Source organism: Microbacterium nanhaiense, assembly GCF_014646015.1.
In the GTDB taxonomy this organism is placed as follows: domain Bacteria; phylum Actinomycetota; class Actinomycetes; order Actinomycetales; family Microbacteriaceae; genus Microbacterium; species Microbacterium nanhaiense.
On sequence record NZ_BMMQ01000010.1, the window covers coordinates 57,118 to 100,764 of the forward strand.

At 70.0% G+C, this 43,647-nt stretch carries 43 protein-coding genes (1 of these 43 only partly in view); 20 read left to right on the forward strand and 23 right to left on the reverse strand.

All coding sequences use genetic code 11. The features are described 5' to 3' along the window. The 5 genes in view from IEX05_RS13635 to IEX05_RS13655 are tightly spaced (at most 46 nt apart) and all read left to right on the forward strand, a layout consistent with a single transcriptional unit that may run on beyond the window. Positions 1-466, forward strand: partial view of a glycosyltransferase gene (locus IEX05_RS13635; protein ID WP_188702773.1) — the 3' end only. 494 nt of this gene lie to the left of the window's left edge; only the last 466 of its 960 coding nucleotides appear in the window; its start codon lies off the left edge, out of view; the stop codon is at positions 464-466. Positions 467-479: 13 nt separating this feature from the next. Further along, positions 480-1,736: a glycosyltransferase gene (locus IEX05_RS13640; RefSeq protein ID WP_188702774.1), complete on the forward strand. Its 1,257-nt coding sequence runs from the start codon at positions 480-482 to the stop codon at positions 1,734-1,736. Beyond that, positions 1,733-2,344 (forward strand): D-sedoheptulose-7-phosphate isomerase, encoded by a 612-nt coding sequence (locus IEX05_RS13645; protein ID WP_229661330.1) that lies wholly within the window; start codon positions 1,733-1,735, stop codon positions 2,342-2,344. The genes IEX05_RS13640 and IEX05_RS13645 overlap by 4 nt, the downstream gene beginning before the upstream one ends. Further along, a complete protein-coding gene (locus IEX05_RS13650) occupies positions 2,341-3,249 on the forward strand; it encodes a bifunctional heptose 7-phosphate kinase/heptose 1-phosphate adenyltransferase (protein WP_188702778.1) in 909 nt (302 codons plus the stop codon). The genes IEX05_RS13645 and IEX05_RS13650 overlap by 4 nt, the downstream gene beginning before the upstream one ends. Positions 3,250-3,295: 46 nt before the next feature. Further along, entirely contained in the window at positions 3,296-4,003 is a 708-nt protein-coding gene (locus IEX05_RS13655; RefSeq protein ID WP_188702779.1) for an SDR family oxidoreductase, read from the forward strand. Here IEX05_RS13655 and IEX05_RS13660 read toward each other — a convergent pair. Beyond that, complete coding sequence (locus tag IEX05_RS13660; protein WP_188702781.1) at positions 3,969-5,108, reverse strand: glycosyltransferase family 9 protein; 1,140 nt, start codon at positions 5,106-5,108, stop codon at positions 3,969-3,971. The two genes, IEX05_RS13655 and IEX05_RS13660, sit on opposite strands and share 35 nt — an antisense overlap. Positions 5,109-5,229: 121 nt before the next feature. On the opposite strand from IEX05_RS13660, the gene rfaE2 reads away from it, so the two are divergent. The 3 genes from rfaE2 to IEX05_RS13675 are packed head-to-tail and all read left to right on the forward strand — an operon-like array spanning position 5,230 to position 7,792. Continuing rightward, positions 5,230-6,711 (forward strand): D-glycero-beta-D-manno-heptose 1-phosphate adenylyltransferase, encoded by a 1,482-nt coding sequence (gene rfaE2 / locus IEX05_RS13665; protein WP_188702783.1) that lies wholly within the window; start codon positions 5,230-5,232, stop codon positions 6,709-6,711. Next, positions 6,708-7,598, forward strand: coding sequence for a glycosyltransferase family A protein (locus IEX05_RS13670; protein ID WP_188702785.1), 891 nt, complete (start codon positions 6,708-6,710; stop codon positions 7,596-7,598). Before rfaE2 ends, IEX05_RS13670 begins: the two co-directional genes overlap by 4 nt. Beyond that, the gene (locus IEX05_RS13675; protein ID WP_308423421.1) at positions 7,595-7,792 is read left to right on the forward strand and encodes a DUF2795 domain-containing protein; all 198 of its coding nucleotides are present in this window, start codon (positions 7,595-7,597) and stop codon (positions 7,790-7,792) included. Before IEX05_RS13670 ends, IEX05_RS13675 begins: the two co-directional genes overlap by 4 nt. A gap of 21 nt (positions 7,793-7,813) precedes the next feature. Here the strand turns inward: IEX05_RS13675 and IEX05_RS13680 are convergent, their stop codons facing one another. Further along, complete coding sequence (locus IEX05_RS13680) at positions 7,814-8,299, reverse strand: SRPBCC family protein (protein WP_188702787.1); 486 nt, start codon at positions 8,297-8,299, stop codon at positions 7,814-7,816. A gap of 122 nt (positions 8,300-8,421) precedes the next feature. On the opposite strand from IEX05_RS13680, the gene IEX05_RS13685 reads away from it, so the two are divergent. From IEX05_RS13685 to IEX05_RS13695, 3 genes are read left to right on the forward strand one after another with little or no spacing between them, the layout of a single operon-like run. Then, complete coding sequence (locus tag IEX05_RS13685) at positions 8,422-9,519, forward strand: type III polyketide synthase (protein ID WP_188702789.1); 1,098 nt, start codon at positions 8,422-8,424, stop codon at positions 9,517-9,519. Next, positions 9,516-10,226, forward strand: coding sequence for a methyltransferase domain-containing protein (locus tag IEX05_RS13690; RefSeq protein ID WP_188702790.1), 711 nt, complete (start codon positions 9,516-9,518; stop codon positions 10,224-10,226). The genes IEX05_RS13685 and IEX05_RS13690 overlap by 4 nt, the downstream gene beginning before the upstream one ends. After that, a complete protein-coding gene (locus IEX05_RS13695) occupies positions 10,223-11,344 on the forward strand; it encodes an FAD-dependent oxidoreductase (RefSeq protein ID WP_188702792.1) in 1,122 nt (373 codons plus the stop codon). The genes IEX05_RS13690 and IEX05_RS13695 overlap by 4 nt, the downstream gene beginning before the upstream one ends. Positions 11,345-11,348: 4 nt before the next feature. Here IEX05_RS13695 and IEX05_RS13700 read toward each other — a convergent pair whose 3' ends face one another. Genes IEX05_RS13700 through IEX05_RS13710 form a run of 3 tightly spaced genes read right to left on the reverse strand, consistent with a single transcriptional unit; the run spans position 11,349 to position 14,127 of the window. Then, positions 11,349-11,861, reverse strand: coding sequence for a TspO/MBR family protein (locus IEX05_RS13700; RefSeq protein WP_188702794.1), 513 nt, complete (start codon positions 11,859-11,861; stop codon positions 11,349-11,351). Continuing rightward, positions 11,858-13,402, reverse strand: coding sequence for an SDR family oxidoreductase (locus tag IEX05_RS13705; RefSeq protein WP_188702796.1), 1,545 nt, complete (start codon positions 13,400-13,402; stop codon positions 11,858-11,860). Before IEX05_RS13705 ends, IEX05_RS13700 begins: the two co-directional genes overlap by 4 nt. A gap of 20 nt (positions 13,403-13,422) precedes the next feature. Then, on the reverse strand, positions 13,423-14,127 hold the full coding sequence (locus IEX05_RS13710; RefSeq protein ID WP_188702798.1) for a hypothetical protein: 705 nt from the start codon (positions 14,125-14,127) through the stop codon (positions 13,423-13,425). Between the two features lie 224 nt (positions 14,128-14,351). On the opposite strand from IEX05_RS13710, the gene IEX05_RS13715 reads away from it, so the two are divergent. After that, complete coding sequence (locus IEX05_RS13715) at positions 14,352-16,328, forward strand: thiamine pyrophosphate-requiring protein (RefSeq protein ID WP_188702799.1); 1,977 nt, start codon at positions 14,352-14,354, stop codon at positions 16,326-16,328. Between the two features lie 2 nt (positions 16,329-16,330). Here the strand turns inward: IEX05_RS13715 and IEX05_RS13720 are convergent, their stop codons facing one another. Beyond that, positions 16,331-16,735 carry an ArsR/SmtB family transcription factor gene (locus tag IEX05_RS13720; RefSeq protein ID WP_188702801.1) on the reverse strand — a complete coding sequence of 135 codons (405 nt, stop codon included), beginning with the start codon at positions 16,733-16,735 and terminating at the stop codon, positions 16,331-16,333. A gap of 101 nt (positions 16,736-16,836) precedes the next feature. Between IEX05_RS13720 and IEX05_RS13725 the strand changes: the two genes are divergently transcribed. After that, the gene (locus tag IEX05_RS13725) at positions 16,837-18,297 is read left to right on the forward strand and encodes a TrkH family potassium uptake protein (RefSeq protein WP_188702803.1); all 1,461 of its coding nucleotides are present in this window, start codon (positions 16,837-16,839) and stop codon (positions 18,295-18,297) included. Continuing rightward, on the forward strand, positions 18,263-18,961 hold the full coding sequence (locus tag IEX05_RS13730; RefSeq protein WP_373286308.1) for a potassium channel family protein: 699 nt from the start codon (positions 18,263-18,265) through the stop codon (positions 18,959-18,961). Before IEX05_RS13725 ends, IEX05_RS13730 begins: the two co-directional genes overlap by 35 nt. Positions 18,962-18,967: 6 nt before the next feature. Here the strand turns inward: IEX05_RS13730 and proC are convergent, their stop codons facing one another. Beyond that, positions 18,968-19,822: a pyrroline-5-carboxylate reductase gene (gene proC / locus IEX05_RS13735; protein ID WP_188702807.1), complete on the reverse strand. Its 855-nt coding sequence runs from the start codon at positions 19,820-19,822 to the stop codon at positions 18,968-18,970. 36 nt (positions 19,823-19,858) lie between these two features. Between proC and IEX05_RS13740 the strand changes: the two genes are divergently transcribed. After that, positions 19,859-20,830, forward strand: coding sequence for a cation diffusion facilitator family transporter (locus tag IEX05_RS13740; protein ID WP_188702809.1), 972 nt, complete (start codon positions 19,859-19,861; stop codon positions 20,828-20,830). Between the two features lie 140 nt (positions 20,831-20,970). On the opposite strand, the gene tadA is transcribed toward IEX05_RS13740, so the two are convergent. Continuing rightward, a complete protein-coding gene (tadA, locus tag IEX05_RS13745; protein ID WP_188702812.1) occupies positions 20,971-21,432 on the reverse strand; it encodes a tRNA adenosine(34) deaminase TadA in 462 nt (153 codons plus the stop codon). A gap of 30 nt (positions 21,433-21,462) precedes the next feature. Between tadA and upp the strand changes: the two genes are divergently transcribed. Further along, positions 21,463-22,098: a uracil phosphoribosyltransferase gene (gene upp, locus IEX05_RS13750; protein ID WP_188702814.1), complete on the forward strand. Its 636-nt coding sequence runs from the start codon at positions 21,463-21,465 to the stop codon at positions 22,096-22,098. A 53-nt stretch (positions 22,099-22,151) separates the two neighbouring features. On the opposite strand, the gene IEX05_RS13755 is transcribed toward upp, so the two are convergent. The 7 genes from IEX05_RS13755 to IEX05_RS13785 all read right to left on the reverse strand — a co-directional run bounded on the left by IEX05_RS13755 (position 22,152) and on the right by IEX05_RS13785 (position 30,250). Continuing rightward, positions 22,152-23,066 (reverse strand): carbohydrate ABC transporter permease, encoded by a 915-nt coding sequence (locus IEX05_RS13755; RefSeq protein WP_188702816.1) that lies wholly within the window; start codon positions 23,064-23,066, stop codon positions 22,152-22,154. Next, positions 23,063-24,040, reverse strand: a complete 978-nt coding sequence (locus IEX05_RS13760; protein ID WP_188702819.1) for a carbohydrate ABC transporter permease — start codon at positions 24,038-24,040, stop codon at positions 23,063-23,065. The genes IEX05_RS13755 and IEX05_RS13760 overlap by 4 nt, the downstream gene beginning before the upstream one ends. 73 nt (positions 24,041-24,113) lie before the next feature. Beyond that, entirely contained in the window at positions 24,114-25,499 is a 1,386-nt protein-coding gene (locus IEX05_RS13765) for an ABC transporter substrate-binding protein (protein WP_229661331.1), read from the reverse strand. Between the two features lie 126 nt (positions 25,500-25,625). After that, entirely contained in the window at positions 25,626-26,786 is a 1,161-nt protein-coding gene (locus tag IEX05_RS13770) for a LacI family DNA-binding transcriptional regulator (protein WP_229661332.1), read from the reverse strand. Beyond that, positions 26,761-27,489 carry a hypothetical protein gene (locus tag IEX05_RS13775; RefSeq protein ID WP_188702821.1) on the reverse strand — a complete coding sequence of 243 codons (729 nt, stop codon included), beginning with the start codon at positions 27,487-27,489 and terminating at the stop codon, positions 26,761-26,763. The genes IEX05_RS13770 and IEX05_RS13775 overlap by 26 nt, the downstream gene beginning before the upstream one ends. Further along, the gene (locus IEX05_RS13780; RefSeq protein WP_188702823.1) at positions 27,486-29,054 is read right to left on the reverse strand and encodes a substrate-binding domain-containing protein; all 1,569 of its coding nucleotides are present in this window, start codon (positions 29,052-29,054) and stop codon (positions 27,486-27,488) included. The genes IEX05_RS13775 and IEX05_RS13780 overlap by 4 nt, the downstream gene beginning before the upstream one ends. Further along, complete coding sequence (locus tag IEX05_RS13785) at positions 29,051-30,250, reverse strand: hypothetical protein (RefSeq protein ID WP_188702825.1); 1,200 nt, start codon at positions 30,248-30,250, stop codon at positions 29,051-29,053. The genes IEX05_RS13780 and IEX05_RS13785 overlap by 4 nt, the downstream gene beginning before the upstream one ends. 253 nt (positions 30,251-30,503) lie before the next feature. On the opposite strand from IEX05_RS13785, the gene IEX05_RS13790 reads away from it, so the two are divergent. Then, on the forward strand, positions 30,504-32,429 hold the full coding sequence (locus IEX05_RS13790) for a BCCT family transporter (protein WP_188702827.1): 1,926 nt from the start codon (positions 30,504-30,506) through the stop codon (positions 32,427-32,429). A 62-nt stretch (positions 32,430-32,491) separates the two neighbouring features. Here IEX05_RS13790 and thrC read toward each other — a convergent pair whose 3' ends face one another. Together thrC and trhO are read right to left on the reverse strand one after the other, a co-directional pair. Beyond that, a complete protein-coding gene (gene thrC, locus IEX05_RS13795) occupies positions 32,492-33,901 on the reverse strand; it encodes a threonine synthase (RefSeq protein ID WP_188702829.1) in 1,410 nt (469 codons plus the stop codon). 111 nt (positions 33,902-34,012) lie between these two features. Then, entirely contained in the window at positions 34,013-34,909 is an 897-nt protein-coding gene (gene trhO, locus IEX05_RS13800) for an oxygen-dependent tRNA uridine(34) hydroxylase TrhO (RefSeq protein ID WP_229661333.1), read from the reverse strand. A 65-nt stretch (positions 34,910-34,974) separates the two neighbouring features. On the opposite strand from trhO, the gene IEX05_RS13805 reads away from it, so the two are divergent. Then, the gene (locus IEX05_RS13805) at positions 34,975-35,943 is read left to right on the forward strand and encodes a DMT family transporter (protein WP_188702832.1); all 969 of its coding nucleotides are present in this window, start codon (positions 34,975-34,977) and stop codon (positions 35,941-35,943) included. Between the two features lie 10 nt (positions 35,944-35,953). Here IEX05_RS13805 and IEX05_RS13810 read toward each other — a convergent pair whose 3' ends face one another. Further along, on the reverse strand, positions 35,954-37,042 hold the full coding sequence (locus IEX05_RS13810) for a glycosyltransferase (RefSeq protein ID WP_188702834.1): 1,089 nt from the start codon (positions 37,040-37,042) through the stop codon (positions 35,954-35,956). 56 nt (positions 37,043-37,098) lie between these two features. On the opposite strand from IEX05_RS13810, the gene IEX05_RS13815 reads away from it, so the two are divergent. Then, the gene (locus IEX05_RS13815) at positions 37,099-37,362 is read left to right on the forward strand and encodes a glutaredoxin family protein (RefSeq protein ID WP_188702836.1); all 264 of its coding nucleotides are present in this window, start codon (positions 37,099-37,101) and stop codon (positions 37,360-37,362) included. A 142-nt stretch (positions 37,363-37,504) separates the two neighbouring features. Beyond that, entirely contained in the window at positions 37,505-37,861 is a 357-nt protein-coding gene (locus IEX05_RS13820) for a recombinase family protein (RefSeq protein WP_188702838.1), read from the forward strand. A gap of 19 nt (positions 37,862-37,880) precedes the next feature. Here IEX05_RS13820 and IEX05_RS13825 read toward each other — a convergent pair whose 3' ends face one another. The 5 genes from IEX05_RS13825 to IEX05_RS13845 form a co-directional block, all read right to left on the reverse strand. Continuing rightward, the gene (locus IEX05_RS13825; protein WP_188702840.1) at positions 37,881-38,588 is read right to left on the reverse strand and encodes an RDD family protein; all 708 of its coding nucleotides are present in this window, start codon (positions 38,586-38,588) and stop codon (positions 37,881-37,883) included. A 116-nt stretch (positions 38,589-38,704) separates the two neighbouring features. Next, positions 38,705-40,738 carry an acyl-CoA dehydrogenase family protein gene (locus tag IEX05_RS13830; RefSeq protein ID WP_229661334.1) on the reverse strand — a complete coding sequence of 678 codons (2,034 nt, stop codon included), beginning with the start codon at positions 40,736-40,738 and terminating at the stop codon, positions 38,705-38,707. Between the two features lie 114 nt (positions 40,739-40,852). Then, positions 40,853-42,010 carry an HTTM domain-containing protein gene (locus IEX05_RS13835; RefSeq protein WP_188702842.1) on the reverse strand — a complete coding sequence of 386 codons (1,158 nt, stop codon included), beginning with the start codon at positions 42,008-42,010 and terminating at the stop codon, positions 40,853-40,855. Beyond that, positions 42,007-42,762, reverse strand: a complete 756-nt coding sequence (locus tag IEX05_RS13840; protein ID WP_188702844.1) for a DUF5819 family protein — start codon at positions 42,760-42,762, stop codon at positions 42,007-42,009. Before IEX05_RS13840 ends, IEX05_RS13835 begins: the two co-directional genes overlap by 4 nt. A gap of 140 nt (positions 42,763-42,902) precedes the next feature. Then, positions 42,903-43,647, reverse strand: a 745-nt coding sequence (locus IEX05_RS13845) for a hypothetical protein (protein WP_229661335.1), incomplete at its 5' end; no start/stop codon positions are given.

Sequence of the window (43,647 nt, forward strand, 5' to 3'; positions counted from 1 at the left end):
TTTCGCGGAGCGCGCGCCGATCGATGTGTTCGGCATCGGCACCGAGCTGCTCGAGGGAGGCGACGCGCCGATCCGCGCGTGCGGCGACCTGCGCACGGATCGCCTGCACGCCGAACTCGCCCGCCGCCGGGTGTACATGCACCCCTTCCGCTGGACCTCGCTCGGGCTGTCGCTGATCGAGGCGATGTCGCTCGCCATGCCGGTCGTCGCGCTCGCGACGACCGAGGTGCCCCGGGCCGTGCCTCCCGAGGCGGGCACCGTCTCCACGAACGTCGACGAGCTCGCGGCGGCCGCCGAGCTGCTCCTGCACGACCCGGAACGGGCGCGCGTGCAGGGAGCCGCCGCCCGCCAATTCGCCCAGGCCCGCTACGGGATGGACCGCTTCGCGCGCGACTGGGGCGAGCTGCTCGCCGACGCGCGCCGCGCTCCCTCCTCCTCCTCGGGGTCCGCCCCGAAACTCCACTGAAAGGCAGGATCCGATGAAGATCTCCATGGTGTCCGAACACGCGAGCCCGCTCGCCGCCCCCGGCAGCGTCGACGCGGGGGGCCAGAACGTGCACGTCGCCGCGCTCTCGCTCGCCCTCGCCCGTCGCGGCCACGAGGTGACGGTGTTCACCCGGCGCGACGACCCCGAACTGCCGACGAGCGTCCCGCTCGGCGACGGCGTCGAGGTGGTCCACGTCGACGCCGGCCCGGCCGCGCGCGTGCCGAAGGACGAGCTCCTGCCCCACATGGACGAGCTCGCCCGCGGCATCGCCGCCGTGTGGGCCGAGGACCCGCCCGAGGTGGTGCACGCCCACTTCTGGATGTCGGGCGTCGCCTCGCTCGCGGCCGCGGCGCTCGGCGTCTCCCCGGCGCCGCCCGTCCTGCAGACCTTCCACGCGCTCGGCACCGTCAAGCGGCGCCACCAGGGCGCGGCCGACACGAGCCCCGCCGCGCGCGCCTGGCTCGAACCCCACGTGGCGCGCACCGTGACGGGCGTCATCGCCTCCTGCAGCGACGAGGCGTTCGAGCTTCGCTCGATGGGCGTGCCCTCGCAGAACATCTCGATCGCCCCGTGCGGCGTCGACGTCACGGCGTTCTCCCCCGACGGCCCGGTGGAGCCGCGCGGTCTCGCGCACCGCATCGTCAGCATCGGCCGACTCGTGCCCCGCAAGGGCGTCGACCTCGTGATCCTCGCGCTCGGGATCCTCGCCGCACAGGGGCGGGACGACATCGAGCTCGTCGTCGCCGGATCCGCGGAAGGCCCCGCCGCGAGGGATCCGGAGATCGCCCGGCTCCGGCAGATCGCGCGCGGTTGCGGCGTCGAGGACCGGGTGATCTTCCGCGGCCCCGTGGCGCGCGAGAGCGTCCCCGCCCTGCTCCGTTCCGCCGACGCGGTCGTGTGCGCGCCGTGGTACGAGCCGTTCGGCATCGTTCCCCTCGAAGCGATGGCCTGCGGTGTGCCGGTCGTCGCCGCGGCGGTCGGCGGCCTCATCGACACCGTGATCGACGGCATCACCGGCATGCACGTGCCGCCCCGCGACGCGCAGGCCATCGCCGACGCGCTCGGCGCGATCCTCGCCGACGACCGCGTCCGCGACCGCATGGGCCGGGCCGGCCGGGAGCGGGTGGAGGCGCGCTACACCTGGGATCGCGTCGCCGCGCAGGTCGAGCACGCCTACCTCGAGGCCCTCGCGTCCGGCGCTCACGCGGCGCAGGCGGCGGGGCCCGCAACGGAATGGGCGCTGCGATGACCCTCACCGTGACCGCCCCGGCGAGCGAGCGGCTCGTCGCGACGCACCTCGACGCCCTCCGCTCCGCCCTCGACGACGCCGCCCGGCACGCCGCGCACCTCGCGGCGTGGGGCGAGTTGCTCGCCGACCGGCTATCGCGCGGCGCGCGGATCCTCGTCGCCGGCAACGGAGGATCCGCGGCGGAGGCGCAGCACCTGACCGCCGAGCTCGTCGGACGGTACCGCGAGGAGCGCCCCGCGTTCAGCGCCATCGCCCTCAACGCGGAGACCTCCAGCGTCACCGCGATCGGCAACGATTACGGCTTCGATGAGGTCTTCGCGCGCCAGGTGCGCGCGCACGCGCGGGCCGGAGACATCGTGCTCCTGCTGTCGACGAGCGGGGCGAGCGCGAACCTCATCGCGGCCGCCCGAGCCGCCCGCGACGTCGGTGCGCTCGCCTGGGCTCTGACGGGCCCCGGCCCCAACGCGCTCGCGACCGCCTGCGACGACGCGATCTGCCTCGACGGCGCGTCGCCCCACGTGCAGGAATGCCAGCTCGCCGCAGTGCACGCGCTCTGCGCCGTCTTCGACGCGGCGGTCATCGGATCCGCGCAACGAGAGGAGACATGATGAGGATCACGGTCGTCGGAGACACGCTTCTCGACGAAGACATCGACGGGGCCTCGACCCGGCTGAGCCCCGACGCCCCCGTTCCGGTCGTCGAGATCGGCTCCCGCGTCTCCCGCGCGGGCGGCGCAGGGCTCGTGGCCCGCATGCTCGCCGTGGACGGGTTCGATGTGAGCCTCGTCACCGTGCTCGGCAACGATCAGGCCGCCGACCGGATCCGCGGGCTGCTCGCGGGCGTCCGGATCGTCGCGGGCGACGCGGGCGCACCGACGCCGATCAAGACGCGCGTGCGCGCGAACGGGTTCCCCATCGCCCGCCTCGACGAGGGCTGCGAACCCGCCCCCGTGCCGCAGGCCTCCGAGGAAATGCTGCGCGCCATCGCGCTCGCGGACGCCATCGTCGTCGCCGACTACGGTCGGGGCATGACCGCGCACCCCGCGATCCGTCTGGCGCTCGCCGAACGGGCGGGGCGGGTGCCGCTCGTGTGGGATCCGCACCCGCGCGGAACGCGGCCCGTGCCGAACACGACGCTCGCGACCCCCAACCAGGCCGAGGCCGCGGCCGTCGTCGGCGTCGCGCGCGAGACGGTGCACACGCCGTCGGCCATCCGCGCGCTACACGAGACGTGGGAGTGCGCATCGCTCGCGATCACGCTCGGCGAGGACGGCGCCCTGCTGTCGAAGGGACCGCAGGACGAACGCCTCTGGTTCGCGGCCGACCGCGTCTCGACCCACGACCCCTGCGGGGCCGGCGACAGGTTCGCGGCGAGCGCGATCGCGGCGCTCGCCGCGGGCGCGGAGCTGGCCGACGCCGTGCGCGGCGCCGTCGCCGCGGCGTCCGCCTACCTCGCCCGCGGCGGCGTGCGCGCGCTCGCGGGCAACCATCCTCCCGTTCCCACGCTCGCGTGAGGACGGCTGGCGAAGAAGCAATCACATACACGAACAGGAGAAAGTCATGACGAGCCCCTACCCCCGTCCCGTCGGCCGCGTGGTCGTAACCGGCGGATCCTCCGGCCTCGGCGCCGCCGTCGTCGACGCGGTGCGCGCGGCCGGCGGCTCGCCCGCCGTCATCGACCGCGTGCCGCTCGACGACGGCGGCGCGACGCCGTTCGCGCAGGCCGATGTCTCGAACCACATCGAGGTCGAGCACGCGATCGCCGCGCTCGCCGCCGAGCTCGACGGAATCGACGCCGTCGTCACGGCGGCGGGGATCGACCGCTGCGGCACGCTCGGCGAGGTGGACGCCGTCGAGTGGGAGCGCGTGATCGGGGTCAACCTCCTCGGCACCGTGTCGACGGTGCGCGCGGCGTTGCCGTACCTCGAGGAGGTGCACGGCCGCGCGGTCATCGTCGCGTCGTCGCTGGCGCTCCGCGGCGTCTCCGACGCGACGGCCTATTGCGCCTCGAAGTTCGGCGTTCTGGGCTTCTCGCGCGCGCTCGCCGCCGAGACGCGCGGCAGGCTCGGCGTCACGACGATCATCCCGGCCGGCATGCGCACGGCGTTCTTCGACGACCGCCCGGAGCAGTACAAGCCGGGCGCCGACGCCCAGCTGATCGAGGCCGCCGAGGCGGCCCGGGCGATCGTGTTCGCGCTGCAGCAGCCCCAGGGCGTCGAGGTGCGCGAGCTCGTCATCTGCCCCGAGGAGGAGCCGTCGTGGCCATGAGCTGACGCGCATCCGCGAGCACGGCGTCGCTCGTCACGTCGCCGACGAAGGAGACGTCGTGCTCGCAGCGTTCCGCCGTCCAGCCCACCTGCGTGCTGTCTCGCCCGCACACCGGGCAATGGGTCGTCCAGGCGAGCTGCACGCGGTGCCGCCCCCGGCCCAGCGGGCCGGCATTGACGACGTTGCCGAACCAGAACACCGCCGCGGTCTTCGTCCCCACGGCCTGCGCGAGGTGCCGCGGCCCGCTGTCGTTCGCGACCAGGAGGTCGGCGCCCGCGAGCGCGGCCGCGAGCCGGCGCAGCGTCATTCGGCCGCTCGCATCCTCGATGCGCGAGCCGGATCCGGGGGCGATCTCCTCGATCCTGGTGCGGATCCTCGCGGCGAGCGGAACGTCTTCCGCGCCGCCGACGAGGAGGATCCGCGCCCCGTCGTCGAGGAGGGCGGCCGCCACCTCCGCGAAGCGTTCGGCGGGCCAGCGCCGGCGCGGGTCGGTGGCCCCCGGGTGGATGGCGACGAGCGGGGAGTCGGCGTCGCGCTCCGCCGCCGCCGCCGAGGCCGCGTCGATCTCGATGCGGGGCTCGAGCACGACCGGTGCAGCGCCCGCGAGCCCCGCGACCTCGAGGGCCCGCAGCACCTCATGCTGGTAGTAGACGTAGTCGATCGTGCGCTCGAGCGGCTCCGCGTCGGGCGTGCGCGTGCCAACGGTGTGCCGCGCCCCGAGCAGGTTCAGAAAGGGATTCGAGTACCTGCCGCCGCCGTGGATCTGTACGGCGAGGTCGTAGTTTTCGTCCCTCTGCGCGGCGAGGAAGTCGCCCAGCTCGGCGGGCGGTTCGGCCTCCGGCGAGGCCGCGACACCCGGGACAGCCGGTAGCCGAACCACGCGGTGCGGGGCGCCCAGCACGCGCGGGCTCTCGGGGGCGAAGAGTTCGCCCGCGATCGTCGAGCCGAGCAGCGTGATCTCGGCCTCGGGGTATGCCCCGGCCAGGGCGGCCAGCGCGGGCTGACCGAACAGTAGGTCGCCGAGGCCGCCCCCGCGGAGCACGGCGATGCGGCGCACGCCGTCGAAGGGTTCGGACACGGGCGCGATGGCGGGGAAGAGGTTCATTCCTCTCCGGTTCCCGCTCGTCGCGGCCTTCAAACGGAGCGGACGCGCGACGCCGCGGGGTTCAAAACCGGCCGACGCGGGTATGGGGCAGGAACGATGACCCGAGACGAGGGAGAGCGAGATGGCTGAGACGACGCGACGAGCGCAGACCCCGACGGAGCGGATCCGCGAACGCGCGCCGCGCGTGGTGGTGATCGGCGATCTGCTGCTCGACGGCTGGTGGTCGGGCACGATCGGCCGCATCGCGCGCGAGGCCCCCGCACCCGTCGTCGACCTGAACGCGCGGGAGCACGTGCCGGGCGGAGCCGCGAACACCGCCGTGAACCTCGCCGCCCTCGGCGCGCGCGTGGCGGCCGTGGGCCTCGTCGGCGACGACGAAGCGGGCCGGATCCTTCGCGAGGCCCTCGCCGACGCGGGCGTCGACGTCTCCCGCGTGCGCGCCATCGCGGGCGCCAGGACGACGACGAAGGTGCGCGTGAGCGCCGGCGAGCAGGTGATCGTGCGGATCGACGACAGCGAGCCGGATCCGTGGCCCGCGCCGGCCCTCGACGCGCTCATCGACGACGTCGCCACCGCGAGCGCGGACGCGGATGCGCAGGTCGTGTGCGACTACGGCTCGCTCCTCGGCGACGAGATCGTCGAACGGCTCGCGGCCCTCCCCCGCCCCGCGCTCCGCGTCGTCGACGCGCACGACGCGCGGCGGCTGCGCGCGCTGCGGCCCGAGCTCGTGACGCCCAACGCCGCCGAGGCCGAGCTGCTCGCCGGCGAGAGCCTCGGGTCGGGCGAGCAGCGCGCCGAGCGCGCCGCGGAGCTGTCCGAGCGGATCCGCGAGGCGGCGGGCGCGCGCGCCGCCGTCGTCACCCTCGATCGCGACGGCACGGTGCTGCTCGCGCCCGGGGCCACGCCCGTGCGCACCCGCGCCCACCCGTACCCCGAAAAGCAGGCCTCGGGCGCGGGCGACGTCTTCGTCGCGGCGCTCACCGCCGCGCATGCCTCAGGCGAACCTCTGGAGAGCGCCGTCGCGCTCGCGCAGCGCGCCGCCGACGTGGCGGTGCAGCGCGTCGGCACCTGCGTGTGCGGGCTCGACGAGCTCGAGCGCGCCGCGGGCGCGGAGCTGGCGGTCGTGGATCAAGATCTGCTGGCGGCGCGTCTCGACGAGCACCGTGCGCGCGGGGATCGCATCGTCTTCACCAACGGCTGCTTCGACGTGCTGCACCGCGGTCACACCGCCTCGCTGCGCCAGGCGGCCTCGCTGGGGGACGTGCTCGTCGTCGCGGTCAACTCCGACGCGTCGGTTCGGCGGCTCAAGGGCGAGGAGCGGCCCGTCAACGGCGAGCGGGATCGCGCCGACGTGATCGCCGCCCTGGCGTGCGTCGACTACGTGACGATCTTCACCGAGGACACGCCCCGCGAACTCATCCGGCGCCTGCGCCCGCACGTCTATGCGAAGGGCGGCGACTACACGCCGGAGATGCTGGCAGAGACGGCCGCGGCCGACGAGATCGGCGCCGAGATCGCCATCCTCGACTACGTCGCCGACCATTCGACGACGCAGATCATCGGGCGCATCCGCGAGGTCGCGTCCGACGGGGCGCGGCGATGACGCGCAGGGGTGCCGGGAACTGGGCGGAGGCCTCGGCCCCGGAGGCGCCGGAGATCGACGTGCTCGTCCCGTTCGCCGGGCGGGCGTCCGCTCTCGCCGTGACGCTCGCGGGGCTCGCGGCCCAGGACGATCCGCCCTTCCGGGTGATCGTCAGCGACCAGTCGCTCGGCGGCGAGGTCGAGGATCCGGCGGTGCAGGCGATGCTGCGGGTGCTTCGCGCACAGGGGCGGGCCGCCGAAGTGATCCCGCACCTGCCGCGCCGCGGCATGGCGGAACAGCGCGACTTCCTGCTGCAGGTGTCGAGCGCCCCTCGCGTGTTCTACCTCGACGACGACATCTGGCTGGAACCGGGTGCGTTGTCGCGTCTGGACGCGGCCCTCACCCGCTTCGGCGGCGGATTCGTCGGCTACGCCCCTCAGGGCCTGTCGTACCTCGGCGAGTCCCGACCCCACGAGCGCGCCGCCCTGGAGTTCTGGGACCACCGGGTGCTTCCCGAGCGCGTCCGGCCCGGCACGACTGCCTTCGAGCGCTGGCCGCTCCACAACGCCGCGAATCTCGCGCACGCGGCGCTCGAGCACCGCGTCCCGGCGCAACAGCCGCGGGCCTATCGCATCGCATGGGTCGGGGGCTGCGTCCTCTACGACCGCGCGCGACTCCTCGCGGCGGGCGGCTTCGACTTCTGGCGGGAACTGCCGGCTCATCACGCGGGCGAGGATGTGGCGGCCGAGTGGCGCGTCATGGAGCGCGACGGCGGCGCCGGCGTGCTCCCGAGCGGCGCGGTGCACCTCGAGGCGCCCACCACGATCTCCGATCGCCGCGTCGAGGCGCGCGACATCGTCTTCCGCGAACACGCGGAAGCTCGCAGAGAAAAGGAAGGGACCCGATGATGAGCGACACCCCGAACCCCATCCAGGTTCAGAAATACCTCGGCGGCATCGACTATCCCGCGAGCCGACAGACGATCTGCGATGCGGCACGCGATGCCGGCGCGCCGGCGGACGTGGTCGACGCGTTGGAAGCGATTCCGGATCGCGAGTACGAGGGACCGACGGGCGTCAGCGAGGCAGTGAGCGGACGGTGACCCGCGGCGAGTCGAACGGGATCAGTCCCCGCCCGACTCGCCGCGCTCGGCGTCGGAGGTCGCCGACGCACCGGATCCGCGTCCCTCCGCGAGGTACGCGAGCCGGTGCAGCGTCTCCTTATTGCGGATCCGGATCAGCGCGTCCGTGAAAGGCCTCGTGAGCGCCCTGGCCGGCCCGCGCTCCACCTCCTCGACGATCCGCATGAGGCAGCCGTCGCCCGCGGGCTTCGCCTCGATGACGACTCGCGCCGTTCCGATCGGCCAACCGCGCGCCTCCACCTCGACGCGGCGCGGCGGATCCCAGGCGAGGACCTTCGTCGTGCCGTCGAGCAACGCCGGCCAGGTGCCGACGGAATGGTGCAGCAGCGATCCGGGCGCGGGCCACGCGTCGTCGACGTCGCGCATGCGCGATGCGCCGACGACCCAGGCGGGGTACAGCCAGCCTTCCGCCAGCACCTCGAACACGGCCTCCGGGGTGCATTCGGCTCGTCTCACATTGGTGGCCATGGGATTCCTCTCGGGTAGATGCACTCATCCTGACCGCAGCGACCGTCGAAGGCGCAGGCCCTTGACACCGCCCGGAAGTCAACCCCCTCGACGCGAGCGATGGGCGACATTTGGCTGAACGCATGACGGCTCACCTGATGTCCATCGGCACGGCGACGCCCGAGGCGCGCCTGTCACAGCCCGCCACCCGCGACTTCTTCCGTGCGCAACCCGACGTCGACCGGCTGACGGCCAGGCTCATCGGGGCCGCTTTCGACCACTCGGCCATCGACAACCGCTACTCGGTGATCGGCGGCATCGGCGAGGAGTCGACCGACTTCGCGCGCGACGGCGTCCTCCGCTCCCCCACCACGGGCGAACGCAACGCGCTCTACCGCCGGGAATCGCCCGCGCTCACGGCGCGGGCGGCGCGGGAAGCCCTCGAGGGCAGCGGCTTCGACGCCGCCGACGTGACGCACGTCGTGACGGCGTCGTGCACCGGCTTCTTCGCGCCGGGACCCGACTACCGGCTCGTCCGCGATCTGGGGATACGCCTCACCGCCGAGCGGACGCACATCGGCTTCATGGGGTGCGCGGCCGCCTTCCCCGCCCTCCGTGCCGCGGCTCGTATCTGTGCGGCGCAGCCGGGTTCCGTCGTGCTCGTCGCGTGCACAGAGCTGTGCTCGCTGCACATCCGATCCTCGCGGGACCCCGAGCAGATCGTCGCCTCGGCGGTGTTCGGCGACGGCGCCGCGGCCGCCGTGGTCGCCTCGGCCCCGCCGCGCACGGGCGCGCCGCGGCTCGAGATCGGCGACTTCTCGACGGCGATCACCTCCGAGGGTGAGGCCGACATGGACTGGTCGATCGGCGACCACGGCTTCGAGATGACCCTCACCGCGCAGGTGCCCCGCATCATCGGCCGCGAGATCGCGGGGGTCGCCGCGTCGATGCTCGGCGATGGCGTCGACCCCGTCACGGCGGTCGACGCGTGGGCCGTGCACCCCGGTGGGCGCAGCGTGCTGGACCACGTGCAATCGGGTCTCGCGCTCCCGGACGAGGCGATGACGTACTCGCGCGAGGTGCTGCGCGAGTACGGCAACATGTCGAGCGCCACGATCCTGTTCATCCTCCGGCGGATCCTCGAGGATTCGTCGCTGCCCGACGGCGCTCGCGTCGCTGGCCTGTGCTTCGGGCCCGGCCTGACGGTCGAGACCGTCGCGCTGACCCGGGCCGCGGCATGACCCTCGCCGTCCGCGCCGAGCACCTCGCGGAGCGGATGGACGACCCCGACTGCTCGGAGACGATGCTCCGCCGCACCTACGAGCGCTTCGGGCTCGTCAATCGCGCGGTGGCGTGCTGGGGGCGCGTCTACCGCGAGCTGATTCGCCCCGAGCTCGCCGCGCTCGAACGCGCCGGTCACGCGGCGCGGATCCTTGACATCGGCTGCGGCGCGGGCGACGTGCTCCACCGGCTCATCGCGGCCGCGCGCCGCGACGGCTTCGCCGTCGCGGGTGTCGGCATCGACCCCGACGCGCGCGCCATCGGGGCCGCCCGTCCCGGCCCGGGCGTGCACTTCCGCCGCGCGTACAGCCGCGAACTCGTCGACGAGGGCGCGACGTTCGACCTCGTCGTGTCGAACCACCTGCTGCACCACCTGGGTGCCGACGAGTTCGACGCCCTCCTCGCGGATTCGGCGCGGCTCGGCGAGCGGCTCAGCGTGCACTCCGACATCGCCCGCGGGAGGCTCGCCTACGCGGCCTTCTCGCTCGGGGCCCTGCCGGTTGCCCCTGGCACCTTCCTGCGCGTCGACGGTCTCACCAGCATCCGCCGCAGCTACACCCCCGCCGAGCTTGCGGAGCGCCTCCCGGCGCCGTGGCGGGTCGAGCGGCCCGGCCGCTTCCGCCTACTCGCCGTGCACCGCCCGGTCTCCCCGCGGATCCTGCCGTGATCGACGTCGTGGTCGTCGGCGCGGGCCCCGCGGGCACCCTTCTCGCTGCCGAGCTCCGTCGGCTCGGTCTCGATGTCGAACTCCTCGAGCGCCGGGCGGACATCTCTCCCGGTAGCCGCGCCATCGGCCTGCACCCTCCGACGCTTCGGGCGCTCGAGGCGTGCGGCGCGGGCGAGCGGATCCTGTCGCGCGCCGCGCGCGTCGCCGCCGGCGTGGCCATGTGCCGCGGCCGCGTCCTCGGGCGCGTGCGCTTCGACCGGCCCGGATCCCGCTACGGCTTCATCGCGACCGCCCCGCAGTCGTTCACGGAGGAGGCGTTGCGCGCATGCTCGCCCGCGGCCCGACGCGGCGTCGAGGTCGTCGACGTGCGAGCCGATGGCGACGGCGTCGTCGTCTCCTGCCGGGAGGACGATGCCGAGCGCGCGCTCCGTGCGCGCGCGGTCGTCCTCGCGACCGGCGGAGACCGGCGTCTCGCCGGGATCCCCGCCGGGAGCCGCCCGCTCGCCGACCGCTACGTCATGGCCGACGTCGACGCGGCGCCGATGCAGCCGCCGCACACGGCCGTGCTGACCCTCGACGGGCACGGCGTGGTCGAGTCCTTCCCCCTCCCGGGCGGCGGCCGGCGGCTCGTCGCGTGGGACGGCGGCGACGGGGATCCCGCTGAACGGCTACGGAGAGCGCTCGCGCTCCGCGTCGGCGACGAGCGCCTCGCCGAGCGTATCGAGACGGCGAGCGAGTTCGAGATCCGCCGCATCCTGCTGCGCCGCATGCGCCGCGAACGGGTGTTCGTCATCGGTGACGCCGCGCACGAGATCAGCCCGATCGGCGGCCAGGGCATGAACCTCGGTTTGCTCGACGCGGCCGCGCTCGCCCCGGCTCTCGCCGTCTGGTTGCGCGCCCCCGACGACCCGCGCCCCGTGGCCCGCTGGGAGCGCGCCCGGCTGGCATCCGCGCGCACCGCGGCGCGGCTCGCGGGCATGAACACCGCAATCGGACGCGCCCGGGGGCGAACCGGTCACACCGCGATGACGGCCGCCGTGCGGGCGGCGGCGACCACTCCCCTCAGCCGCCTCGCCGCGCACGCTTACTCGATGGGCCTCGACCGCGGGGCCTCGTGAGGCGTCAGTTCAGCGCGACGATTCCCGCGTTCAGGGTCGAGGCGTAGAGGATCCACACGAGATACGGCGCGAGGAGCCATCCGGCCGCCTTGATCCGCGTCGCGCACAGCCCCATATACCAGATCACGCAGACGATCAGGACGAGGATCACGACGAGCGCGACCCACCACGCCGCCTCGCCCATCACCGAGTATCCGGCGAAGAAGATCGGCGTCCAGGCCGCGTTGAGCGCGAGCTGCACGACGTATACCGTCAGCGCCGGGTCCCAGCGGCGGCCGTCTCTCGCGACCCACCGCCACAGGACGAACCCCGAGATCGCGATCATCAGGTAGAGCACGCTCCACACCGGGCCGAAGACGGCGTTCGGCGGGTTCCAGGGCACCTTCTCGGCATCCGCGTACCAACCGTCGACGAAGCCTGCGGTGGCGAGCGAGCCGCCGGCCGCGATGGCGACGACGGCGAGCAGCAACACCGCGGCAACGAGGATCTGGCGGGCGAGCGACGGAGTGCGGGTCATGATGATTCCTCCTCGGAGTGGTTCTCTGCGGATGCGATGATGCGGTTCACCATGCCGCTGAAGATGAACCCGTGGAAGGGCAGCATCGCGAGCCAGTAGAGGCGCCCCGACAGCCCCCGCGGAAAAAACACGGCACGCTGGACGTAGGCGATGCCCACGGGAGAATCCTCGATGCCGAGCTCGAGCCAGGCGTTGCCCGGCACCTTCATCTCGGCGCGAAGGCGCAGCAGGCGCCCGGGTTCGAGCGCCTCCACGCGCCACACGTCGAGCGCGTCGCCCACGGCGAGGCGCGAACGCGCGCGGCGGCCGCGCTGCAGGCCGACACCGCCTGTCGCGCGGTCCAGCAGGCCACGCAGCGCCCAGAGCGCGGAGCCGGAGGGCCAGCCGTTGGTGCCGCCGATCTGTGTGATCACGGACCAGACGGCGTCGCGATCGGCCGTCGTGGTCCGGGAGCGGCGATCCGTGAACACCGTTCGCCCCGCCCACTCCGGGTCGCTGGGAAGCGGGTCGCTCGGCGCCTGGTGCACGCGCGCATCGACCCAGCTGGTCTCCACGTCGTCGATCTCGATCCGACCGAGGGCGAGGCGCACGGCTTCCCGATACGGGGTGAGCCCGCCCTCCGGGCGCGGCAGGACGTCGTCGACCGCATGATCGGCCATCACGCAGTCGTTCTGCAGAGACTCGACGAGCGGCCGCGCGATCGCGCTCGGCACGGGAGTGACGAGCCCCACCCAGAGCGAGGCGAGGCGCGGGGTGAGCACCGGAAGGGCGGCGATGCCGCGCTGCGGAAGGCCCGCCTCGACGGCGTAGCCGTTCATCATCTGCCCGTAGCGCAGCACGTCAGGCCCGCCGATGTCGACGGCGCGATTGATCGAGGGATCCGCCCGCGCGGCGGCGAGGAGATAGTGCAGCACGTCGCGGATCGCGATCGGCTGGATCCGGTTCATCACCCATCGCGGGGCGGGCATATAGGGCAGCACGTCGGTGAGGTGACGCACCATCTCGAACGACGCCGAGCCCGAGCCGATGATCACGCCGGCCTGCAACACCAGCGTCGGCACACCCGAGGCGAGCAGGATGTCGCCGACCTCGACGCGAGAGGCCAGGTGCCGCGAAAGCGGGACGCCCCTCGGATGCAGGCCGCCCAAGTAGACGATGCGGCGTACGCCCGCGTGCGACGCCGCGCGGGCGACGGCGTTCGCGATCTCGCGATCCCTCGAGTCGAAGTCTCGCCCGCTCGACATGGAGTGCACGAGATGGAAGAGCGCGTCGACGTCGCGGACGCCCTCGGCGAGCGCGCCCGCATCGGCCGCGTCGCCCTCGACGATCTCCACCCGATCGGCCCAGGGCAGGGCACGGATCCGCTCGGCCGAACGGGAGAGGACGCGCACGCGCCAGCCGCCGCTGAGCAGACGCGGCACGAGCCGACCGCCGACGTAGCCCGTCGCGCCGAGCACGAGGGCGCGCGGCGCGGATCCGTCCTCTCGAGCGACAGCGCGCAGGGCGTCCTCCGTGCCCGTGGGGGCGCTCAGGTCATCCATCGGTGCGGCGCGCTGCCGGCTCAGGCGGCGACCGCCGTGAGCACGGGTAGTTCGGCGCGACTGCGCAGGATCGCCTGCGGCGGGAGAGCCGCCCGAGCCGAGCGGGCGACCTCGCCCGCGTGCTCGTCGATCACGACGCGGGCACCCGAGAGCAGCGCCGCGCGGGCCAGGGCGTCCGCCATCGGCACCGGACCGTAGCCCGGGATCTCGGTGCTCTCCCGCTCGTCGACCCACGGCTCGGCGGCGAGCACCTCGAGCGTCTTGCCCGACTTCCACAGGCGCACGTCGAGCAGAAGCGTGTCGACGCGGCCGCTCTGCAGCGCCGACATGACATCTTCGGCTCCGATCGCGCGGCCACCGGCGGCGGGCGTACCGCGCCGCAGCACCGCCTCGGAGAGGTCGCGTGAGTGCCAGAGCATCGGCAGCACGGGCGGCACGGAGTCGTAGCCGGCGAATTCTCCGCGGATGCGTCGGCCCGCGAGCGCAGCGTTGACGATTAGTTCGCCGTCGCGGACGAGGATGTAACGGGCAGAGGGAGCGTCGAGCTCCGGCGCAGCATCGAAGGCGCGCATCAGGCACTCGACGTCGGCGGCGGGCGCCTTCGCGTGTGTGAGGTCGGCCTCGATAGTGGGCCGGGTGAGCTCTCCGGGGGCCCCGTCGACGTAGGCGAAGGTCCACGGGCCCGGCTCGGCGAGCAGCGACACGAAATCTGCGAGGTCACTCATCTTGGTCTCCTGTCGTCTGGTCTCGGTCCGGGCGCGGCGCTGACGTCGCTGCGTCTGCCGAACCGAGTATCTCGACCGTACGGTCGATCGTGGATCTGCCACGAGATGCTTGACATCGGCGGGGCGAGCCGCTATGCGCCGAGGAGGTGACGGTGTAACTAACGCGCGATGCGTCGAGAGTCCACCCCCGTGCGCAAATCGCCCGCGCCCGCGAGGGTGGCCGCATGGCTGAAGAAGAGACGACGAAGACCGTGTCCGACCTGATCGTCGAGCGCCTCGAGGCGTGGGGTGTGAGCCGCGTCTACGGCTACGCCGGCGACGGGATCAACCCCCTCCTCGGTGCCCTGCGGCGCGCGGGCCGACCCGCTTTCGTTCGCGCCAAACACGAGGAAGCCGCGGCGTTCATGGCGTGCGCCGAGGCGAAGTACCGGCACGACGTGGGCGTCGTGGTGTCGACGCAGGGCCCCGGTGCCGTCCACCTGCTGAACGGGCTCTACGACGCCCTCCTCGACAGCGTGCCGGTCGTCGCCCTCGTCGCCCAGCAGCACACGACGGTGATCGGCTCCGACTACCAACAGGAGATCGATCTCCCGGTGCTGTTCCGAGACGTCTCCGCGCCGCGCGCGCACCTGGTGTCCTCCGCCGAACAGCTTCCGATGGTCCTCGACCGCGCGTTCCGCGCCGCGCTCGCCGAGTCTCGGCCGGCGGTCGTCATCCTTCCCCACGACGTGCAGACGGCACCCGCGCCCGAGCTCGGGCAGGCGCACGGCGAGCTGGTGTCCTCGCCGCTGTGGGCCGAGGGACGGATCCTCGCCCGCGAGGACGACATCGTGGCCGCCGCGGAGTTGCTGGAGGCCGGCGAGCGCCCCGTGATCCTCGCCGGCCGCGGCGTACGCGGCGCGCGCGAGGAGCTCCTGCGATTCGCGGAGCGGATCGGCGCGGCCGTCGTGACGAGCCTCCTCGGCAAACCGTATGTCGACGAGGCGCACCCCCTCGCGGCCGGGACAATGGGGCACCTCGGCACGACCGCGTCGGCGAGGCTCCTCCAGAGCTGCGACACTCTCCTCATCGTGGGATCGCACGACCCGTGGACGGAGTTCTACCCGGCGCCCGGGCAGGCTCGGGCCGTTCAGATCGACATCGACGCGTCGGTCCTCGGCGACCGCTACCCGGTGGAGGTGGGCGTCGTGGGCGATAGTGCTGACGCGCTCGAACGGCTCGCCGGTCGGGTCTCCCCGCGCCCCCACTCTCCCTGGCGCGAGGAGGTCGAGCGCCGCGTGCGTCAGTGGCATGACATCTCACGGCGACGCGCGGAGCTCCCCGCCCGCCCGGTCAACCCGGAGCTCGTCGTCCGTCGATTCGGCGAGCGCCTGGCCCACGACGCGCAGCTCGCGCTCGATGTCGGCAGCGGCGTCTACCACTACGCGCGCCAGGTGCGGCTACCCGTGGGGGTCGAGGCGCACCTCTCCAGCACGCTCGCGAGCATGGGCTGCGGGATCCCCTACGGCATCGCCGCGAAGGAGTCGGCACCCGAACGGCCGGTGGCCGTCATCGCGGGCGACGGCGCAATGCAGATGCTGGGTAACGCCGAGCTCATCACGCTCTCCGAGCGATACACCAGCTGGTCCGATCCGAGGTTCGTCGTTCTCGTCTTGCACAACCGCGACCTCGCGGAGGTGAGCTGGGAGCAGCGGGAGACCGAGGCGGAGCCCCGCTTCGTCGCCTCGCAGGACGTTCCGCGCTTCGATTTCTCCGGCTATGCCGAGCTGCTCGGCCTACGCGGCCTGAGGATCGACGACCCGGATCAGGTCGACGCGGTGCTGGACGCCGCGTTCGCGAGCGACCGCCCCGTGCTGATCGAGGCCGTCACCGACCCCGATGTGCCACTGCTTCCGCCGTTCCCGCACGGCGAGAAGATGCTCGAAGCGATGCGCGCCGGTCTCCGCGCCGAGGCCAACGCGCACGCGCGCGAGCTGCTCGACGTATACGCCTGGCTCGAGCAGGAACACCCTTACGAGAACGGAGACGTCATGTCAGACCCGCACACCCACCCCGACCAGAACGACCTCGCCACGGGGCACCCGTCGCAGGCCGAGGGCGAAGACCCCGATCGCCCCGGCACCGGGACGGACGCCGTCACCGACGGTCACCCCTCACAGGCCGAGGGCGAAGACCCCGACGACGCGAACGCGGAGCGGTAGGCTCAGGCGCCGAGGCGCTTCAGCGCCGTCTGCACGACGGCCGCCGTGCGACCGAGCGACTCGGCGAAACGGGTCGCCGGCTCGGGAAGCGGCGGGTAGACGGACTGGGTCGCCTCGGTCGCCAGCTCGGCCTCGTCGACGAAGAACGGCATGAGCCAGTCGTCGACCTCCTCGAGCGGACCCGCGCTGAGGCGGTAGTAGCGGTGCTGCCCGTCCTCGCGCACCGTGACGAGCCCGGCGTCGCGCAGGACCTTGAGGTGTTTCGACACGGTCGGCTGCGTGACGCTCAGCTCGCCGACGATCTGCGAGACGCTGGTACCGTCCTCCGTCTGCTGGTCGCGTTCGAGGAGCACGCGCAGGATGTCGCGGCGAGTGCTGTCGGCGATCACGCTGAAGATGTCGGCCATACCCCTCAGCGTATGCCATCGTCGACATATACAACATGGATGGAGCCGCGCGGCGATACGATGATCGCTGGTCTACGGGGCGATGAAGGGATCGATCAGGGATGCCGGGCAGCCAATCTTCGGTCGGCAGTGCGCTGATTCGGCGTACCACCCGCGCGGCGTGGCGGTGGTTCCGCTTCATCACGACGCATTCGCCGTCGCGCTTCGCGATCACGGTGTTCGCGGGGCTCGTGCTGCTCACGACGGCTCTCCTGTCGTTGCCGATCGCGTCCGCAGATCGGCAGGTCACGCCGCTGACTGACGCCCTCTTCACTGCCATGTCGACCATCTGCGTCACGGGCCTCGCGAGCGTCGACATGGGCACCCACTGGTCGCACTTCGGTCAGGGCGTGATATACGTCGGCGTCAACATCGGCGGAATGGGCGCGCTGACCCTCGCGTCGATGCTCGGGATGATCGTGTCGAAGCGTATGGGTCTGCGCGCGAAACTCATCGCCGCCGGCGACACCAACCCGCTGCGCGCGCACGGCGGATCCGTGAACGAGTCGCAGGCGGTCCGGCTCGGCGAGGTGGGCCAGCTCCTGCGCACCGTCGCGCTGTCGACCGTGCTGATCGAGCTCGTCGTGGGCCTGCTGATCTACCCCTCGGTCACCGCGAAGTATGGCTGGCTCGAGGCGCTCTGGGTTTCGCCCATGTATGCGGCGATGGCGTTCACGAACACTGGCTTCACCCTGAACGAGGGCGGCATCGCGGTGTTCCAGGACGACTACATGTTCATGACCGTGATCATGTTGGCCGTCATTACGGGAAGCGTGGGCTTCCCGGTGCTGTTTGCGCTGTCGCGCCACCTCTTCCACCCCAAGAAGTCGCACTTCTTCCGCCCCTCGACGTGGTCGCTGCACGTCAAGCTGACGCTGATCACCTCGGGCCTGCTGCTGGTCGGCGGCGCGGGCGCCTTCCTCATCCTCGAATACGACAACCCGCACACCTTCGGCTCGATGGGCTTCGGGGAGTCGCTGTTCCACGCGCTCTTCCTCTCCTCGATGACCCGGTCGGGCGGCTTCTCCTTCGTCGACATGGGCGAGCTGTACGGATCCGGCACGGTCGTGGGATCCATGCTGATGTTCGTCGGGGGCGGTTCGGCCTCCACGGCGGGCGGCATCAAGGTGACGACGCTCGCCGTGCTCGCCCTCGCGGTGTGGTCGGAGGCGCAGGGTCGGCAGTCGGTCCAGGTATTCGGCCGCCGGATCCCCTCGGACGTGCAGCGCGTCGCGGTCGCGGTCCTCGCGTGGGGCGCCACGATCGTCGCGCTCGCGACGATCGTCGTCGCCCAGATCACGCACGCCCCCATCGCGCAGGTCATGTTCGACGTGATCTCCGCCTTCGGCACAGTGGGACTGACGAGCGGGCTCACGGAGACCCTGCCGGATTCGGCCCTCTGGGTCATGGCGGTGACCATCTTTATGGGTCGCGTTGGTACAGTCACTCTCGCCGCTGCTGTCGCGGCGACATCGAAATCGCAGCTGTATGCGCTGCCCGTCGAAAGGCCGATCGTTGGTTGAACCGATCAGGAGCGACTCTCCCGTTCTCGTCGTCGGGCTCGGCCGCTTCGGTGCGGCGTGCGCGGGCGAGCTCGACCGCCTCGACCGCGACGTGCTCGCCGTCGACTCGAACCTCGAGCTCGTGCAGAAGTGGTCGGAGCGGGTCACCCACGCCGTGCAGGCCGATGGGCGCAACCTCGAGGCGCTGCGCCAGATCGGCGCCCAGGACTTCGACGTCGCCGTCGTCGCGACGGGGTCGTCGATCGAGGCCTCGGTCCTCATCACGGCGAACCTCGTCGACCTGAAGGTGCCGCAGATCTGGGCGAAGGCGACGAGCCTCTCGCACGGCAAGATCCTCTCGCGCGTCGGCGCGAACCACGTCATCTACCCCGAGCGCGAGGCGGGCGAGCGCGTCGCGCACCTCGTGAGCGGACAGATGCTCGACTTCATCCGCTTCGACGACGACTTCGTGCTGGCGAAGATGTTCCCGCCGAAGTTCATCCGCGGCGTCTCTCTCGCCGACTCGGGTATGCGCACCCGTTACAACGTCACGGTCGTCGGCGTGAAGTCGCCCGCGAAGCCGTTCCGCTACGCCGAGGCGACCACGGTCGTGACAAACCACGACCTCATCATCGTGTCGGGCACGAACGAGAACGTGGAGCGCTTCGCGGCCCTCGACCGCTGAGCCGGCTCAACCCTCGGCAGCCAGCTCCTTCGCGCGGGCGTAGGCGGCGTCGGTCGCGGCGGAGAAGGTCGATGCAAGCTCGGCCCGCTGGAGCACCTCCACGGCCTTCTCCGTCGTACCCCTAGGACTCGTGACGCGGCGGCGCAATTCGGCGGGGTCGTCCCCCTCGGCCTCGAGCAGGCGACTCGCACCGATAAAGGTCTGCTCGGCGAGCACACGGGCGGTCCGCTCGTCGAAGCCCTGGTGGCGGGCGGCCTCGATGAACGCCTCGATGAGGAGGAAGACGTAGGCCGGACCCGATCCGGAGATCGTCGAGATCGCGTCGATGCCGTCGTCCCCGTCGACCTCCACGGCGGATCCGACCGTCTCGAAGAGGCGGCGAACGAGGGCTACATCGTCCGGGGAGGCGTGAGATCCCGCGGCGATCCCCGCCACCCCGCGACCGACCGTCGAGGGGGTGTTCGGCATCGAGCGGATCACGGCGCGCGCGCCGACCCTGGCCTCGATCTGCGCCAGCGTGATGCCCGCCGCGAGGCTCACGATGATGGCGTCCTCCGCGAGGCTCGGAGCGATCTCGTCGAGAAGGTCGGCGATCATGTACGGCTTGACGCCGAGCACGACGACGCGGGCATCCGCGGCCGCGCGGGCGTTGGCGCCGGGATCCTGCTCGAGCGCGAGGCTCGTGACGCCCTCGAGCCCCGCCAGGGCCTCGGCCTTCGCGGCCGAACGGTTCGTCACGTAAATCGGCCCCTCGACAGGGATCCCGCTGGCGACGAGCCCCCGCACGATCGCACCGCCCATGGATCCGGCGCCGAGGAACGCGAGCGAGGGGAAGGCATCTGAGGAAAGACCGTGTGGCATACCCATCACAGTACAACTGCGCTTAGGCTCACGAGTATGAGTGCTCACGGTGGCGGCAAGGCGATTCTTGCCGCGTTCCTCGCGAACATGGGCATCGCCCTCGCGAAACTGATCGGTTGGCTGCTGTCCGGATCCGCATCGATGCTCGCCGAGGCGGTGCACTCGATCGCCGACTCCAGCAACCAGGTTCTGCTCTTCATCGGCGGCAAGCGCGCGGGTCGCCACGCCGACCGGGCACACCCCTTCGGCTACGGTCGCGAGCGGTACGTCTACGCATTCGTCGTCGGCATCATCCTGTTCTCGGTCGGCGGCCTGTTCTCGGTGTACGAGGGCGTCGAGAAGCTCACCCACCCGCACGAGCTCAGCGCCGACTGGTGGTGGCTGCCGATCGTGATCCTCGTGGTGGCGATCGTGCTCGAGTTCTTCTCGCTACGCACCGCGATCAACGAGGCCAACCAGGTCCGCGTGAAGGGTCAGTCGTGGTGGCAGTTCATCCGCCGCTCGCGCTCGCCCGAGCTGCCCGTGCTCCTGCTCGAGGACACGGCGGCGCTCATCGGCCTCGTACTCGCGCTCGCAGGTGTGAGCGCCTCGGTCATCACCGGAGATCCCGTCTTCGACGCCATCGGCACGCTCGCGATCGGCGTGCTGCTGATCCTCGTCGCGATCGTCGTCGGCATCGAGATGAAGAGCCTGCTCGTCGGCGAGGGCGCGACCGCCGACCAGCTCGACACGATCATCCACGCGATCGAGTCGGGCGACGACGTCGAGAAGCTGATCCACCTGAAGACGCTCTACCTCGGCCCGGAGGAACTGCTCATCGCCGCGAAGATCGGTCTGCCGACCGACAAGCTGCTGGGCGACGTGGCGCGCGACATCGACGAGATCGAGGGCCGGATCCGCGCCGCCGTGCCGGACGCGCGCGTCATCTACCTCGAGCCCGACGTCTACCGCCGCTCCGACGCCGACAAGCCCCCAACCGAGGCCTTCGTCTTCCCCTCGAGCGACTAACCCACCCCACACCGTTCAAATGACACTTTTCGCTAGTCCTGGGCGGGATAAGGGGCCAAAGGTGTCATTCGAACTGCGCGAGGCGAGGCGGAGCGCGGGCGCGGGCGCGGGCGGAGCGTGGGCGCGCGGGGCGCGGTGGGTTAGCGGCGGGTGGTGAAGAAGCGCTCCAGCGGGAGCCTTGACTCGTCCTCCAGCACGCCGCCGATGACCTCGGCGCGGTGGGGAAGGCGCCGGTCGCGGACCACGTCGTAGACGGATCCGGCGGCGCCCGCCTTCTCGTCCCACGCCCCGAAGACGAGGCGCGAGATCCGCGCCTGGAGCAGCGCGCCGGCGCACATGAGGCACGGCTCCAGCGTCACGACGAGCGTGCAACCGGTGAGGTTCCAGGATCCGTACGCCCGGGCCGCTTCGCGCATCGCGAGCACCTCGGCGTGCGCGCTCGGGTCGTGCGTCTCCTCGCGCCGATTGCGGCCCGATCCGATCACGGCACCGGCGGGATCCACAACGAGCGCGCCAACCGGCACCTCGCCCGCGGCGCCCGCCTCCTCCGCGAGCACGAGCGCCCTGCGCACCAGGGCGATATCGGAGGAGTTTGGGTTCACTCTCCCACCCTAGGTGGGTAGCCTGATCGCATGCGCGTGCACATTGCCGATCACCCCCTCATCACCCACAAGCTCTCGGTGCTGCGAGACAAGAACACCCCGTCGCCGATCTTCCGCCAGTTGACGGAAGAGCTCATGACGCTTCTCGCCTACGAGGCGACCCGCAACGTGCGCGTCGAGCAGTGCGAGATCGAGACCCCCGTGACGAAGACGGTAGGCGTCAAGATCGCGAGCCCGAAGCCGCTCGTGGTGCCGATCCTCCGCGCGGGCCTCGGCATGCTCGAGGGCATGACGAAGCTCGTTCCGACCGCCGAGGTCGGCTTCCTCGGCCTGGTCCGCGACGAGGAGACCTTCCAGCCCGTCACCTACGCCGAGCGCCTTCCGGACGACCTCTCGGGACGCCAGTGCTTCGCGCTGGACCCGATGCTCGCGACCGGCGGATCCCTCGCCGCGGCGATCTCCTACCTCTTCGACCGCGGCGCGGAGCACGTCACCGCCGTGTGCCTGCTCGGCACGCCGGAGGGCCTGAAGAAGATCGAGGAGCTCGTGGGAGACCGCGACGTGACGCTCGTGCTCGGCGCGCTCGACGAGGGCCTCAACGAGAAGGGGTACATCGTCCCCGGCCTCGGCGACGCGGGCGACCGCCTGTACGGCACGGCCGAATAATCAGACGCGACGATGCCGCCGGCCCCTTCGGACCGGCGGCATCGTCGCGCGAGTCAGCCCTTCACGCTTCCGGCCAGGAGGCCGCGCACGAAGAAGCGCTGGAGTGCGAAGAACACGATCAGCGGCAGCAGGATCGAGATGAACGCGCCCGCCGTGAGCAGGTGCCAGTCCTGCCCGCGGTCGCCCGTCATCGCGGCCAGCGCCGCCGTCAGCGGCTGCACGGTGCGCGATCCTCCCGAGAACGTCAGACCGACGAGCAGGTCGTTCCAGACCCAGAGGAACTGGAAGATCGCATAGCTCGCGATCGCCGGGAGCATGAGCGGCAGCATCACGCGCAGGAAAACCGTCACGTGCCCGGCGCCGTCGATGCGCGCCGCCTCGATCAGGTCGCGCGGCACCTCGGACATGAAGTTGTGCAACAGGAAGATCGCGAGCGGCAGACCGAAGATCGTGTGCGCCGTCCAGAGCGAGAGGAACGGGAACATGCTCGCAACCTCGGTGCCCGAGAAGATGCGCAGCAGCGGGATGAGCGCCATCTGCAGGGGCACGATCTGGAGGGTGAACACCGCCACGAAGACGATGTCGCGGCCCTTCCACTCGAGCACGGAGAACGCGTACGAGGCCATGATCGCGAGGATCAGCGGTGCAAGGGTGCCCGGAATCGCGATCACGATCGAGTTCTGGAAGAACACGGCCAGGTTCGTCGACGTGGATCCCTGCAGCACCTGCTGGTAGTTCTCGAGCGTGAACTGCGGGTCGGCGAAGATCGACCACCAACCGCTCGATTTGATCTCCGACTCGGGGCGGAACGACGAGATGAACAGCCCGAAGGTCGGCACGGTCCAGAGCACGGCGATCACGAGCGCCACGGCGCTGCCGATGCGGTTGCCGACGAGCTTCTTGAAGCTGCCGGCGGCGGATCCGCTCTTCTTCGTCGGGTTCACCGCTGTGAGGGTCTGGGTACTCATCCTCGCACCGCCTTGTTCTTGTTCATCTGACGCACGTTGTAGATCACGACCGGCACGACGAGCAGGAAGATCACGACGGCCATCGCGGATCCGATGCCGTTGTCGCCGTAGGTGAACGACCAGTCGTACATCTCGTTGGCGAGCACCTGCGTCTTGAACTCGGCGCCCGTCATGGTCTGCGTGATGTCGAACACCTTGAGCGTCGCGATGCAGATCGTCGTGAGCACGACGACGAGCGACGGGCGGATCGACGGGATGGTGATGCGGAAGAACAGCTGCCATGCGCCCGCGCCGTCGAGCTTGGCCGCCTCGACGATGTCGGTCGGGACGGCCTTGATCGCGGCGGAGAGCACGACCATCGCGAAGCCGGCCTGGATCCACACCATCACGACGATGAGGAAGACGGTGTTCCACGGCGAATCCTGCAGGAATCGCACCGGCTCGGCGCCGAACTGCGTGATGACGGCGTTGAGCAGACCGATCTGCTCCTGCGCCGCGCCGCGGTACTCGTAGACGAACTTCCAGATGATACCGGCGCCGACGAAGGAGATCGCCATCGGCAGGAACAGCAGCGACTTCGCGACCTTCTCGAAGCGCGACTTGTCGATCAGCACGGAGTAGACGAGCCCGATCACGGTGGATCCGAGCGGCACGAGCACCACCCAGAGGAGGGAGTTGCCGAGCGCCTGCAGGCCGTCGTTGAACAGGTACGCGTAGTTGTCGAGTCCGACGAACTCATCGCTGCGCTTGTCCATGAGCGACATCCACATCGTGCGGATGGCGGGGTAGATCAGTCCGACGACGAGCAGCAGCAGCGCCGGTCCGCCGAAGATCGCGGCCATGAGGTAGGTCTGCTTGCGGCCGCGCACGCGGTCGACGACCGTTGCGATGAGCAACAGGATCGCGAGGACCGCGAGGAACGCAAGCACGGCCAGGATCAGCTGACCGTTCTTGGAATAGAGAAAGAATCCCATCGTGGTTGCCTCCTATCGGGCGAGGATGGGCCGGGGCACCCTCGCAGGCGTGCCCCGGCCCATCACGCGCGGTTTACGGCCAGCTGCTCTCGACCTTGGCGAGCGCCTCGGCGGCCGTCTGCTGACCATCGATCCAGTTCGTCAGCTCCGACCAGAAGCTGCCCGCGCCCACCTGCGACGGCATGAGGTCCGAGCCGTCGAAGCGGGCCGTGGCGCCCTCGTCCTGGAAGAGGTCGATCGTCAGGCGCAGCACGTCGCTGGAGGCCTTCTCGGGGTCGGCGCCCGAGTTCGGGCTGACCATGCCGCCGATCTCCATGCGGGTGTTCGCCCACTCGGGCGAGGCGAGGTAGGCCTCGAGGGCCTGTGCCGCCGGCGTGTCGCTGAACGGTGCGAGGTAGTCGCCCGCGATCAGCAGGGGCTTCTCCTCGGCGGTGTCGGCCGGCAGGTAGAAGGCGAAGATGTCGCCGTCGGGGCCGACATCCGTGCCCTCGGGAAGCTGGGCCTCGAAGAAGCTCGCGGCGCGGAACAGGAAGCAGTTGCCGTCGAGCACCTGCAGGCCGGCGTCGGCCCACGGCGTCGTCGCGATCGAGCGCGAGTCACCGATGCCGCCGTTGACGTAGTCCTCGTTCTGGAGGATCGATCCGGCGCGCTCGAGCGAGGCGACGATCTGCGGGTCGTCGAACGGGATCTCGTGGTTCACCCACTGGTCGTAGACGTCCGGGCCCGCCTCGCGGAGGACCATGTCCTCCATGAAGTCGGTCGCCGGCCATCCGGTCGCGCCACCCGACTCGATGCCGGAGCACCAGGGCTTGACGCTGTCGCTGCCGTGGTCGGCCGAGATCTGGTCGGAGAGTGCCATCATCTCGTCCCAGGTCGTCGGGATCTCGTACCCGTTCTCCTCGAACACGCTCGGCGAGTACCAGACGAACGACTTCGCGGATCCCTGGATCGGGATGCCGTACTGCGTGCCGTCGACGTTTCCGTAGCTCAGCCAGTCCTCGCTGTAGTTCGCCTGGGCCGCGGCGAGGGCGTCGTCGCCGAGCGGCTTGAGGTAGTCGCCCTCGACCATGCGACCGAGGAGGCCCGGCTGCGGGAAGATCGCGAGGTCCGGGGCGTTGCCGCCCTCGACCTGCACGAAGATCTGCGACTCGAAGTCGTTGCTGGGGTTGTGCTCGATCGTGATGCCGGTGCAGGCCGCGAAATCGGCCCACGACTGCTCGAGCATCTCGCCCTCGGTGCCCTCGATCGTCGACGAGATCGTGACGGTGTCGCCTTCGAAGGTTCCGTAGGCCTCGTACGGGGCGCAGTCGGCGCCGGATCCGCCGCCGTTGTCGCCGCCGTTCGATCCTCCGCCCGCGGGTCCGCCGAGGTCGTCGCCCGCGCAGCCCGCGAGGGCGAGAACCGCCACGAGACCACCCGCTAGCGAGGCTCCCGCTCGGCGCATCGTGATTGTCGTCATCTCAACGTCCTCTCTGACGTGGAACTGTTTCCTGCGGCGGTGCCGCCGCTCTTCGCACACTGGTCATCAAACCGTGGTCTGATGCAAAATGCAAGCGCTTACAAAAAATCGCTCGTAACGGTACGGTCACGCACGCGAGCTCATCGAAACGGCCGCCGTGGATCCGTTGTCGACGAGCGCGACGGGGAAGCGCACGTCGCGCCCGACGTGCGCGCCCGCGATCATCTCGAGCAGCAGCGTCGCCCCCGCATCGCCCTGGGCGCGCGCGTCCTGCGCGACCGTCGTCAGGCGGATGAGCGACGAGAGCTCGTGCCCGTCGACGCCGATGACCGACATCTCCTCCGGCACCCGGATCCCCCGGGCGCGCAACTCCTCGAGTGCGCCGAACGCCATCTCGTCGGAATAGGCGAAGATCGCGGTCATGTCGGGGTGGGCGTCGAGGAGCGCCGCGGCGGCGGCGCGCCCGCCGGCCTGCGTGTAGTCGCCGAATGTCTCGAGGCTCTCGTCGTACTCGAGACCGAGTTCGGCGAGCGCCGCGATCGTCCCCTCGTGTCGTTCGGCCGCCGACGACCAGCGGGAGTCGTACGGGACCTTCGCCCCGATCTGCCCGATCCGGCGGTGACCGAGCGCGGCGAGGTGCTCGATCGCGATCCGGGAGCCCTCGTGGTCGTTCATGCTCACCCGCACGTGATCGGGCGGGCCCGTGCCGACGAAGACCATTGGCACCGACAGCTCGTCGAGCGTGCGCCGTTCGTCGGGCGAGAGCGGGATCCCGAGCACGATCACGCCGTCGACGCGCTGCCGCATTGCCGACATGTCGATCGGCGCGCGGGATCCGTCGAGCGAGAAGTCGAACGCGTGCAGCAGCACGTCGTATCCGGCCGCCCGCAGCCGCTCCTCGGCGCCCTCCACGACGTTGCGGTTGAACCAGCGCGAGAAGGACGCCGTCAGCAGCCCGATCGTGCGGGTGCGTCCGCTCGCGAGCGATGCGGCCGAGGGGCTCGGCACATAGTTCAGCTCGGCCGCGGCCCGGCGCACACGCGCGCGCGTCGCCTCGCGCACCTCGGGCAGGCCGCGAAGCGCGCGCGACACGGTCGCGGTCGAGACGCCCGCCAATCGCGCGACGTCGTCGATCCCTACCCCACCGATTCCTGATCCCACAAAACTGAAGTGTGCACCATCGGGGACGGATCCGCCATCGAGCCCGCCCGTGCGGTGCGTGTCCGGGTCGTCCGCGCGGGACCCGGACGGGCGCGTCTCGCTAGGGTTCGAGCTCGCGGAAGGCACGGTCGAAATCCGCCGCGTCCTCGATGTCGAGCTTCGCGAAACGGGCGCGAACGTACTCGAGGTGTTGGCGGATGTCGCGGCTCGTGCCGGCGACGACGTCCGACTCGATGCGGCCCACCGCCTCCGACAGGATGCGCGCTTGCTCGCCGATACCCTCGGCGAGCGCGGCGATCGCGATCCGCGCCTCCGACGAGGCCGATGGGTACATGCGGTCGTTCTCGGCCGCGAGCGAGACGACGTTCGGGAGCGTCTCGGTCGCGATCGCGTGCAGCAGGAGGAGATCCCCGTCGACATGCGCGCGGGAGGCGATGTCGGGCAGGGAGGCGACGCCGTGCAGCTTCTCGCACACGGCCATCAGGCGCCCCTTCGCCTCCGCTCCCGTTTCGCCCGCGGGGCCGCGCCACATCGCCGAGCGAAGCCCGCGGATCCGCTCGCCCTGCGCGATCGCGCCGGCGCGGATCTCATTCAGCGACGCGGCGACGCGCTCCGCGTCGGTGGGTTCCGGATCCGGCTTCGCGGGCATCGCGAGCGCCGCTCCCCCGCCGCCGATGACGACGCCGATTCCGGCCGCAATGAGCGGCGCGAAGTCGAGCCCGATCCAGAGCGCCGCCGTCGCGGCCGCGGCGCCCCCGATGCCGACCGCGCCGGGCACGGCGAGGCGGCGGAGCCTCGCGGCGCCCCGGTCGTCTCGGCCGGGCGTCACAGGTATCCCCGGATCTCGCGGAACACGCTCGCCAGGCTCGCCTCGGCCGCGATGAACGTCCTGCCGCCCGTGAGCTCGGTGAGCGCGCGCATCTCCTCGGCGTCGGCCTCGGCGAAGACGATCGCGTGCACGGGCACGCGCGCCGCCTCGGGGCTCGCTTCGACGAAGTCTTCGTACCAGGCCGTGAAATCGTCGAGGTCCGCACCGGACCCGTTGGCGCCGTCGCTGAACAGCACGACCGAGCTGATGCTGTCGTCGCCCGCCTCGGGCACGGTCTGCCGGAGGGCGGTCTCGACCGCGTCGTAGATCGCGGTGCCTCCGCCCGGGTGGTAGCGATCGACGCGATCGTTGATCTCGTCCATGGCCGCGGCGTACCCCGACGGATCGACGGGGATATCCGCCGTGATCTGCGATTTCGTGACGTCCGCGAACTCGAGGTAGGTGATCCGCTCGCGGGGCTGGAGCGTGAGAAAGCCTCCCGAGTCCGTCGCCGGCTCGCCCGAGAGCACGCGCAGCGCCTCGTGCAGGTCGTCCATGCGCTCGCCCTGCGACATGGAACCGGAGGTGTCGATCGCGAACACCATCTGCGCGGGCTTGCGGGCCGTCGACACCCACGTGCGCAGCAGCTGTTGCACCGTCTGCAGCTGCGCGGGGAAGGGCAGTTCGAACGATGTCGCGGCATCCGCGGGTGCGGTCGCGTTCGTGCGTCGGTGCGTGAGGTCCGAGATGCGCTTCTGCACGACGTCGTCCATGAGGTAGTCGACCGCGGCGTCGTACGCCTCGGCCGCCTCCGCTTCGGCGGTCGTCAGCAGGGTGAGGGGATAGTCGCTCGTGATGGATCCGTCGGACGGCGCGAGGATGTCGAGGCCCAGCTCGAGCCCCGTCAGCACGGATTCGTAGTTGAAGACGGCGTCGGCCGCTCCCGGATCCTCCGCGAAGCGCTCGGCGAGCCAGCCGCTCGAGCCGGAGACGAGGCTCTGGCCGCTCGCGAAACCTTCCAGGAGCGGCGTCACGGCGTCGATGTCGTCCTCCGTCAGCACCGTCCCCGTTCCGGCGAGCGCCGTCGCCGCCTGCACAAGCGTGGTGAAGCCGCTGTTGCTCGCGACCGGGCTCGTCATCCCGTAGCTGAGCTCGTCGGCTTCGATGGCCGAGACCACGTCCTGCCAGCTCGGCGGGGCGTCGCTCGACCAGCCGAGCGCCGCGGACGCCTCGGGCTTGATGCCGAGCACCACGGGCGAGCGCATGATCGACGTCGCCTCGTCGATGAGCTCCTGACCCTCGGGGAACAGCGACAGGTAGCGGTTCGACGGGAACCAGGTGGCGTCCCAGGCCGGATCCGCGCCACCGACGAGCGCCTCGGTGCCGTCCAGGGTGCCCATGTACTCGAACTCGAGACGCACGCCGGTCGCTTTTTCCAGGTCATCGAGGATCGGCGCCATGTCCTCGACCTCGCTTCCCGCGAGGACCCGGAGCGTGTGCTCGGGCCCGCCCGTGCAGGCCGCGAGGCCGCCGAAGGCGAGCAGGGCCGCGGCCCCGGCCGCGATGATGCGCTGGGCGCGGTTCATTCGTCTTCCTCTGTGGCGGGCGCGGCCGTGTCGTCGTCCGCCGGCACAGAACTGCCCGCCGCGACGTCGTACTGCGCGCCGATCGTGGTGAGCAGGTAGTCCATGACCTCGTAGCTCGGCTCCTGCGCCACGTCGACCATCGTGGCCGTGTCGACGTAGCCGGTGAGATCCTCCTCGGCGACGAGCTCGTCGAAGACCGCGGCGTGAGTTCCCGTGGGGCGGAAGCCGTGCTCCGCGAGCAGCCGCGCGAGGTCCTCGTCGTTCTCGAGCAACTCCATGACCGCGGCGCCATCGTCCGAGTAGGTCACGGCGGTGTGCTTACTGAAGATCGTCGGCGCGAGGGAGGCGATCACCATGCCCGGGCGGATCCGCGAACGCTCGGCGAGCTGCTCCTCGAGGAACTGCCCCTCGTAGATCATCACCATCGGCACCGCGCTGATCCCCTGCGAGAGGTAGTCGCCGAAGGGGCCCGCCGAGCTCGCGCCGGAGTAGCCCTGCGCGAGGAAGAGGCGAGTAAGCCGCGGAAGCAGCTCGTCGGCCCGCTCGCGGCTCGTGACGACGCTGCTCTCGTTCGCGACGTACGCCGCGAGCGCGAGGTACTGGCCGGCGGAGTTGGACGAGCGGATATCGGTCGAGGTGATCATGACGCTCCGCGGGGAGTCGTATTCGCCCTGCGAGATCTCGTTCCAGCGCGTATCGTCCGTCACCAGCGCGAGGTAGGCGTCGACGTCGAGGGTCCATGCCCCGTCCTCGTCCTGCCGCGCCGCGCCCGCGGCCTCGAGGATCCGCATGATCGGTTCGAACGTCGCGATCGCCATCGGCGAGAAGAACGGTTGGTAGACGCCCGTGGATCCGGGAACCTCGCTGCGCAGGTGCTGGGCCGCGACCTCCGAGGCCGGGAACGCGAAGTCGTTCTCGCCGATGCCCTCGAGCTCGGCCATCCGCCACGAGCCCGAAGAGCGCACCTCGACGTCGAGGCCGCGCTCCGCGAAGATCTCCCGCACGCGCGGATCCTCGAAGAACGCCACCTTCTCGCTCCCGACGACACCGGTGACGAGGCTCCCGCCGCGCGGAGCGGATCCCCTCCCGAGGCCGAGCAGCTGGATCAGGACGACCGCCAGGATCCCTACCGCGAGAATCGCGATGCCGACGATGTGCGGGGTTCGGATCTTCTTCCGTGTCGTCTGTTCTGCCATCTCACTCGCAGGCTATGCAGTGGCCACCCCCGCGACGAACGACTTCACGCACTGTTCACCGAAACATCATGTCGACAATCGGCGGATAAGACTTTCAGGCGGCCATCGCTAAGCTCGAACGCTGGGAAAAACGTGCCCGCGCATTCGGCGCCGGCTGGAGGGCCCGTCGCCACGGCTTGACGGGCCACGAAATGGACCAGGAAGGACCGCCCCGCCGAGTGCGCCACGCGCCCGCGGGGACGGACATAACTCCATGAATCAACACACGCAGACCACCAAGGATCTTCTCGAGGACCTCAAGAGCGCGACGCCGAAGAAGCGGCGAAAGGGCGGCAAAGAGGGAACCGACTGGGTCGTCTTCGGAAGCGCGGGCGCCATCGTGCTCGGCTTCATCGCCTGGGGACTGATCTCCGCGACATCGCTGGGCGACGTCGCCGCGACGGCCCTCGACTGGGTGATGGAGAACTGCAGCTGGCTCTTCGTGATCGCGGCGAGCACCTTCACGATCTTCGTTCTCGTGGTGGCGTTCAGCAAGTTCGGTCGTATCCGGCTCGGCCGGGACGACGAGGAGCCGCAGTTCAAGACGGCGTCGTGGATCTCGATGATGTTCGCGACGGGAATGGGCATCGGCCTCATCTTCAACGGCGTCGCCGAACCGCTGTACTTCTACATGTCGCCCCCGCCGGGCACGGTCGAGGGCTCGACGCCCGAGGCCGTCACGACGGCGATGGGCACCGCGCTGTTCCACTGGACCCTCTACCCCTGGGCGATGTACGCGATCGTTGGTCTCGGAATGGCCTACGGCACGTACCGGCTCGGCCGCACGCAGCTGTTCTCGAACATGTTCGCGTCGATCTTCGGCGAGCGCGTCTCGCGCACGGCCGGCGGCAAGATCATCAACATCCTCGCGATTCTCGCGACGCTGTTCGGATCCGCGTGCTCGCTCGGTCTCGGCGCGCTGCAGATTGGCGGCGGCCTGCGCTCGACCGGCATCACCGACGCCGTCGGATCCCCGCTGCTCGTGCTGATCATCGCGGTGCTGACGACGGCATTCGTCGCCTCCGCGGTGTCGGGCATCGAGAAGGGCATCCAGTGGCTGTCGAACATCAACATGGTGCTGGCCGTCGTGCTCGCCGTGATCGTGTTCGTCGTGGGGCCGACGCTGTTCATTCTGAACGTCATCCCGAACGCGATCGGCGGCTTCATCCAGGACCTGCCGCAGATGGCATCGCGCACCGCCGTCGCGGGCGACGCGTCGCTCGCCGATTGGATGAGCAGCTACACGATCTTCTACTGGGCGTGGTGGGTGTCGTGGTCGCCCTTCGTGGGCCTGTTCATCGGCCGCATCTCGCGCGGTCGCACGATCCGTCAGTTCATCGTGGGCGTGCTCCTCGTGCCGTCGGCCATCTCGCTGCTGTGGTTCTCGATCTTCGGCGGCGGCGCCATCGGGCTGCAGGAGCGTGCCGAGCAGGCGCATGACCGCGGCGAGGCGCTCGTCAACATGGTCGGCGGGCTGCCGGACATCAACACCGACACGATCCTCTTCGACATGTTCGAGAAGCTGCCCGTCAACCCGTTCATCGCGGTCGTGCTGATGGTCGTCGCGGTGCTCCTCGTCGCGATCTTCTTCGTCACGGGTGCCGACTCGGCGTCGATCGTGATGGGCGGCCTGTCCGAGCGCGGTGCGGAGGATCCCTCGAAGAAGTCGGTCATCTTCTGGGGTGTCGCAACCGGTGCCGTCGCGGCGATCATGCTGGTCGCGGGCGGCGACGATCCCGCCGCGGCCCTGAACGGCCTGCAGAACATCACGATCGTTTCGTCGGTGCCGTTCGTGATCGTCATGCTGCTGCTGTGCGTCGCGCTGTGGAAGGACCTGTCGAGGGATCCGCTCATCATCCGCGACAAGCTCGCGCGCCACGTTCTCACCGAGGCCGTCGCGGCCGGTGTCGAGCGCCACGACGGGGAGCCGTTCGAGCTCCGCACCGTCGAAACGGCGGCGATCGACATCATCGTGCCGCCGACGGAGGAGACGGAGGCCGGGGCCTCGTCCGACGCGGCGGATGCGGCCGAGGAGGAGATCCCGACGGCAACCGAGCAGGACATCGCCGCCGCGACCTCCGCGGAACTCTCGGACAAAGGCGAGCTCACCCACCCCGCCGCCGAGACCGACGCGAAGTAAGGCGCCCCCCGGCGGGAACGAGAAAGCCTCCCTGCGGAATCGCAGGGAGGCTTTCTCGTGGCTCAGTGGGCGGCGTGGTCGCTCACGTAGGCGCGGAGCGCGCGCTCGTCGTTCGGCATCTCGACGACGCGCTGCGGGGCATCGAGCATCTCGCGCAGTTCGTCGGACAGCTCGATCTCGACGCCGATCGCCTCGGTGATGGTCTCCTGGAACTTCGCCGGCTTCGCCGTCTCCATGACGAGCATCGGCACGCCCTCCTCGACGTAATCCCGGGCGACCTTGACGCCGTCGGCGGTGTGCGGGTCGATGATGTCGCCCGTCGCCTCGTACACGGCCTTGATGGTCGCGAGGCGGTCGGCGTGCGTCGAGGTGCCGGATCCGAAACCGAACTCGCCCGCGAGGCGCGGCAGCTCGGCGGTGAGGTCGAGCACGCCGTTGGCGTCGAGCTCGGCCCAGGCGTCGTTCATGCGCTGCGGATCGCGGCCGAGCAGGTCGAAGAGGAAACGCTCGAGGTTCGAGGCCTTCGAGATGTCCATCGAGGGGCTCGAGGTCGCAAGCGTCTGCTGCGACGACCGCGGTCGGTACAGGCCCGTGCGGAAGAACTCATCGAGCACGTTGTTCTCGTTGGCGGCGAGCACGAGCTTGCGGATCGGCAGCCCCATGCCCTTCGCGAAGTACCCCGCGAGGATGTTGCCGAAGTTGCCCGACGGAACCGCCACCGATACCTCGAGGCGGCCACGGCCGTCGGTCGCGCGCAGCCACGCCCAGAAGTAGTACACGACCTGAGCGACGATGCGCGCCAGGTTGATCGAGTTCACGGCGCCGAGGTTGTGGGCGCGCTTGAACTCGAGGTCGCCCGAGAGCGCCTTGACCAGGTTCTGCGCGTCGTCGAAGACGCCGTCGACGGCGATGTTGTGGATGTTCTCGTCGGTGAGCGAGAACATCTGCGCGCGCTGGAAGCCGCTCATCCGGCCCTGCGGCGACAGCATGAAGACGTTGATGTGCTTCTTCCCGCGGAACGCGTGCTCCGCGGCGGATCCGGTGTCGCCGCTCGTCGCGCCGACGATGTTGAGGGTCGTGCCGCGACGCTCGAGCGCGTATTCCATCACCTGGCCAAGGAACTGCATCGCCATGTCCTTGAACGCGAGGGTCGGCCCCTCGGATAGACCGACGAGCGTGATCCCGCCGTCGATGTCGCGCAGCGGCACGATGCCACCCGGGAACTTCTCGGCGCTGTATGCGGCGTGCGTCATGGCCGAGAGCTCGTCGCGCGGGATGTCCGTCGCGAACAGTCCGATCACCTCGGTCGCGAGATCTGCGTAGGCGAGGCCCCGCCATGATTCGAGCGTGTCGGCATCGACCGCGGGCAACTGCGTCGGCACCGCCAGGCCGCCGTCGGGCGCGAGGCCCTCCAGCAGGGTCTCGCAGAACTCTGTCGGCTCCATACCGCCACGGGTCGAGATGTACTGCACTTGGCGCTCTCCTCGCTGTAGGTTCCCCCCATTCTCGCAGAGTCTGGGAGGCCGGAGAGCGCACGCGCGCGGCGGTCCGCCCGCGCCGTCTGCTCGGGATTCGGCGGCGCCCTATGCGGCGATCGCGGAGTGCGTTCGGCAGACGGCCGCGTCGCCGCAGGTCTCGCAGAGCACGGTGCGACGCCGGCACGTCTCGTCGGCGCAGTTGACCATGCGGTTCGAGGGCTCCCCGCAGGAGGCGCAGCGACCGATCGTCGCCGCGTCGGATCCGAAGTCCATCGTCTCGCGCCCGTCGAACACGTAGAGGGATCCCTCCCAGAGGCCCGTGTTCCCGAAGGTCTCGCCGTAGCGGACGATGCCGCCGTCGAGCTGGTACACCTCGGTGAAGCCGCGGGCGGTCATGAGGCTGGAGAGCACCTCGCAACGGATCCCTCCCGTGCAGTAGGTGACGACCGGCGTGTTCTTGAGGTGGTCGTACCGGCCGGAGTCGAGCTCGGCGATGAAGTCGTGCGTCGTCTCGGTGTTCGGCACGATGGCGTTCTTGAACCGGCCGATCTCGGCTTCGAAGTCGTTGCGCCCGTCGAAGAAGACGACGTCGTCGCGCTCCTCCACGAGCTTGTGCAGCTCGCCGGGCCTCAGGTGGGTGCCGCCGCCGACGACGCCGTGCTCGTCGACCCGCAACTCCTCCGGAACGCCGAAGGAGACGATCTCGTCGCGCACCTTGACCGATAGCCGCGGAAAGTCGAGGCTCAGGCCCTCATCGTCGAGGCCGGTTCCGGTGGACCATTTGAAGTCGATCCGTTTGAAGGGTTCGTACTGCTTGGTCTTGCGCACGTATGTCTTGAGCGCCGCCATGTCGCCGCCGAGGGTGCCGTTGATGCCGTGCTCGGAGATGATGATCCGCCCGCGCAAGCCCAGCAGTTCGCAGAGGTCGCGCTGCCACAGTCGCACGGCCTCGGGGTCGGCGAGGGGCGTGAAAACGTAGTAGAGAAGGATCTTCGCGGGCACGAAACCAGGGTACGCGGAGAGCCTTGAAGGAACGCTCATCCGACAGCTGATGATGAAATAGACGAATGACACAGCAGCGCCCCGGCATCGCACCTCTCGTGAGCGCGTTCGCGACGATCATCGCAGGCGGCGCGATGGCCTTGCAGGGCACCGCGAATGGCACGCTTGGCGAGATCCTCGGCAACGGGATCTTCGCGGCGACCGTCTCGTTCCTCATCGGCCTGGCGCTCCTGACGATCATCGTGCTCGCCGTGCCGGGCGCGCGTGCGGGACTCGCGAAGGCGTACCGCATCGTGCGCACGCGCGAGTTCCCCTGGTGGATGACCCTGGGCGGCATCGCCGGCACCTTCACCGTGATCGCGCAGGCTTTCACGGTGCCGCTCATCGGTGTGGCGGTGTTCACGATGGCCTACGTCGCGGGTCAGCTGCTCGGCGCGCTCGGCGTGGACAGCACGCAGCTGCCACCCGGCGGCCCGAAGCCGCCGACGCCGTGGCGGATCGGCGGATCCCTCATCGTGCTCGTCGGGGTCGGGATCTCGGCGGTCGGCGTCCTGGGGCAGGGCGTTCCGCTGTGGGCGCCGCTGATGCCGTTCCTCGCCGGGGTCGCCACGACTGTGCAGCAGGCGACCAACGGACGGCTGCGCTTCGCGTCGGGCTCGGCGATCGCCTCCACCTTCACGAACTTCCTCGTGGGATCGGTCGTGCTCGTCGTCGTCTCGGCCGCCCTGTTCGCCGCCGGCACGCGTGTCGAAGCGGTGCCGGAGCTTCCCGGTCAGTGGTGGGTCCTCCTAGGCGGTGTGCTCGGCATGTTGTTCATCGGCATCACGACGCAGACGGTGGCGCACCTGGGTGTGCTGCTCCTGAGCCTGATGTCGCTCTTCGGCAACCTCGTCGGCTCGCTCGTAATCGACCTGACCTTCCATTCGGCGCACGCCGAGGTCACGGCCTCGACCTACGTGTCGATGGTCATCGTGCTCGCGGGAGTGGCCGTCACCACCGTCCCACCGGGTCGCTTCTCGAAGCGGCTGCGCTAGCGGATCCCCGTCACCGCGGGCGATACACGACCAGCGAGTGGAAGGTGAAGCGGATCACGAACGCCACGGCGAGCGTGATCGCGGTGGCGATCGGGCTCGGCATCCCCCAGCCCGTCACCATGAGGCTCATCACAGGGATGCGCACGGCGGATTCGGCGTTGTTGAAGATGAACGATGACGCGAATCTGCGCCAGAACCCCCGCGCGGCTCCCGTCATGTCGTGGAAGACGAAGCGTTCGATGAGCAGGAAGTTCGCGATGATCGTGGTCTCCGCCGCGATAACCGCGGCCGTGATGTACCCCACCCCGAACTCGGTGAGCAGCCACACGATCGCGACGTTCGCGACGGCGCCGAGCGCACCGATCACGGCGAACGCGCTCATCTTCCCGAAGCGCAGCAGCGCGAGCTGCTGGAAGAAGCGCACGCCCTGCGTGAGCGATGCCTTCGAGTCGCCCGCGAAGCGGTCGGCGAAGTCGAAGGGGATCTCGGCGACGCGCAGGTTCGTGCGGACGATCGTCTCGAGCAGGATCTTGAAGCCGCGCGGCTTGAGCGTCGCGAGGTTGAGCCGGGACACGTCGATCGCGAAAAAGCCCGTCATCGGGTCGGTGACGTGCCGAAGGCGGAGCGGGAACATGGCGCGCGTAACAAGGGTGGATCCGCGGGAGACGAGGTGCCGAGTCGCGTCGGCGAGGCCGGAGGCGTCGCCCCCACCCATGTAACGGCTCGCGGCGACGATATCGGCGTCGGTTTCGGTGACCCGGCGGTACAGCTCGGGGATCTTCTCCGGCGGGTGCTGCAGGTCGCCGTCCATGACGACGCAGATCGCCGAGGACGCGGCCCGGAAGCCCTCGACCACGGCACCGCCGAGCCCGTTGACCGGCTCCTCGCGGTGGATCACACTCACCGGAAGCGAGGCCGTCTCGGCGACCTTTCGCACGACATCGGCCGTGCCATCGGTCGAGTCGTCGACGAAGATGATCGCGGCGTTCAGGCCCGCGAGCGCGAGCGATGCGCGCCGAACGAGCTCTGCGACGTTGCCGGATTCGTTGTACGTCGGAACGATGACCGTCAGGTCATGCGCATATGTTGCCCCCGCCACCTTCACATCCTGTCACGACCGAGCCCGTGGCCATGACGCGAGCTTATTCTTGACCTATGACGACCCCTCCACAGAACACCATCACCATGTTCAGCGCCGAGTGGTGCCGCGATTGCCGCCGCACCAAGGCGCAGCTCGACGAGCTCGGCGTCGAGTACACCTACATCGACCTCGAGACCGACCCCGCCGCCGCGGATGTCGCGAAGGACATCTCGGGCCGCACCAACATTCCCGTCGTGGTGTACCCCGACGGCAGCCACCACGTCGAGCCGTCGAACGCCGATGTCGAGGCGAAGCTGCGCGAGCTCAGCATCATCTGACGCTCGCCGAGAACGGGCCCGTATCCCTTCGGGGTGCGGGCCCGTTCTCGCGCTCGCGAGAGCGCGCCGCGGCCCCGGATCCGCGACGATCGGGGCCCGGGATCCGGGACAGGGGATGGGTGCGCCCGCTAAGATGGATCGGGTGAGCGAGCATTTCGAAGAGGTCACCACGCGCGACGAGATCTGGCGCGCTCGCCCCGTCGACTCGCGTCTCGTCGGCATCGTCGTCGCCCGCGACGGCATGCCTTCGATCGTCGAGCAGCGCGAACGGCTCACGGCCTTCGGCGTGCCGATCGGCGGGTTCCGTCACCCGGCGCCGAACGTCGTCGAAACGTGGGAGGAGCGCCTGAACCGACTCTTCGGCCGCCTCGAGAAGGGCGACGTCGTGGTCGTCACGAGCGCGCACGTCTTCGGCCGCGACGCCGCGGAGGAGGCGCGCACCATCGCCGAGCTCGGTCGCCGCGGCATCATGATCAAGGTGCTGGCGCACACGGCGTAGCCTCCGCCGCGCGGGTGCCTCAGATCGTGACGAGCACCAGCACGACGGCGACGACGGCGATGACGATCGCGCCGCCGACGACCGTGGCGATGTTGATGATCCGGCGCCGGCTGTGGCGCTGGGCCTCCATCGCGGAGAGCGACGTGCGCGTGATCGCGCGGGGCTGGTCGGTCGCGCCCGTCGTCTGGCTGGCGATCCGCAGCGTCGCGGTATCGACGAGGGGCACTCCCCCGCTCTTCGTGCGCGGCTGATCGGATCCGGCGACCATCGTCGCCTTCGACGAGGTGCCCGGCGGAACCACGGGAACGGCGCCGGTGCGCGGCCCCGAGAACGCCGTGCGAGACACGACGACCGCCCCGACGGCCTTGTCGTGCCAGCCGCGGCCGCGGCCGAGCGAGTCGAAGAACACGGAGAAGCCGCCGATGACGATCGCGCAGCCGGCGGCCCAGACGAGGTTCCGCACGACGACGCGCCAGAAAGGGAGTCGGTCGCCCGTGTCTTCGCTGGCGAGGCGCACCTTCGCCACGAGCATCCCCGGCGTACCGCCCCGCGACTGGAGGACGCAGTACACGAAGAGCAGCAAGGCGACGGATCCGGCACCGGCGAGCCCGCCGGCCGGTCCATCGACGAGGGTCATCACGAGCCAGGAGACGAGGCCCGCGAGGATCGCGATGATTCCGAGATCGACGACGTATGCGAGCGAACGCCGACCAATCATCGTATGCATGGCGAATCTCCCTTGACCCAACAGATAGCGCTCTCCCGAGCATCACACGGGCGCGCCTCGTTTCGCAAAACGGCGCCGCACGCCGGGGCGTGTGCGCCCGGGCGTGCGGCGGCCGTCTACTGCTTCTTGGCCTTCTTCTCGGGGATCGGGGCGTCGCCCGATGCCCGCAGTTCGGCGAAGTATGCACGGGCCTCGTTCTGGCGCGTGTCCTCCGCCCCGGAGGCGATGGGTGCGCGCACGTGCTCGGGCTCGAAGCCGAAGGCGTCGACGAGATCCTGCGCGTGCGGGCGCAGGCGAGAGCACAGCCGGTCGATGTAACTCGTGAGCGACTGTCCGCGCTGCGCGGAGAGCCGGCCGGAAACGAGGTACCACGCGAGGTGGTTCTCGATGAGCGAGAGACCGAAGAGGTCGCGAAGCCAGGTGAGCACGATGCGCGTTCCCTCGTCGTCGACGCGACCGAGCGCGTCGGTGAAGGCCTCCCACTGCAGGAGTTCGCCGTGCGCGCGCGCGGCGTCGAGGAGCTCGACCTGGTTGTCGTTGAAGACCGTCTGCGCCTCGGCCGGCGGCAGCTTGCGGGCCGCGTTCAACCGCGTGCCGACCTCGGTCACCATCTGATGCACGCGATCGGTCAGCAGCTGCTGCTGGTCCTCCTCGCGCAGGCCGAGCTCGACGGAGCGCGCCGTGGATCCGAGGTCTGCGAACGCCTGTCCCAGCTGGCGCAGACCGGCCCCGTGGAAGACCTTGGATGCTCCCTGCCTCGCCGCGTACGACGCGAGCTCCTTCGTTCCCTTGCCCTTGAACTGCGCCGCGAAGTCGCCGAGCAGGCGCTTGCCGACGAGCTGCAGGAGGACATTGTTGTCGCCCTCGAAGGTTGCGTACACGTCGAGATCGTGGTGCAGGCCGACGAGGCGGTTCTCGGCGAGGAAGCCCTGGCCGCCGCACGCCTCGCGCGCCTCCTGGATCGTGTCGAGCGCGTTCCAGGTCGAGAGTGGCTTGAGCGCCGCGGCGAGGGTCTCGAGATCCTGACGGCTCTCGTCGGTGTCGTTCTCACCGCTGAAGACCGCGTCGAACTTCTTCAGCAGTTCGTCGTGGCTGAACGTCTGCGCGTACGCCGTCGCGATACGGGGGATCAGGCGACGGCGATGCTTTCCGTAGTCGAGCAGAACGGTCTCGCTGCCCGTGCCGTCGTCGAACTGGCGGCGCTGGTTGCCGTAGGTCACGGCGATCTTGAGCGCGAGCGCGGCGCCCCAGGTCGCGGCGCCGTCGAGCGACACGCGGCCCTGCACGAGCGCACCGAGCATCGTGAAGAAACGGCGGCCCGGGCTGGCGATGGGGCTCGTGTAGGTGCCGTCCGGGGCGACGTCGCCGTATCGGTTCAGCAGGTTCTCTCGGGGGACGCGCACGTGGTCGAAGCGGAGCCGGCCGTTGTCGATGCCGTTGAGCCCGCCCTTCGGGCCGTCGTCCTCACTCGTGATGCCCTCGAAGTGCGTGCCATCGTCGTCGCGGATCGGCACGAAGAAGCAGTGCACCCCGTAGTTCACACCGCCGGTGATGAGCTGCGCGAACACCGTCGCAGCGCGGCCGTCTATGGCGGCGTTGCCGAGGTAGTCCTTGTAGGCGCCGCGGAAGGGCGTGTGGATCACGAACTCTTCCGTCTCCGCGTCATAGGTCGCCGTCGTGGCGATCGACTGCACGTCCGAGCCGTGGCCCGTCTCCGTCATCGCGAACGCGCCGGGTAGCTTCATGCTGATGGCGTCGGGAAGCCACTGATCCCAGTGCTTCTTCGTGCCGAGCTGGTAGATCGCCGAGGTGAACAGGCCCCACTGCACGCCCGACTTGATCTGCAGGCTGGGGTCGGCGAGCACGAGCTCCTCGAAGCCCGCGAGGTTGCCGCCCTGCGTCTCGAGTCCGCCGTACTCCTTGGGGAAGGACCGCGCTCCTCCGCCACGTTCGGCAAGCATCTTGAGCTGCTCGAGCACGCGCTTGCGGTGCTCGGTGTAGTGCTGGCCGGGGATCTGCCAGAACGCTTCGTCCTTGATCATGTCGCGGGCCTCGAGCCGGATGTCGGCCCAGGTACCGAGCAGCTGGCGCGTGAGCGCGGTAACGTCGATGCGGATGTCGCGGCTGGTGTCGCGTGCGGTGTCGAACACTGTCTTCCTCTCATCTTCGGCGAGGGTGCCTACACGTCGAATCTATGGGGATCCACGCGAAATGCGCCATCGCGTTGTGCGGGGCACACAACGTGATGGCGCATTTCGAGGGGATTACTTTGCGGAGCGGACCGGGACGCGCGCTTTCGCGGGCTTCTTCTTCGAAGGTGCTCCGTCGGTGGGGCGGGGCTTCGGGGCGCTCGCCGTGATGTCGTCTGCCTCCGCCGCCTGCTTCGCCTGTTTCTCGGGCGCCGCTTCATCGTCGAGGAAGGCGCCGCGGACGAGGGCGGATGCCCTCATCCAGCTCGCATCACGGATGAAGATGAAGTCGATGCCGATCATCGCAAGCGAGAACCACGGCAGGCCCATGAGAACGCCGATTCCGATGTGGAAGCTCATGATCCCCAGGAGCGCGACGATGCGAGTCGGGCGCGTCAGCAGCATGAAGGGGAAGGCGATCTGGAGGATGATGGATCCCCAGCTGATCGCGGCGACCGCCGGCCCCCAGGCGGTGACGAGCTCGCTGAGGATCGGCCACGTGCCGAAGCGCTCGGTCATCAGCGGCGTGTAGACGGCGCTGCCGTCCTGCCACGGCTTACCGCCCGCCTTGAACAGGCCGCCCGAGGCGTACACGAAGATCACCTGTGCCGTCAGGGCGACGAGCACGAGGTTGTGGAGCAGGTTGCTGATCTCGCGGGGCGGGATCGTCGGGAAGTCTTTCTTCGCGCGGCGCCGCGCGTCGAGGGACCATCGCGCCGCGGGATCCGCGAAGAGCATGAGCAGCAGCACGATGCGGTACATGTTGTCGCCCTGGTCGCCGACGGCGTCGTTCATCTCGATGAAGCTGATCCACAGGACGAAGTAGACCGGCAGCACGATCTTGAGGCGCCAGCCGAGCATCATGGCGATAGCGAGGGCGAACAGCACGATGTACAGCAGCGTGAAGAGGGCGTCGTTGCCGGCCACCTGGTGGAACCAGCTGAACAGCCAGATCTTCGGGAAGTCGCTCACGGGCTCGGCGAGTTCGCCGTTCCACGCGGATCCGGATCCGAAGGTGTAGAGTCGCGACGAGTAGTTCGTCGCGAGCAGGCCGGCGCCGGTCAGGCCGATGAGGATGCGGGTGACGGCGAGACCGTAGAGCGACTTCTTCGTGTCGAGGAGCCACGCCTCAACCCAGAACCAGGTGTTGGCGACGATCCGGCCGAGGGTCGTGAACAGTAGCGCGATGAGGCTGCCGATGGCGCGCGGGGCGCGGCGAATGAGGCTGCTCATGACTTGTTCATCCGTTCGTACTGCGCGCGGAAGACCTCGGTGAAGGCCTCCTGCGACTGTCCGTCGGCCACGATGAGTCCGCGCCACCCCGTCGGCGAGTACTGGATGCCCGGCCTCTTCGCGTCGGGATCGTGGCGCTGCTCGAACGGGATGATGTTCTGCCGCGTGGCACGGTACTGGATCCGCTCGACGTCATCGCCCCAGATGGCGATGGCGACCTGCGTGGCGTAGGCGGTGGCGCGGCGCTCCTGCTGCATGTACTCCTCGACGGCGTCGTTGCCGCCGGCCCCGAGTGCGCTCGCCATGCGCTCCTCCCAGTCGGCCTTGAAGTAGTTCAGCGCGACGACCTCCTGCTGCTCCTCGCTGAGGTCGCCCCAGGCGCCCTTGTACTGGCTCGAGACGTCCATGGCGACGATGCCGGCGCGCGGGGTGAAGAGGTGGTAGCGGATCATCGAGAGTTCGACGTCGCTCGCCGATACCCATTCGGTTTCTTCGCCGTTCACGAGGGCTCGGACCTCGAAGCGGTAGTCGCCGTTGATCGGTTCGGGGGCAAACACGCTCCACGACTGGCCGAACATGGGGATCATGTAGTTCGACAGTCGCTCCTGGCCGACGACCTCGCGCGCGGACGCGGAGTACGGCGCGATCCAGAGGAAGGAAGCGAAGATGTGCCACGCCGTAAACAGCGCGGCGGCGACCATGACGACGCGCACATATGCGCGGCGCCGGGGGCGAGTTGTGGTCTCGGCCATAAGTTTCTCTCGTCGGTGGGTGAACTCGCGAACCGCCTGTGTTCCGGTGAGGTCGTCACCGGAACACAGGCGGTTAGTTGCGAGTCACCGGGTGCTCCGATTCGTGTTCGACGTCTCGGAGCACCCGGGTACTGCGGGGGTTAGCTGCGTGCGCGGCGGCGGCTGGTGGCGAACCACACGCCGGCACCCGCCAGCATCAGCAGGGCTGCGGTACCGCCGAGCGGCAGAGCCATGTCACCACCGGTGGGCGACAGACCGCCACCCTTCTTCTCGTACACCTCGAAGGCGCCCGAGATGGAACCGGAGGTTGCACCGGTCAGCTCGACGGAGTGGTTGCCCACCGTGGTCGAAGCCGGGACAGCCCAGGTGAAGGTGACATCACCGTTCTCGTTGGCGACTGCGGTGCCGATCTCGAACGGGGTCGAGTGCTGCACAGCCGTGACCTTCTCGCCGGCCTCGAAACCGTGACCGTGCACGGTCTGCTGCTCGCCGACCTGCAGGCGGGGCTTCTCGACCTCGATCGACAGTTCCTGACCGTCAGCGTCGGCCGAGGCGTTCGCGTTCGAGGAGGAGCTGGCGTTCGAGTTCGCGCTCGAGCTGGCGTTCGCGTTTGCCGAGGCCGAAGCTCCGGCGTCGCTGTCCGACGCGCTGTCATCCGAGCCGTCGGCGTCGGCGTCGCTGTCGGCGTTGGCCGCGGCAGCAGCCGAGGCATCCGTCGACGAATCGGCGTTCGATGCGGCAGCGGCGGCGGCACCGGAGTTACCCTCGGCAGCCGACGAAGCGTCAGCGTTCGAGGCGGACGAGGCGTCCGCCTGAGCGGCAGCCTGCGCGGCAGCCTGAGCCGACGCGTTAGCCTCCGAGCTCACGTCCGTCGAGGCGTCCGAC

Coding starts and splice junctions, on each gene's coding strand:
- IEX05_RS13640 (WP_188702774.1), top strand. CDS start 480: ATGAAGATCTCCATGGTGTCCGAACACGCGAGCCCGCTCGCCGCCCCC.
- IEX05_RS13645 (WP_229661330.1), top strand. CDS start 1,733: ATGACCCTCACCGTGACCGCCCCGGCGAGCGAGCGGCTCGTCGCGACG.
- IEX05_RS13650 (WP_188702778.1), top strand. CDS start 2,341: ATGATGAGGATCACGGTCGTCGGAGACACGCTTCTCGACGAAGACATC.
- IEX05_RS13655 (WP_188702779.1), top strand. CDS start 3,296: ATGACGAGCCCCTACCCCCGTCCCGTCGGCCGCGTGGTCGTAACCGGC.
- IEX05_RS13660 (WP_188702781.1), bottom strand. CDS start 5,108: ATGAACCTCTTCCCCGCCATCGCGCCCGTGTCCGAACCCTTCGACGGC.
- rfaE2 (WP_188702783.1), top strand. CDS start 5,230: ATGGCTGAGACGACGCGACGAGCGCAGACCCCGACGGAGCGGATCCGC.
- IEX05_RS13670 (WP_188702785.1), top strand. CDS start 6,708: ATGACGCGCAGGGGTGCCGGGAACTGGGCGGAGGCCTCGGCCCCGGAG.
- IEX05_RS13675 (WP_308423421.1), top strand. CDS start 7,595: ATGATGAGCGACACCCCGAACCCCATCCAGGTTCAGAAATACCTCGGC.
- IEX05_RS13680 (WP_188702787.1), bottom strand. CDS start 8,299: ATGGCCACCAATGTGAGACGAGCCGAATGCACCCCGGAGGCCGTGTTC.
- IEX05_RS13685 (WP_188702789.1), top strand. CDS start 8,422: ATGACGGCTCACCTGATGTCCATCGGCACGGCGACGCCCGAGGCGCGC.
- IEX05_RS13690 (WP_188702790.1), top strand. CDS start 9,516: ATGACCCTCGCCGTCCGCGCCGAGCACCTCGCGGAGCGGATGGACGAC.
- IEX05_RS13700 (WP_188702794.1), bottom strand. CDS start 11,861: ATGACCCGCACTCCGTCGCTCGCCCGCCAGATCCTCGTTGCCGCGGTG.
- IEX05_RS13705 (WP_188702796.1), bottom strand. CDS start 13,402: ATGGATGACCTGAGCGCCCCCACGGGCACGGAGGACGCCCTGCGCGCT.
- IEX05_RS13710 (WP_188702798.1), bottom strand. CDS start 14,127: ATGAGTGACCTCGCAGATTTCGTGTCGCTGCTCGCCGAGCCGGGCCCG.
- IEX05_RS13715 (WP_188702799.1), top strand. CDS start 14,352: ATGGCTGAAGAAGAGACGACGAAGACCGTGTCCGACCTGATCGTCGAG.
- IEX05_RS13720 (WP_188702801.1), bottom strand. CDS start 16,735: ATGGCCGACATCTTCAGCGTGATCGCCGACAGCACTCGCCGCGACATC.
- IEX05_RS13725 (WP_188702803.1), top strand. CDS start 16,837: ATGCCGGGCAGCCAATCTTCGGTCGGCAGTGCGCTGATTCGGCGTACC.
- IEX05_RS13730 (WP_373286308.1), top strand. CDS start 18,263: ATGCGCTGCCCGTCGAAAGGCCGATCGTTGGTTGAACCGATCAGGAGC.
- proC (WP_188702807.1), bottom strand. CDS start 19,822: ATGCCACACGGTCTTTCCTCAGATGCCTTCCCCTCGCTCGCGTTCCTC.
- IEX05_RS13740 (WP_188702809.1), top strand. CDS start 19,859: ATGAGTGCTCACGGTGGCGGCAAGGCGATTCTTGCCGCGTTCCTCGCG.
- upp (WP_188702814.1), top strand. CDS start 21,463: ATGCGCGTGCACATTGCCGATCACCCCCTCATCACCCACAAGCTCTCG.
- IEX05_RS13755 (WP_188702816.1), bottom strand. CDS start 23,066: ATGAGTACCCAGACCCTCACAGCGGTGAACCCGACGAAGAAGAGCGGA.
- IEX05_RS13760 (WP_188702819.1), bottom strand. CDS start 24,040: ATGGGATTCTTTCTCTATTCCAAGAACGGTCAGCTGATCCTGGCCGTG.
- IEX05_RS13765 (WP_229661331.1), bottom strand. CDS start 25,499: ATGACGACAATCACGATGCGCCGAGCGGGAGCCTCGCTAGCGGGTGGT.
- IEX05_RS13780 (WP_188702823.1), bottom strand. CDS start 29,054: ATGAACCGCGCCCAGCGCATCATCGCGGCCGGGGCCGCGGCCCTGCTC.
- IEX05_RS13785 (WP_188702825.1), bottom strand. CDS start 30,250: ATGGCAGAACAGACGACACGGAAGAAGATCCGAACCCCGCACATCGTC.
- IEX05_RS13790 (WP_188702827.1), top strand. CDS start 30,504: ATGAATCAACACACGCAGACCACCAAGGATCTTCTCGAGGACCTCAAG.
- IEX05_RS13805 (WP_188702832.1), top strand. CDS start 34,975: ATGACACAGCAGCGCCCCGGCATCGCACCTCTCGTGAGCGCGTTCGCG.
- IEX05_RS13815 (WP_188702836.1), top strand. CDS start 37,099: ATGACGACCCCTCCACAGAACACCATCACCATGTTCAGCGCCGAGTGG.
- IEX05_RS13825 (WP_188702840.1), bottom strand. CDS start 38,588: ATGCATACGATGATTGGTCGGCGTTCGCTCGCATACGTCGTCGATCTC.
- IEX05_RS13835 (WP_188702842.1), bottom strand. CDS start 42,010: ATGAGCAGCCTCATTCGCCGCGCCCCGCGCGCCATCGGCAGCCTCATC.
- IEX05_RS13840 (WP_188702844.1), bottom strand. CDS start 42,762: ATGGCCGAGACCACAACTCGCCCCCGGCGCCGCGCATATGTGCGCGTC.